Below are 55,982 nucleotides of genomic sequence, written 5' to 3'. Positions count from 1 at the left end.
CTCGTGAACAGGCTGAAGCCCGCCGTGATCGCCTGGAGCGAGATGGTCGTTCGCTGAGTATCACACCAGTCGAGGATCTCGTCTCGGACATCGCTGGGGACGACCTCCTTTCCAAGCTCGATGGTTGGACGTGGGATGAGTGGGTCGGCGCAAAGGTCGCACGGCTTGACCCGACCCGCGTCCGTGCGCTTCAGGATGTCGTCCGGGAGGCGATCGAAGGCACGCCAGGAGATTCATCAGAAGTTCTCACTGGTGGGGCTGGATTCGTGTTCCTACCCGAGACGGAAGGCGTGCGGCTTGCTGTTGCCTTCCGTGGCGTGAAGCCGATCCAGCGTATCGACCGGATGCGGTCGCTGGCTCGAGGCGTTGCACGGATGAGCGATGAGGAGTGTTACTACTGGTACGCAAAGTGTCGGTCTCCGTCGAGTCCGAACGGCGAAAAGGCCCTTCGAGTGTTGCTGACGGACCATATTGAGTAAAATGAGTGAGCAAAATTCGGCGAATGATGAGGAATCGGAACTCCAGGAACTTGCGATTGAGGGGAAGCTCCCTCTGAAAACTGTCGGAATTGAGAATCTAAAGGAAGCAAATCCAGGTCAGATGCCACCTCACCGATACCTCCATCCCTGGTTTGCTCGCCGTCCGACACCAGCATCTCGGTTAGCCATCCTCGCTTCTGTTCTCCCAAAGGGAACGGATACAGACAAACTGCTCAAGTGGATGAAGATCGGCCCAGATGGGAGAGATGAGAACATAGCGAGCTATGTTGAGGAGCATAAGCGGACTGAGGGAGACCGAAATGGGACTATCGCGGATCACTATGGGTACCCTCGGCTCTATGAGTCTTCGCCTACATCAGACCAAAGAACAGCAATTCACGATGCTGTTCAGGATGTATGGGATGGGGAGTTGCCGACAGTTCTTGATCCGACTGCCGGTGGTGGAGTGATTCCATTTGAATCGTATCGGTATGGATTTCCCACTGTAGCCAATGAACTGAATCCTGTTCCTTGGCTGATGCTCAAGATAATGCTGGAGTTCGCTCCAGATGTCGGTTCACTTGAAAATAAAGTAACCACTTGGGCGAACAGGATTGACGAATCCGCCCGTGAATCGCTCAAAGAGTACTTCCCAAGTACTCGTCCTCACCGAACGCCATCACATTATGCAGGAACCTATACTGTGCGTTGTCGAGACTGTGATGCCGAAATTCCTCTTGTGAAGAAATGGTGGCTTGACAAGGATTCTGCATCTAAAGGTGTAGCCGCTAAACCGAGTGTAGAGGAAGATGGATCTATCAGCTATGACTGTGTAACCCTCCCAGAAGATATTACGAAGTCGGAATTTGACCCGCAAAACGGACCTAAGTCTCGGAGTGGGGCAGAATGTCTTCGCTGTGGGATTGTTATGGAAGATGAAGAAGTGAAAAGGTCATTACGTGAGGGCGAATTTGAATACGAGATTTTCGGTGTGAAGTATGTACAGAAAGGATCTCGGTCTGGTTGGCGCGCACCTAACCAAGACGACGAAATGGCCCTGGAGAAGGCGAAAGACAGAGTAGACTCAGACTTCGAGTTAGCTACTCTCCTTGATGTAGAGCGGTATATCGGGGATGAAGATCGTGCAGGCCCCTACGGTGTTACTCAATGGCAGGAAGCGTTCACGCCACGACAGCTTGTAACCCATTATGAGTACCTGAACTCATTCCGAGAACACAAATCGGAAATCCTTGAAAAGCACCCTGAAAAGGAAGCGGAGGCTATTCTTACTCTTCTCTCACTAGCCTCTAGTAAGCTAATTGACCGAAATAATCGGTTTGCACCGCTCGATCGTACTCGGGGTAATCCAGGTGACGCTCTAGGAGGGAAGCATTTCACATTACAATGGACCTATGTGGATAATAACCTCTCAGCGGGAATCCAATCTTATGAGACTGCATATTCCCGTGTAAGAGACTCATACGAAGAGCTATCATTCTATTGTACTGATGTGGATGCCCCATCATCAAAGTTACTTCAAGGCGATGCAGCAACATTAGATCTTGAAGATAACTCAATTCAAGCCGTTGTGATCGATCCTCCCTACTACGATAGTATCATTTATTCAGAATTATCAGATATATGTTATGTGTGGCTAGAGGAGTATCTCGGCGATGAGTATACCTCTGTATTCTCAGATGAATTGACGGATAAAGATGAGGAAGCCGTCGCAAATGTGGCTGAATACGAGGGGATCGCAGAAAACGGCAAATCAAAGCAAGAATTTGCTGATGAGGAATATGAGAATAAGATGAGCTATATCTTCTCTGAACTCTATCGTGTCTTGGAGCCGGGTGGTGTTATGACCGTGATGTTCACCCATAAGGAGTCTAGTGCTTGGGATACACTCACAAAGTCCCTCATCCGGTCCGGATTTACAGTAACTTCTACTCACCCTATCACGAGTGAAATGCCTCAAAGGACAGACACAAAGGGTGGCGGATCTGCGGACAGTACTCTCCTTCTCACAGGCAGAAAGCCGAAAAAGAGTGAGAAAGACCGTGACGAATCTGTTCCCACTCTCTGGACTGACGTTCGTGCTGATACTCGAGCAGTAGCAAAAGAGGCTGCAAGAGATCTTCTGAATTCGGGACTTTCCTTGACGAAAACAGACGTAATTATCTCGGCATTCGGTCCTACTCTCAAGGTTTATGCAGACGCATATCCCGTTGTTGACGATCAGGATCAGGAAGTCCCTCCTCGTCGAGCACTTGAAGAAGCACGTGAAGCCGTCACAAGAGTGTTAGTTGAGGAATATCTGGAAGGAGAACGTCTAGACGAAATCGACGATATAACTGAATGGTATATCCTCTCATGGCTGGTACATGGATCGGACACGTTCAACTACGACGATGGTCACCAGCTAGGTTTAGGTATTGGCGTAGATATTGATGACATCAAAAGATCCACAAAAATCTGGGGGAAGAAACGAGGCGATATACAGCTGAAAACACACGATGATCGAGTTCAGGACATAACGCTTCCACCCGAGGAGCGGTCATCACGGTTGCCAGTCGATCCTGAGGCAATGTCCTATACGAGTGCCCTCGACGCTGTCCATGCCGTGATGCATGTATACGAAAAACAGGGAGAGGATGTTGCAATTGACTGGCTCAAAGAACGCAATTTCGATACCGATGCAGCGTTCAAGGCAACGTTAAAAGCTCTCCTACAGGTCCTTCCACAGGGAGATTCCGAATGGGAGTCCGCACGTAATCTCGCCTTAGGCCGGACTCACGATGCGCTCGGTCTTGAGTTCACTCCCACAGATTTTGCAGATCTCAAAGAGGGAGCTCTTGAACAAAGCGAACTCGGTGACCACGCCTAACTCGAAAATCCTCCAGTATGACTAATCTACGTGACCGCGAGTGGCAGTCGATCTATGAGAGCAAACCCGAACAGGGGCGAGCCCATCTCGTCAAGGACTTCTACGAACCCGCACTGGAACGCAGTCAGCAATACGACCGGATTGCGGGCTACTTCTCCAGTACGGCACTCGCGGCTGCTGCTAACGGCATTCACGCCCTCGTCGAGAACGATGGTGAAATGCGTCTCATCGTCGGAACCGAACTCTACGAGTCAGATCGTCCGGTTCTAGAGACGCTCACCGACCGCCTCGAGGAGAATCTCGAGGACCTGGATGACGAACGCCTGGATGCGAACCTCCGTATTCTCGCGCGTCTCCTCCGCGAGGGCCGGATCCACATCAAGGTCGCCTATCCACGCTCTCCCTCTCATGACTGGGAGATCTTCCATCCGAAAGTTGGACTCTTCCACGATAGCGATGGAAACACGATTTCGTTCGAGGGCAGCGTCAACGAGACTGTTGGCGGCTGGGCTCGTAACTACGAGCGGTTCAAAGTCCACCGTTCGTGGGTTCCTGAACAGGCAGACTACGTCGCCGGCGACGAGGAGACTTTCGAGCGACTGTGGAGTGATGAACACCCCTTCGTCGAAGTGTATGATCTCCCCAATGCAATCGAAGAGGACATCATCGATTGGAAAGCCCCCGACACCGAGGGCGATCTCCAAGAAGCGATTCAGATCGCTAACGGTACAGCTCCCCCGACGGAGCACGACAAAGTGAACATCATTCAGGATGGACCGCTCTCGCCCGGCGGACTCGCACTGGCCGAGGAAGCGAGCACGATCACGCCGTGGCCTCATCAACGAGTTGTCTCAGATACACTTGTGAGTACATATCCGCAGAGCTTCCTGCTGTGTGACGAGGTGGGGCTCGGGAAGACGATCGAGGCCGGCCTGACGCTCTCTCGGCTTGGGCTTACTAGCGAACTCGAAACCGGGCTGTTGCTGGTTCCGGCAAGTCTGCAGCGACAGTGGCAGGAAGAGCTCTGGGAGAAGTTCAATATCAATGCCGTCCGATTCGATCGGGACACGGCAGGCGATCATGTATTCCGGGATGTCCGCGATCGCGACTACTATCCACCATCGACAACGGATCTCGACCTCACCGGTGAGTACGAGTGGGCGGACAGCCCCATCTGGCGGTTCCTTTACGAGCAACAGTCAACTGACACCGACGCATCGTCGCCGCTGGATAGACCGACGGTCGTCATTATGTCGTGGCACACTGCTCGTCTCGACGACCGGTGGAATCAGGTCGCTCCCTTAGACCGGGTATCCGATCGGTCTCGGGACGTCATCCCGGCAAGCTGTCGCGGACGTGACCACGATACGGAGGACCGGATGGGTGTGTGGGACGCCGTCATCGTCGACGAGGCGCACAACGCCCGGCGTGGCAGTAATTTCTACGCTCTTCTTGAACAGCTTCGCGATTATACGCACGCCTACTACCTCCTGACTGCTACCCCGATGCAATTGCACTCTGGTGAGCTCTACGATTTGATGCAGCTACTCGACCTTCCCGGTGGTTGGGATAACCGGGATACCTTCGTGGAGTTTTTCGAAACCCGAGACGGGCTATCGCAGATCCTCAACGAGGTTCTCGACAGCCTCAGTTCAGAATCCGACAAAGCGGAGGCTTCCTGGAACACGCAAGCCACGCTCGATGGACTGGAACACCAAGACCGACTCCCGATGGATCGACCATTCTCCTCAAAAGTCTTCCAGCACCTTGCAGACGAGCTTGAGATCAATGAGGACAGACAGGACCGTGCCATCGCCAAAGAGCGTGTGCTGACCGCGTGCCGGCTCGCACGAGCCTATGGAGATGCCTACGACGGCTATCTTGACCATGTCGACGACGCGATGGCAGATTATGACATCGACCGCTTCGAGGCGAGCGAGGATACGAAACTCAAACGACTCCTCTATCCTGAAGACGCGGACGATTGGTTGATGGCGTCCCGCAGCGACCGACAGGACGCACTTGACGAACTCTCACCGGGTGGTTGGCGAGTCATCCGCGATGTTCTCGCGGAGTCCACACCCGTCGACGCGCTCATCCATCGGAATACACGGGATACACTCCGGAAGTACGAGGCGGTCGGTCTCCTCGACACGACCGTCCCAAACCGTAACCCCGAACAACGGAAAATCGAACTCACCGAGGAGACACGGGCTGTCTACGACCAGATCGACGGGTACACACGTGAGTTCTACAAGCGAGCCCAACAGACTGACGAAGCCCAAACACGTGCCATCGGGTTCGTGATGACCACGTACCGGCAGCGACTCACGTCGAGTGTCTATGCGATCAGTCAGAGCCTGAAACACCGGCTTGAGACACTCCGGGCGCAACGAACTGTGCTTGCCGGACGGGAGCGCGCTCGTGATCGGGATTATGGTGATGCGGAGCAGGTCGTCCTCGAAACGCTACAAAACGCTGATCTCAACGACGGGGACGTTCTGGATGAACTCGACGCTAGTAGCGACGACCTAGACCTTTCTGAACTCATCCCGAGCGTGACTGAAGAGGGGAAACAGCTTATCGAGGAAGAAATCGAGGCCCTGGAAGCGTTCGTCAATGACTTAGACTTAGTTGATACAGACCCGAAGATCCAGAAGCTGTACGACGACCTCGACGAGCTGGACCGGGCTGGCCACAACCGGGTGATTGTCTTCACGCAGTACGCAGACACCATGGACTTCATCCGGGACAGTCTCGCTGACCTTCTTGGAGCGACTATCGCGACTTACTCCGGTCGTGGCGGCGAGCTGTACGACCCCGATTCTGAAACTTGGGAGCACGTTGGGAAAGAGCGCGTGAAGCGCGAATTTTCACGTGATGATGGGCAGGTCGATATCCTCGTCTGTACCGACTCCGCGAGTGAGGGGCTAAACCTCCAGGAGTGTGGGGCACTCATCAACTACGACTTGCCGTGGAATCCGATGAGGGTTGAACAGCGTATCGGTCGGATTGACCGTATCGGCCAACGATTCGACGAGATTCGTATTCTCAACTACAGCTATGAGGATACGGTTGAGACGGACATCTATGATCGCCTTGACGACCGGATTGGCCTCTTTGAAAACGTCGTCGGTGAGATGCAACCCATACTCTCCGGCGTCAGCCAACAGATTCGGGATGCGACCTTGAACGCGGACAGCGCTGATAACCAGACTGCGGTCGAATCAGCTGACCGCGAGTTCTCTGAAGAACTCGAAGAACGCGATCAGGGCGACCGCGTCGATGTCGGGGAGTCACTCGAGGATGTCGACGACCTCGTCGCTCAGGACGTGGTCGACGAAGCCAAACTTGATGCGTGGCAGTCCTACAGTCACCCGGATCTCGTCGATGTTGGCGAGGAGGAATACGAGTATGAACCTCCGTTCGAGACACTGAGCCTCCAGTCAGTGTTGGTCGATAACAACGCGCTTGCCGAGGCCGGTGTCGAATTCACCCCGATTCACGAGATTGATTTCGAGTACGATGACGGGGACTTTGACTTTGCGGACAGTACATATCGCCTCTCAGTAGGTGACGCACTGATTGAGGTCCCAGCCGGGGATCGGGAACAGACGATTGCACAGGCTATTGCGACTGCTGCTGATGAAGTGGCGGTGACGTTCTCGGCTGAGTGTGCTGACGAGTTCCCATCAGTTCAGCATCTTGCACCAGGTCATCCACTTCTCGGGCAGCTCCTCACAGTACTGCAGGATATGAGTGAGGATCCGTCGCGACTCCAACAGCGAATCGTGACTCGACCCGATCAAGACCAGAAGCCAGTAGTGTGTGCGTGGGGGCGGGATGGCGTGTTTACCCGGATTACAGGCGATGGGACAGTGACTGAAAATGGACCGATGGAATCCCTTCCGACGTGGTGTGATCAATTCCTCGATAACCGAGAGAAGTCAACAAAGCAGCCACAGTAGCTGGGTAGTTTTGTAAGTATGGACCTCCCAGATGAACCAATAGATGCCAAATACTGCTCTTGAAGCAAATCTCCGCGCTATCGGGGACGGTGCGAGACTGGAACAGTTAGCTGTTGACTTGCTTGGTCGAGAAGGATACGACGTCGATCCAACCGGCGTGAGGGGTCCGGATGGCGGGAGGGATGCACTTCTTGAGCGTTCGGGAAAATTTGGCGTGCTCCACTGTAGCGTGACCTCGAGTAATATCGAGGAGAAGATTCGCTCAGATGCAAATTCAGCTGCTGACTACCCGGAGGAGTTCGATTTATTCATATTTGCTACCACCACAGAGATTGCCGGCGTCAAACGGGACCGATTAGAGAACGAATTGGCGGATACGTACGGCTGGCGCGTTCACATCAAGGATTTTGCCCGGTTGAGAAAAGATCTGATGGATGTCGACAACCACGATTTCGCACAAGAACATCTCCATGTCGACCCTCAGAATGCTCTCGACGACCCAGAACAGGATGTCGATGAATTATATGAGGCTCAACTCGACCGATTACGGGATCGACAGCCACGCCACGGTGAATTAGTAGATGAAGAACCGATTGTGGCGGTCCATGTCATTCCCGTTGAGTCAGTTTCGGATCCTCCTGGAATGATCGCAACCGATCTCCCTGACCCACCAAAATTCCAGTCACAATCTGCTGGATCTGAGGGTTTCGGTGACTTCGTAATTACAGCCCCGTATACGGAGCTGTCTGAAGGGAAATTTTCCGAATATGTCTGTTTAGACGGTAATGGGTGGGTAGAAGCTGTAACAACCAAGCTGACTATCGAGCGGAACGGGAGGCACGGGATAGCGTGGTTCATCGATAAAGAGATCGTCTCCTTAATCGACCACTTCCGGCAAATGTACCAGACTGCGGGCATCTACCCGCCGTTGTATGTATATATCACTATAATCGATGCAGCGAACTATCCGATTGAAAAACCACAGTCATTTTTCGGACCAGATACCACCCGTCCGATCAACGAGAATGTCTTTCAATTGAAGCGGGTGCAGATTGAAGATTTAGACTCTAACATCGCGTTGGCCTTTCGTGAACCACTCTATCAGCTCTGGAACCGTATTGGATGGCAAAACGGTTCAATACACTATTCGCAAAATGAGGATGGTTCTTTTGAGTGGGAGCCATATGAATCATAAACGGGCCTGTTGAACCGCGCATCCGTACAAATTCAGTAGAAGAGAAAACGGCTCTATTCTGGCTGTTCTTCGTCAAAACCGAAGAGCTGTGATTTTGCGTGCGTTTCTCCTCTGATGGCTTTTTGCGCTGCTGCAACGGCATCCTGTAGATTACTGTCCCCCTTCAAATGCGAGACCGCCTCTTCTGGAGTCGCCACACCAATTCGATACTTCGCACTGTTTACGTACGAATTGAGTGTCCGAGCCTTCATGATGGAGAATAATAGCTTCTTGCTCAAGACTTCAAAGTCGATATCCATAATTTGCACTCCGAATCGGGAGTGAATCCCGTGGATGAGGTCATTTCTGTACTTCCACGCTTCACGAATCACCTCTTCTTCTTTCGAGGTAAGCAGTGGCGCGATATTGTTGATTTTATTTGAGAATCCGCAATGTATATACGATTTCTTGATTTCCTTGTCGTTTCCTTGCTCCAGGTGGTATCGGTTTACTAACTCGACGATTTCTTCGTCGACAATTGAGTATGCCACAAACAGCGGTGCGTACACCGTTTCGTAGAACTCGCCCTGTTGAAACGTATCTGAATCGTCATTCCAGGACTCATACCACTCTTCGATTTCACCGCTCTTCGCGAGGAGATTCAAAATCGCTGCAAATAACCTTGGTGCAATATCTGCTGGGCTGTCCCCGACTCCTCGAGCAGAAGGCTCAGAATCGAGGATGGGGAGACTCATTTCGTCCTGGTAGGTGATATTCAGAGTTCGCTCCATCCCCGGTGACAGCCGATACACGGGGAGATATTCATCTGATCCGTATAGCGACCCCACTTGCTCCATTCCGAATTCTTCCTCTACCCGTCCGAAATTAAGCAATATTTGGACTTTCTGTCCATCATCGAGGGTCGGCAGCTTGGTGAGGGTAGGAATTACTTCGTCGACATTCCTATACCCAGAGCCAAGGTGTCTGTATTCCCACCGATTCGTGCCCTCATCGCTTGTCACATACCGTATGACGTACTCTGTCTCATCATCACAGATATCTGAATGGGGGACGCGACCGTGTCGAATACCTTCTACGTAGCGTATATCATATCCATCATTGTCCTGTTTGTACTCAATATCCATCGTGCTCTGCGAATCTATTGTGTAAAAGGAATATATAAGCACCCGTTGCGCCCCTCCTGTGATCTCTGCTCTCGATAGACATCGGAAGGTTGTGTGGTGGCCGGGTTAGCGTTCCAGTGCTTCTCTGAGGTCACTTCCAGGAGAGCCAAAGATGTCTCAAACTCATCAGGCTAGTCCTATGCAAATGTTCGTAGTTCCTCTCTCGATGTGCTCCCCGACGAGATTTAGCTGAAAGAGAGGATGCCAAGCACCTTCCTCAAGGAAGCGGCATCAGTTGCCGAGTAGGAAGGGTAGTTCACTCAGATTGATTCTCTTTGAGTGCCTCGCGAACGATATCATTCATTTCGTCTCGAACAATCCGTCGGATATCTTCTTCCGAGAAGTCACTATCATGGCGCTCAACAGCTAATTGGCCACTAAGCGAACGGAGAGCTAATTCTAGTGCTTCGATTTGGTCACTGAATTCCGATAGTGTTCCGTGGACTGCATCAGAATTAAAGTGGCTCTGATCGCTAACCTCAATCTTACCACCACGTTCGTCAAGAATCCGCTTTGCAGGTCGGTCCCCAACGACTTGCTCATCAGGAAGATCGGGACTAACCGATACCGGATTCATCATTCCAGTCAACTGGATTGTAGAGACAGAGTCAAGATTTCCTGCAAGGTGATTTGCCATTTTTTCCTGTTGATTTTTCTCACCATGAATGAGATATACCTGCGATGGAGACACTTGACGTGCGAATTGTAGCAACTCGTTCCGAGCAGCATGTGCCGACAGACCGTGGTATCGACTAATCCAACTCACTGGAACCTTAACACGCGTTCCTTCACCCTCATCAGGAATATCCCCATTCAACCCATTTGAGGGAAGAGTGAGAGCAATTTCGTCCAAATCATTCTTCAACGCTTCCTCTAACCGGCGACCAGGTGCTCCTTCGGCTTGGTACCCGCAGAGGATGATACGGGCTTCATCATATCGCTGGGTGAACTCGAGTAAGTACGTCGGAGAAAAACCCCCAGATAACATTCCAGACGGGGCGATTATAATAGGCGTTTCATCAGCTTCCAACAACTCAGCCCGAGACAAGGACATTCGTCTCGCAGATGATGCCTGATTAAAGAGGAAGGGTTGTTGATCACCAGAATTGACAATATACTTACGGACCGATTCAGATGCGAATTCTCCTTTACAGTGTTCATTATATGTATTTGTGGCACGTTGAGCCATTCCATCATAGATAATATTGAATTGTGTTCGGTCTTTTTTTGGAAGCGTATGGATACGGTTTTTGAACATATAGAGCAGTTCCTGAGACCGCCCTACACCAAAGCAGGGGATGAGAACTGGTATCCCACTCGTTGCCGCTTCTATAGCTTCATTGTAGATATCGGTTCGCGTATCAGAAGCGCTAGTGTGAGAATGTGTATCTCCGTAGGTTGATTCAAGAAAGAGCGCATCTGCCAGAGGTGGTTCATCGATATCTGGGAGATGGTTCGATCGCCCGCCAATATCGCCCGAGAAAACCACCCGAGAGCCATCAACAGTTAGTGCGAGCCAAGCACTCCCCAGTAAGTGGGCAGCATTTCCAAACTCAAAATGGAGCGTTTCAGTATCATCAATATGTGCAATGTGGTCACTCAAATCTGCTGCTTGGTACCCGCAGGGACGGAAGCGATCAACGACCTTCCTCAGGTCTGTTTCAGTGTACTGTTGTTCTCTTCCCGGCTTTTGAGTCACACGACGATGGATCTTAAGCGAATCCCGAAGTAGTGTATCCGCCAGTGCTGCTGTTGGTCTTGTCGTAATTACAGGTGCCTGATCTGAGAGAAAGTTGTGACTTTCTAATAGCGGAAGAGATCCAATATGATCGATATGGGCATGAGTGAGAAACACTGCATCTATTTGGCCCTCATCAAGTCCTCTCAGATCAGGAAACAGTCCTCCATCTCCTTGGTTTAGTCCTGCATCGACAAGATACGTTCCTGTCCGGGTCTCCACTTGGTAACAACTTCGTCCAATTTCTTTCGCACCCCCTCGAGGAATCACCACAAAAGGAGATTCATCATTGACCGAAAAATCGAATTCTGTCTCTCCACCGATTCTGAGAATATATTCATTTTCCTCGTCACTAAACTCTTGAACTGCATCGCTCATCGGGACAACACCTCATTTGCATAGAATCGCTCACTGGTTTCGGTCCGCCCACGTAATCGAATAAATTCGAGTAGATCTGTCTCACTTAGTTGTGGGAAGAACTGATCAATTTCGGAAAGGATAGAATTTAGTGACCGATGGCCACTAGAGGCTGGTGCCACACGGTCTAACATCCAATTAGCGGGTATTGCCTCAAGTTGGTCAATACGCTCTGCTTCTCCCTCTGTGAAATATTTGTGGCGGCCAGCTGGTTGCTGTGTTTCACGGCTGGATCGTGCTGGTTTTGCAGTTGCCTCAGTAACCTGGATAAGTTGTGGTGGAGATCGTGTTTCTCCAGGCATTGCAGTGTCAAGCGAGTCTCTAACTTGTGTCGCTGCAAGACTTCCCTCCCGACGAAAATATCCAAGAGTGATGTCTGCTTGGTCTTTGTAGAGTTCTGGTGTAGCTACTGTGGCTCCAGTATCTGGATCATTAGTTGTATAGCGAGGGGGAATCTCAGCTACACAGAGATCTGTGAATTGAAGGCGATCTGTATCAACGTAAGGAGAGCTATCAATTTCCGTTAGAAGTTCGGATAGAGACTCAACGAACTCCCTCGGTCGCCATGCAGTCGCATTTCGAGGAGGTCGCTCTGCGGGGTTGTCGAAATAAACCGTCGATTCTGGAATATATGCTCCCTGTGGAATTCGCACATCAACTGGATAATCTGGTGTATGATACTCTTCATGTGTCCGATCGCCATTCGTTGACTTTCCTAGAGAAAACCGAATCATTACAGGAAAGACGGTACTGGGAAGACATTCGATTACAGTACGTGGATCGGATTCGTCTAAGATGACTGTCCCTCGGTTACTAACCTCAGCAGAATCGATATCCGAATCATTCGCTCCCATAATTCGGTTAAGAATTCCATGTGTACTAAATGCCATCCAACCGTGGTGGAAGTGAAACTGATAGATGAAATTTAGACACGATTTCGCCATACCATTCGAACACATCAGAACTGTAGCTTGCCGAACGCTATACATCGGTCTCACTTCCGTAGCGACCGGGCGATGTCTCTGGGTCTAGAATCGAAACGTTGACGCCAACTGCAAAGTCGCGGCTCAGTCGCGCGAAGGTATCGAAGTTGCCACAACGGTGGGCGTGATCGTCTGCTACTCTGACAGTAGCTCGCCCACGTACTGGTCTTCCCAGTCCCGACGTGCTTCGATCTCGCGGCGGCCACGAGCCGTGAGCGTATAGACGTTCGTCCGTCGGTCGGCTTCGGCTTTCTCGACGAGGCCCTTATCGACGAGTGTATCGAGATTTGGATAGAGTCGGCCGTGGTGGATCTCGCCTTCGTAGTACTGCTCGAGTTCCTCTTTGAGTGCGAGTCCATGTGGTTCGTCCTGGCCGGCGATCGTGTACAGCAGGTCACGCTGGAAGCCCGTTAAATCGTACATATTTGTTCTGTGTTCTATCAGGATATAAGAGTATCGAGAACAGGATGGGGAGCGGCTATGAGAGGAGATTTAGACGAGGTGGGAGTTGTCAGTCTTCATCGGCTAGATCGCCTTCTATCTCGCTCGCATTGAGATCGTCCCACGCACCTTCCTGTTCCCAGTCGACGATCGGCGTTGGTTCCATCCTCAAGCGGTCGCGTATCTTACCCGTGTATTCGAATCGCTCTCGAGGATACCCAGTGAGATCGGCCAAGATCGACAGTGCGTCGGGTTCGTCACTCGTCATTAGAAGAGTTTGTCCTTGACGCTCGAGGAAGCACTCGAGGTCACAGAAACCGTCTGCAGCGACCTCAAAGAGGAATACGATCTGCTGACGGAAGACGAGCGAGAGAACGGCGAGGTCGCCCTTTCGTCGCGGGGACCAAAGCCGATCGTCTAAGCCAACAGCTTCGCAACAAACGCACAGCCGGTGGTGTTGTTCGACCCCTGAAAGGGGTAAAGTAGAAAAAATGGATAATCATCACCTCCTCGGATACCTGCTGTGGCGTGCGTGGAGCAGTTTCAGAAGCATCGACGAGGATCAGTTGAGCGAGGAAGATCGAGAGAAAAACGCTGATGCAATGGCACTCTTGGAAGACGTATCGCTCTTAGAGAGTGGAGGACGCTCAGAATCCCGGGGTCCAGCATGGCCGGACGATTAGCTAGCCAAGCAATTGCCTCCGCCCGCCCGATATCCTTTTGAGTATGGATATGATATGAATATGTATGGGCGAGATAAAGAAACGACGTGTTGGCGATCGCGGGCAGATCACTCTCCCAAAGGAACTACGCGAAGAATTTGACATTGGTGGCGGTGACGAGATAGAAATCCGCAAAGAGTCGGGGAAAATCGTTATCGAGAAACCGATCACTCGGGACGATCTAGCGGCCGGGTATCGTGCGCGGGCCGATCAGCTTCGAGACCTCCATGAAGAGATGGATGGCGTTTCGCAAGAGGCCGACGAGTATCTCGGCGACGTCCCGGAGTGGAAATAGATGGAAGTTCGCCGGGGAGACATTGTGATCGTTGAGCTCGACCCGACGAAAGGATCGGAGCAGCGGGGGACGCGACCATGTCTCGTCGTCCAGAATAACGTCGGGAACGAAAACGCACCCACAACGATCATCGTCCCGTTCACGACGTCGGTTGATGACGATTTGTATCCGTTCGAAGTACTCATAACGGCCGATGAAAGCCACCTTCGCGAGGACTCCATCGCGATGTGCAGTCAGATCCGAACTGTGTCGATCGACCACCGGATCAAAAACGTCGTCGGATCTATCCCCGATGAGCGGATGAATGAGGTTGATAGCGCACTCGAGTATAGCCTCGGGTTGCGCGGCTCGTGGTAGTTTCCCGGACAATTAACACACTCGAGCAGGCCCTTCACTCTCGTCTTTTGCGTGGTGGCTGTTCTAGTGTGTCGTTTCCAGTCTACTCCACCCAACCCACCGTTTCCCACTCACTTCCAAGTCCTGGACTGCTCACTGCGCTCACCTCACTCCCATCGGTCGCTGCGTTCGCTCGTTGTGCTGCCGAGCTTTCCTTGTTGGTTCTCGTTCACGCTTTGGACGTCCACTCTCTGAACAGCCGGTGGCGTTGTTCGCTCCTCACGAGGAGTAGAGGGATCAAAGACGATGCAAACTGCCAGTCGGATCACGAATCCACTCGCCGTTGAGTTCACTACCGAGTCCGATTCGACCGTCGAGCATTCCCGCTTCGGCGTATTCGACGCGCCTGAGCACACTAACACGAGCTGTGACTACTGCGGGAAGTTCGGGCTTGTTCCGACGCACAGCTGTGAAACTGCCTGTGACCTCGGCGTTCAACTGATCTGCTCAGACTGCGAGAGCGCGTAACTCGAGACGATCGACCAGGCTAGCGGCAGTTACACCTGACCTATGTCAATATCATCATCAGCACATCCGCTCGAGCGACTTGAACCGACCCAGAGGACGCTCCGACGCGCCCAGTACGAAGCCTTCGAGTTCGAACTTGTCGCGCAGGGCGTCCTCGTTCGCAACGCCAGCCACGCAAATCCCGAGGACCACGAGTATCTGGTCACGATCGAGGACGGCTTGCCACACAGCTGTCCGTGTCCAGCAGACGAACACTACCAAGGTGCATGCAAACATCGGGTTGCAGTCGCGATCCGAACGTCCGTTCTCGAGGCTGCACGTAACGCACAGCGGATCCGCGAACTCGAGGCCTGCGGGGTGCAGGCCACAGCGAGTCCACCAGCGCCGTGAGTTACCCCACGATTTAGTGTCGTCTCTACTTCGTGGGGTAACTCTGCCAGAGTCGACCAACATCCGCACGAACGCACCGCACGTGGTGTTGTTCCACCCTCGGGAGGGATGGAGGGTATCATAGATGCCACGAGCAGACGAGACGGCAGCACAGCCAACGGAAACACCCGATAACGAGAAGTCAACCGACTACACGACGCCGCTTCCACGGCGGTTCCTCGCGACTGCCAGTGGGCCGGTCACCCGGATCACTGATTATGGTGACAGGACGACCGAGCGTGTTCGCGCTGACATCTCAATCGAGTACTCGATCGAAACGCTCGAAGAGTTCGCCACGTTCTGGGGCTTCCGCGATTACCGCAGCTGGAAGCGAGCGGCTCTCGAGGCTCTCCTCGAGAGACAGGAACCCGACGCTGTGACGTACGCCGTCGACGAGGATGACCTCGAAGAGTGGGACGTCACGGTCGACGGACGTGTTGAGGCATTTGTGCGACTCGTCGAGACGATGGCCGACTACACAGGACGAGATCCTTCTTGTCGAGATGCAATCCCTCATCAGATTGCAGCTCGGATCAACGGTCTCACTCATGGTCGCCAGACGACTGACGACGTTCTCACGGAGTTTGCTGACGAGCTGCATCGGGCAGAGCTGTGGGGGCTTGGGGCGCACCTTACGCTCCTGAACGTCAGACACGCCCACCACGAGCCGATTGAACAGCAGGCCGCAACGCTTGCTCGCACTCTCAGCGACGACGAGGTGAGCCGATGAGCGAACAGTCGATCAAACTTGGTGACGTCTGCTTGGATCTCGCACAGGGGCGGCCAGTCCACGTGATCGCAGATACTGGCCAGACAGTCGCCGAGTGGTCTGAAGCAAACAACTACAATCTGCTCGATAATTACGGGAACTCACGATTCGATACAGCCGAAGATGAGCGCGTGTTCGATGTCGTCTACTGTTCAAATCTAAAGTCCAGACCCTCGAAAACCTACGCGTATCCCGAGTCACGGCTGGGGCGCATCGAAAGTGAAGCAGCTGATGCTGGCCGCCAGGTCGCCGATCGGGTGGTCATCACCGTCCTCGAGAAACTGTTCGAACGTGCAGCCACGGACGACGATGGCGCCGTGGCCGTCCTCGAGCGCTATGCCACCGACGTCGGATATGCGGACGAGGCCGCTGAAGCGCACGAACTGGCCGAGATCGATCAGATCGTCGGAGGTGAGGCGTGATGGTGGCCGATCTGCTGACGTACGTCGACGAGAGTGACGCACCCGAGGACACGCTCACCGAGTCGCAAGTGTGGGCGCTTCGCCAGGGCGTGCAGGCGGCGATCGATCGCGGTGACAAGAGTCTCTCACTTCCATCGAAAGCACTCTCGCCTGACCGATGGCATCATTGGGGCATCGGCGTCTCTGTCTGGGTCCACGACAGCGGCGTCGTCGTCCTCCAGAAGGACGGGAACACGATCGTGACCGATCTCTCGATGCTCGAGCACGTTTCGCTGGTACTGGCTGGTGCCCACGCCAAGATCGGTCGCGTGACGCGGATCGGTCCAGAGAGAGGTGACGAGTGATGGCGATCGTCGACACTGAAGAGCGGTATGCTGGTGCGTTCGACACGGTGACGTGTCCTGTCTGTGGTACCGACGAATGGACACATATTGTCTATCAGGGCGTTTTCTGTGCGACCTGTAACACTCGGTGTACGCTGCGTGAATCGTCTGGCGATCAGGGCTTCATCGCCGAGTTCGACAGCCAGTACACGTGGTCCGTCGAAGAGGCTGAGCCGATTCCCGAGACTGATGAGTACGGCGCGCTCGCGTCTGGCAAGTGGCTTGGGACCGAGTCTCGTGGCTACGATCGCTACTGGTTCTCGGCGTATGCAGCCCACGTCGATGGTTGCGAGAGCGAGTGGGAGCCAGCGTGGGACCGAGAGACAGTGACCACAGAAGCTGACTAGAGCTCAATCGAACACGAAGACACCCAGCGACAGCACTGGACGTCCATCTTGCCGTTCGGTGGTGTTGTTCTCCCCTCGAGAGGGGTGGTGGGTTTGACAGATGAGCCGATTCAGAGAGCTGAAACAGATTGTACAGCGATCCGAATACTATGAAACCGATACGGGCCGAAAACTGCGCCTGCGTGCGGAAGTCGAGGTGATTGCTCGTACAGAGTGGTTGGTTCCCGACGGCGGGACCATAGCCGCCGAGGCTACTCGGAGTGAGTCCGAGAAACCGACGTACACACGGCATGTCGAACCGCCGGAACAGGGCGGGAAGGCATACGTCCGGTGTACGTACTGCGAACGCGAGCTGCTAGTCGAACTTGGTGGACAGGACAACCTGTCGCATGCGCCCGGCTGCCCGGAGCGTGAGTCGTGATGAGCGAGTCCACCGATAGCTGGTCTGACGAACGAGTGCAAGCCGAACTCGAAGCAGTGCTGGCTGATCTACAATCGCTCGAGGAACACCTGGCCGAGCCGTTGACCCTCTCAGGTGCAATCACCGAACTCGAGAAGACGCGTGCCATGTACGAACATGCGGTTGTGGAGGTGTGACGATGCCCAACTGTTCGAACTGTGGCGCACACGTCACAGAACAGTACAAGCGGGTTTTTTTCGGATAACACCGGAACGCTCCATGCCTGTCCGAACTGCCGATCCCAACGCGAGCGATATCATGGAGCAGGTGCCGGGCTAGCGGAGGTGAATCATGGCAACTAATCAAGTCAAATACGAGTGGTCGGGAACGCCGCCGAGCATCGCAATTATCGAAGCGATCGCGAGTCTCGAAAACTGCCCGTCAACGGAGCTGGGACCAACCCACGGGGTTGTGCTGTCCGACACGATCGACCCTGAGGCGCTTGATCGACTCGTCACAACCAGCGAATCAGTGTCGGTCGGTGAGTATGATGTCAAATCACTGAGAAGATGCTGCTCGTTCGCGCCACCTGAGACGCGAACAGTCGATCAACAGTAAGTTTTGATTGTACCACTTGGATTCTCTGTGGTGTTGCTCACCCCCTCAGAGGGGTGGAGGGAGCGTGTACAGACCGAAACGTACTCTCCAAGATTGATCATCATGCCACTCCTAGACGTATACGAACGCACGTTCGACGAAGATGTTCCCCTCTCTGAACAGCCGCCCGTTGGAGATGGGGACAGCGAGGAACAGATACTGCCCTACGACGGACTCAGCGCAGACAACAACGCCGATGAGGGCCGATCCTCACCATGCCGATCGAGAGTCCAGAACACGCGTCAGCACAGCGAGTACGCGTCGCAGAGCGCCTCCACGAATTCGTGGTGAACGACCTTCAGATGACTACTGACGACATCCTTGTGCGTATCCACGCCGACGGGACGATTACTGTCCAATTCGCCGCGAGCATCGGGAACGAAAGCGACCCAGAGGTCAATACACTCGGCCTTCTGAGAGGCCACTGTGGCTTTGTCGGTAGCTACGATGATGCACCAGGACTGTCGCTCGATCTCCACCGTGATTACGTCGCTGAGACCGATGACGCGTCCATCCGCCGTGACGCACTCACCATCCTTGAAGAGCTCACTACTGGTCCGTCAACCGTGAACTAATGAGTTCAGATCGGGGGCGACTTTAACTCATAAATAGCTGACAAATACCTCACCGCGTGCAAGATAGAGAGCATTAGTGCAGCACGACACCCCCGTTTGTCTCACGCCGAAACCGGTGAACTATCCGCTCACTGCACGTGCGACCTGAACGCTAGAGTGTCTATCAGGTATTTCAGACATAGAACGGCGGATTGTGGAACATCCAGAAGGCAGCGACTATGGACAGAGCCAGCAGACCTCCGAGTACCACCGTCCCAAGGACCGTGCGGAGCGGAAGAGTACGCAGGGGTCTGTCGTATCGCCACAACTGGGCGCCAACGAAAGCCACCGCAACGATCACGCTTCCGATCAGGAACGACAGCTGAAAGGACTCCAGTATCATATCGTCCTCTAATATCACTATCTGAACGCCAATTCCGATAGCGCTAACTATGGTCGCTCCTACCACGTATAAGAATCCAGCCACCACGTGTCGTAGGGCTGCGCCCCAAGAGAACGAATGGAAGGCGTCGACGTCCGGATCAGGTGCCGCAAAACTCGCGATATTGGCGTACAGAAGTGGAAGTGTCCCCACTGCGACGACGCATGCGTACGGAAACACGGTCAAAATAGCAATCATAATCACGACGGGGGCCGCGCCAATTGCCCCTAACTCACCCAGAGCGATGGGAGGAACAATGAGGATAGCGACCGCCATAATGAGGAATAGGGTTAGCGGAACTGCATTTTCCTTATACCGATCCATAGCCGAGAGTGGGGACATATAGTACTAAATTCACATATCCGGTAAATGTTTTCTGGTGATAAGAATGGTACTCACTTTAGGAGCGATATTCGACAGTAAACAGACAGATAGAGTGTGGCTCCGGAAACTACCTTCTCTGTACTTACCGATCCCTCTCAAAATTTGTTAGCCACTGATGATTTCAACAGAGCCGCTCGAACGAGAACTCGAGCGTGCGAAAGCGGTCGCTGGTCCAGCTGGTGTGAATCTGTTGTCGAGATACTCAACCGATGACGCCAGATGAATCAAATCCACAGGCCGTCCCTGAGTTCGACCGAGCTCTTGGTGTCGATGATCCGGTTCCTGACTCGGTGTACAGTGATCAGGGGTCTCGCCCAGAGCGTGGTACCATGGACGGCGGTCAAGTTCCCATCGAAGATCTACACGAGGCACTCCTTGCGGGCGTGAGTGAGGATACACTACAGCGGAGGGGTGCGGAAGTTGGTTCACAAAAGCCTAGATGTTTATCAGATATCACTGATACTATCCCTCAATGCGCCGACTTACTGCGGTCGCGATCGCGGCACTCGTTCTCGTTTCAGTTCTGGCTGCTGGTTCGGGGGTGGCCGCTACCACCACGACAACGCAACTCAGAGACACTACAACGGGGATTTCGTATGGGCCGGTCGCTGACAGCAATATCGAGAATCTCGACCAGATCAAATCCACGCTCGAGCAGTTCGGGGTAGAACCACCCAGCGAGACGACGGCCGTCGTTGACTCAGACGGTGGACGGCATATCGTATTCAGTTCTGAGCCGATTCCGGCAGGGGAAGCGACTATCGACGGGAGGTCGTTCTCGACCAGCGAGGTTTCTGGAAGTATCATCGTCGCAGATGATTTCAAGGTGGAAACGCGCGGAACACCGGCCTCGTTCAGCGACGTTCAGAACAACCCCCAGCAGTACGAATACCAAGTCGTTCGATTCGACACCGCAACAACGATTGGTTCACTTGCCGCGAAACCCTCTAGTGCAGTCTCAAGCCAGCAAACGACAGGGACCCTCGCAGAGCCTGGGGCTTCCTCGGCGGACCTTTTCCAAGAACCGCCGGGTGATCTCGCCAGTTGGGGCGTCGCGAACCTCTCTGATAACTCGCTTGGGGACGGTAACGGGCTACAGGATCGGTTCCCCGAATCGGGCATTCAAACACAGTCGTTTAGCCAGCAGTTCTGGGGCGAAGGTGATGCGACAGTCGACGCCGCAGTAATACCGATCTACGGACCAAGCGGGGACAGTTCACAGGCGACCGGATACGAGGTGGTACTCGTCGACGTGAACTATGACAGTCAGACGCTCGATTCGCCTGCCGAAATTCGGAGTGGGGGCTACGAGGGAGAGGTCGTCACGGTTGAATCGGACCTCGCCGGGTCGTCGACGTCCGCTCAAGAGTATCTCACATCGGTCGCATCGTGTGGCGATAAATCGGTTGCTGCCCCGACATCGCCACCCGTCTGTGTGCCGGTGACGCATGATATCGTCGTTCACTCTGGCGTCTTCGCCGATGGGAACAGTCCCGACGAGGTGCCGATCGCCTACGCGGGCATGTCCAATACAATTCAGACCGTTCCGACAGAGACTGAGACCGGCCGGTACGAGGTGACCGGCGAGGTCGTGAGTACGAGCGAGATCGATAGTTCGCTCAAGGGCGGATACGCGTTGCGCGTTTTCGATATGGAACGGATCGGTGATGCCAATATCGGCGAGAGTGTCACAGCGAACGCCGATCGGGTAGAACAGCGGATCAAAGCGCAGCTCGAGTTTGACGAGTCCGACTGGAGCCAGCAGAGCGATGGTGGGGATTCCACCGATGAACAGCAAATCGGCGATCAACAGAACACAGTCTCTCCTAGCGAATCCGATAACGAAGAGGGGGAAGAAAACGCTAGCTCTGATAGTGGACAGGAAAGCAATGGAGACGGTTCCTCCGGCCAAAATAGCGTCGGGAGTTTTCTTGACTCGCAGACCCCCACCCAGATCGGTTACTATCTTGGTGTTATCTCAGCGGCTGTGTTCCTACTCGGGTTAGTACTTGAAGGCGCGCGGGGATTCAAGGACCGATACGGAGACGATGAGTCGAGTATCACTGGTCAAATGACCGAAGCGGTTATCGTCGCTTCGTCGGTTGGATTCGTACTGAGCGGAATGCTAGTCGGTGGTGGAAATGGGCTATTTTTGGCACTGTTCGGTGCTGTTGGAATTGTGTCCTTCGCTTTAGTCCATTTTGCAGACCGGGTGTTTGCACCACTATTCACTCAAGTACTCGAATTGGATCATGAATATTCACAGCTACTCGTCATTGCGAGTTCGGTCACATTCGCGCTTGGAGTATTGGTGGTGCTGTCGGCCATTTCGAGTGTGTTATCTATGTCAGACCTGGCGGTTATATTCCAAGCGGCACTCGGTTTCGCATCGATCCTTGTGGCGGTTTTTGGTCCAGTTGCTGGACTCGCACGCCTCTACAAGAAGTATATCGCAGGCGGAGAACCGAATACTGGGAGCGATTTCGCACTCACAATGACCTTTATCGGAGCCGTTGGGATGCTCACATCAGGAGTGCTCCCAGGGGAGGTAGTGGGTGAGTTTTTCCTCGGGCCGAGTATATTCGTTCTCGTGCTTTGTGGCTTCGGGACGCTTGGCAAACTCATCTATCGGATGGTATAGACGGTGTGCACAGGGGCACGGTCTAGTTGAGTCAGTTTGAGACGTGAGCAGGTCGTTGAGTTTCTTGGACAAGATGCTCGCAGACCTGCTCAGCAAGAGGTATACGACGGGCTTAGAAGAATCTTGGGAGAACGAGCGGACGGCGACGCCCGTCAGGGCATTCGCCGTCCGCCTCCACGAAACTGGTTTTCTCTTAGGGAGACAACAACGGTTTTAGCCGAATTAGGCATTGAACGCTACATGGAGCGGTCTGGAATTGGGTACATCGGCTGGCTGACAGCGGTTGCGACCCGCCGACGGCGGAGCCGTCAAGGGTCGCGGTTGACGAGACCGCTGTCAAAATCAATGGCGAGTGGTCTTATAATATAGTAATCGCCAGAAGTGTCTACTCACACCTCTCGTCAGGTCTTCGAGAGACAACGAGACACGCCGATCTTCGTCGGGTAACACTACAAGGACTTCCAGATTCTACTATAGTACGTTCAGACAGGTAGATTGCGGATTACGAAGTTCTCACGACCGACGGCCAACCCGATTGCGAGGTGATTATGGCTCACGACGGCGAGTTGAACCGTCTCTCTGCGGTCCTCGAGCCCATCAGAAGGGCGTCATGCTGAAAGGGGCGTTTATTATATGTGACTGAGCGTGCCTTCCTGCACTATTCCTTTTGTCTTTTCTCGGAATCCTTATCCGTAAACACACAGAAACTCTGATATGTACGATCTTACTGGCTTCCAGCGTGACCTGTTGTACACGATTGCCGGGCAGGACGAACCCCACGGACTCGCGATTAAAGACGAACTCGAGGACTACTACGAGAAGGAGATCCATCACGGGCGTCTCTATCCCAACCTCGACGAAGTCGTCGATAAGGGTCTCGTCGAGAAAGGCGAACTTGACCAGCGGACGAATTTCTACACGATCACCGCTCGGGGTCAGCGTGAACTTGAAGCTCGACGAGAATGGGAAGATTCGTATGTCGGTGAATTGCTCTCGGATTCAGAGTAACGGAACTGGTGATAGGACCAAAGAGGAACGACAGGAATGGGAGTCACAGTACCTTGACTAGCCATACACGTGCACGATGTTGTCATTCAGTACAGGTGGCACTCCGAATACATGGAGAATGTTTAGATATTGAATTGTGACTACATTCCGCTTATGTGAGGCGTCTCAGTTTGCGACGTGATCGTTTAGCGCGACTCTTGAGGATTTCATTGGCAGCCATTGATCTTTCTCAAGCACGTTTCACCGTCTGTCGCATTACGCAGACGCGACAGGCATGCCTATCAGGCACCCATACACACCTGGTTCACAGCCTTGTCCGGTAACGGGCGCGTGCGTATCAGAAGTGAGATAGGTACACATTATAGAGTACAATCGAGTCTGGGACCGTGCCCGCGAATTACTCGTCTGGCATTGTCACACGAAGCTCGTCGCCAACCTCGTAGAAGTATCCTCGTTCGAGCAACCGGGTGAGTGCATGGTTTGCGTCCTCGGGTTCGAGGGCCAGTTCATCGGTACTGCAGAGGACTTCGAGCGCTTGCTCTCGAGGGATCGACTGGATGTCTTTACGCTCAGCCGAGTTGAGGCTGTGTGTACAAAGGACATCATATGCGTCCACTATCCACTCTGGAAGCGGTGGCCGTGGATCAGAGAGATCGTTCATCTCTACTTCGTACTGGCAATCTTTGCTAACGTCCTGCTTAAGGATATCCCCCAGCCAGGTATAGAACCGACTCTATGAGGGACCGAATGGTTTGGGTACTATTTCGATCAAACCGGAATTGAGATCCCCATACAGAAAATCGCTCGATCACCGATCACCTGAAAGCTGTTTGTTCGCACCTGACGGGTGAGGCGCACCCACGTGTCTCGAGAGCCGCGACTCGTCGTGTGCATATCTCGAGTCGATCCGTTGTTCGAGTCGCCGTTCGTATCTGGATAGCCGATACGTTCCGCCGGTTTTGGTCCGAAATAGGCCGATCAGTGAGCCGAAAACGAGGATTTCAGGGGTCGCGTCTACGAATAGGCGAATCAGGACTGACGGCGACTACGCATATCGACGAGGCGCGATCGAATGTGTAGCTGACTTCTATGACTGCAACAAGGCGAAAGTGGTGGTGAGTGCCGGTGACGACATTCCGAAGTTCGTCCAAGCATCTCGCCAAGCCCTCGGCGCGACGACCTCACATTCAAGCAGCGCCGGGAGATCGCTAAGATACTGTCGACGCAAGCGGTGACCCTCGAGGCTAGTACCGAGATCGTCACTGAAACCACGTGGGTATTCCCTTCAGTACTGGTTGCTGACTGTAAGTAAGCATACCGCGGGGGTTCGATGTCTCGAGAAATGCCGGTATCTGGCCGGCGTTAGAGCCCTCACCCCTCACGCGGTGTGTCAATTGGGGGATGCTGCCCGGAATTTGGCACCGATATCACGGACCCTTCTACTGGACTCTGAAATCAACGAGTGGTGTTTATCGCCCCAGAAGCGGTGAAGGGGCTGATCAGTTGTCCTCTTCGGAGTTATCGATGGCAACGAGAGACATCTACACGACGACGTTTGGCGAGGGCGTTCAGACGACTACAACTACCTGTCCAGACTGTGGCGGCAGCGTTCGAACGACTGACCGCGAGACAATCTGTGAGGACTGTGGACGTATCCTCGAGGACACTAAACTAGACCGAGGACCAGATTGGGGCCGACATGACGAGCAGGGATCCAAGAGACGGACCGGCGCCCCGCTGACACCGACACGCCACGATCGAGGCCTCTCCACCGAGATCGGGTACAAGCAAGACGGACATGGAAATGTACTCTCGGGCACGAAGCGCCGACAATTGAACCGGCTGCGTCGCGAACAGTCCCGTGCCCAGTGGCAGTCGAAAGCTGAACGCAACCTCGCCTATGGACTCGGTGAAATCCGGCGAATCGTCGCACGTCTCGGCCTCGCACAGAGTATCCGGGATCAGGCGTGTTCGCTGTTCCGAACGGCACAGTCTGAACATCTCTGTCGCGGACGATCGCTTGAGGCGGCGGCTGCAGCCAGTGTCTACGCTACAGCTCGGTGTAACGGACTCGGACGATCACGAGCAGAAGTCGCAGCCTGTGCGCGCTGTGATCAGCAGAGACTCACCAACGCCTACACCGCCATGAACGTTGAACTTGAGTTACCGACACAGCCGATTGCAGCAACAGATCGGATTCCGAGACTGGCGACAGAACTCGAGGTCCCAGATCAGGTTCATCGACGAGCACTCGAACTCGCACAGACGGCACGTGAACGCGGACTGACGATCGGCTGCCGGCCAAGTGGTGTCGCAGCGGGCTGTCTCTATCTCGCTGCCCAGCGAGTCGGCTTGTGTCTCTCTCAGGAGCGGATCGCCGATATTGCAGGCACATCGCCGAACACGCTCCGCAGTCGCCGAGACGAGTTACTCGAGATCGATTCCTGATCCTGATCGTCACAGCTAGATGAGACACTCGTAACAGAGCCGCTCAAGCGCTCCCTCGAGTGTGTTTTTCTTCCCTAGAGGGATGAGGTGCATTCTCCGAACTGAGCGTCCGTCGTCACAAACCATGACTACGAGTGACTGTTCGCGGGTGTCCTTCGATGATTTGGACACCAGACGTGAGGAGATGCACAGTACAGTACCATGGAGGCATGGGTCGACGACCTTGTCGACAAGGTTGATGACGCAGTCTCGAGTGAGCAATTCCAGGAGTGGCCGATGTTCAGAGCCGCTTTCACGACTACTCCTACCGAAACACGCTACTGATCACACGCAGTGTCCGCACGCAACTCGTGTCGCCGGCTATCGGACGTGGCAAGCCGAGTTCGATCGACATGTGTCGGAAGGCGAGAGCGCGATCTGGATCTGGGCACCGATCATCGCAAAGCAGTGCCCAGAGTGTGAGCTCATCGACGCCGTATTTTCCCGCTGGTTTGCGTCCAGTGATGAGTCGGACTTCCGGCGTCGCCACACGGAGTTCGTCGCCGACTTCGCAGAAGAGCCTTGCTCGAGCAACCGAGCGAGTCCGTCGTCTGCGTCCTCCGGCTCACGGGTCAGGTATCGCACCGATACAACAAAATGGGCAGGTCAGTCGGTTGATTCCTCGAGCGACCGCATCACGTTTCGAAGGTCAATACCTCGCTTATTGAGTTGTCGGACTCGGAGTCGGAAGACACCGTAGCCGATGACTATGTAGATGGTGATGACACCGATCATCAGCGGCAGTCTGAGGCTGGTAACCCCGATGAGAGCGACCGAACTTAGCACGCCCCCAATCGCGACAGCCCGAAGCACGAGCGGAGGCAACGTACTGTCGGCGTTCACATAGCGGTCAGGGAAGACCGCGGGAAGTCGCCAGAGTGCGACCGCGTTGAGACAATTCACGGTGAGGACCGCGATGGCGAGGAAAATCGAGAGGAAAACCGGTGACGGCTGGAGCGGGGCGAAAAGCAGAGGCGGGACCCCGAGCGTCAACAGGGCAACGTGTGGCGTCTTGAACCGCTCGTGGACCGCAGCGAAGGTCTTTGGGAAGATTTCGTCGTTCGCTGCCCGCATCAGCGCCCGGGAGAAACCGGTGTAGGTGGTACTGATCGAAGTGAGGCCCCCGACGACCGCGCCGATTGCGACCAGTCCGACGAGCGGGCTGGGGAGGAACCTCTGGGCCGCTATGACGACTGCGCCCTCTCCGCCGCCGAGCTGTGTCCGGTTCACAACGCCGACCAGCACGGTGACCAGGCTAGCGAACAGCGTGAGCGAAATAAGGGCTGCATACAGCAATACTTGTGGGATCGACTGCGATGGGTTTTCGAGTTCACCGCCGAGGTTCGCGATCATCGAGAACCCGCGCAACGGGAAGTACAACGAGACGATCGCGATCGCGAACGGTGCAACCCCGCTTGGCAACAGTGGGGTGTAGTTTGTCGGCTCAATCGCCAGTACTCCGGGAATAATAAACACGACCATACTGGTGAGCAATACGCCGACCAGAACGGTTTGTACCCGTGCCAGGGGTCTGATGCCCAAGATATTCAGCAACAGAAACGTCGTGAGGAGGACATAGGTAATAGCGAGGTCCGGGATTGCGACGAAGATACCGACGTACTCGGCGAACCCGACGCCGATGAACAGAAGTCCGGCCCACACGCCAGGAAGGATCAGCCACGGAAGCAAGAAGCCAGCAAAGGGGTGGACAAGTCTCGAGGCATAGATGTAGTTACCGCCGGTCGTCGGAATCGCGCTTCCGAGTTGATAAGTAATGGTGATGCCAAAAACCAGCAGAATCGCCGCGAGGAAGATCCCGAAGATAACGGCCGGACCGGCACTCGCAGCGAGCGGTCCCGGAAGCGTGAAGATACTGATACCAATGACGTTCCCGACGACCAGCGCCGTCGCTCCAGCCACCGAGAGCGACCCATGACGCAGTCCGAACTGTCCACCGGTCATCGTTAGCGAAACCTCCGCCCTTCCGTCGCGTATCCGGCGGCAGCAGCGTAGATATTCTGAGACATCAGGTCCGTTTCTCTCTCCGCTCGTCGCTCGTATACCTCTTCGACGTTGGCCTGAACCGTCACGTCATTCGGCGCGGCTTCGAGCGCAAAATCGGCAAGATGACCGGCAAGTCGGTGGTCGCCTGCTGCTGCGAGGTTCGTGGCCCGAATCGACAGCTGTTCTGCATCGCCGATTAGCTTTGTAAGTTCCTCGGCGAGCGCCTCTCGGGGTGCGGGTTTCAGTTCGCTCGGGCGACCTGACCACCAGCCGCCGTAGTATCGCAGGACGTTTCGGACGATGAACTCACCGTTATCGTAGTCCTCATCCAGCCACGGTTCCTTGGGGACTGGTAGGTCAACCTCGTGGACGATGTCGACGTGTGGGGGCGACCCGTCATTGAGCGCATCGAGCGTCCGCTCGACGATTGTATCGAGATACTCCGCTCCCGAAAGGAGACGTCGACGGATCTCGGCAGCGTCGTCCACAATCGGGGTTCCGTGGCCGGGACAGAGCGTCGTTGCATCCTCCTCAGCCATCTCCCGGAGCGTATCTGCCCACGCCCACGGATAGCGCTGGACTTTCTGTGGGTTCCCAGCATTTGGTGCGACGCTGATAAAGAAGTCACCAGTACACAGTACGTCCCACTCTGGACAGTACAACCAACTGTGGTCGTCGGTTTCTCCTTCCCCGTGGTGAATTTCGAAGGTAACGTCGCCGACTTCCACTGTGAGGTCGTTACGGTACAGGGTCGTCGGTGGATGCTCCGGCCATCCGTACCGGCTCTCACTGACTTCGGCGCTTCTCGTGGACGTGGTTCCACCGAATTGGCGGCTGTTGATCGCTTCATTGTGTCCCGCAGTCTGCTTGTAGCGATCAAACCGGGCGGGCATCGCTTGGTGAGCGATCACCTCTGGATCATCTTGTCCATCGAGAAGATACGCATCGAGACCAAATGCATGGTCCAGATGGCCATGTGTGTAGATAACGGTGTGGACCGGTGCATCCGTGTGCTGTCGGAGTAGATCAGCAAACACTTTCGATTCGTCCTCGAGACCGGTGTCGACTAGAAGAAGTCCTTCCGCCGTTTCGAAGGCCGTCACGTCGCTGAATCCGGCACAGTGATACGTCCGCTTTGCAACCTCGTTCACTTCGCTCTCCGCGACAAACATTTCGGTCTCATATGGACTGATGCTAGTTCGTGACACACAACTGTGTGTGGAGTTCTGTGCCTAACTCTGATCCCTCTGTATAGGGAGTTGTTTATATACTGGTTGATAGTCATTCCCGAACTGAGACAGGGTCCGCCAAGATTGTTAGGATCAGTTCCGCACTGAATACGATGTCCCTGAGTGGTCTCTACAGAAGCGGTAGTGAGTATCGCGTACGCAGCCATCCTCCCGACTGAGGCCGACGCACCGGATGTAACTCAGTCAGTCAGTGTAGTAATCTTGGACGGTGGCTCCGCATCGTCGGGGAGCGGAGATTCGTAGGCTCGCTCGCCGAGCATCGTTTCGAACTCTTCCTGAGCTGTCTCGAGCGTTTCTGGATCTTTCAGGAGATCATATACAGAGCCAGCAAGTACCTTCGCTGCGTACGTGACGCCTTTCTGTCCAAAGCTACCGTTTGCAGCGACGATCTGCCACGAGTGCCCTGGGGTGCCGACCGGCCATGTGGCACCTCTAAACTGCCCTGTGGGGGTGATCCAGCTCACGTCGCCAACATCGGTCGAAGCGGGGGTTCGGAGATTCTCATCGAACGCCGCGACGGGTTCGGGATAGAGTGGGCGATCCGCTATCTTAGTGCGGAGATCTTCGGGCACATGTGCGACCTCCGCTTTACGTCTTTCCTCTGGGATCGTTTCTTGGAGGTCACGCGCGAACGCAATATCCTCCTCGTCGTACGAAATCGGTTCTACGGCCTGCATATTCTCCCAGATTACGTCAGTGACTGCCTCGTTCGCGCGGTAATCGTAGCAGCCGGTCAGGAATCGCTCATCGACCGTGGTCTGTGTCATCAAGGCGGCTCCCTCTGCAATTTCGCGTAGCCACTCGGTATTACGTTCGACCTCCTCGCGTGTCGGTGCGCGCACGAAATACCAGGCTGAGGCGGTCTCTGGGACGACGTTCGGTGCTTGCCCTCCGTCGGTAATCGTGTAGTGAATTTGCGCATCGTCCGACAGATGTTCGCGCATGTATTCGACGCCTGTATTCAACAATTGGACAGTATCGAGCGCGCTCCGTCCCGATTCCGGCGATCTGGCTGCGTGCGCTGAGACGCCATCGAATGTAAATTCGAGAGAGTTCACTGCATTTGATGTCCCCATGGAAGGAGTACTCAGGGAGGCTGGATGCCAAGTTAGCGCCGCATCCAGATCGTCAAAGACGCCCGCACGAGCCATGTAGATTTTCCCGACAAGGTTTTCCTCCGAGGGGCAGCCGTGGTAGACAATTGTCCCTTCGATATCACCGGCATCGATCGCTTCCTTCACCGCAATAGCGGCACCGACGCCAGCAGTCCCGAGGAGGTTGTGTCCGCAGCCATGGCCGGGAGCATCCTCTTCTCTGGGTTCGCGCTCCTCTGTCACCTCTTGAGAGAGTCCCGGGAGGGCGTCGTACTCGCCGAGAATCTCGATTCTGGGACCGGTTTCACCGTAGGAGGCGACGAATGCCGTCGGCATCCCTCCGATCCCTTTTTCGACCGCAAAGCCCTCACTCTCCAGCGTCTCGATCAGTACTGCCGAGGATTTCTCCTCCTGTAAGGCAACCTCGGGTGTTTCCCAGATACGTTGCGCGACGGTTTTCAACCGCTCTTCGTTCGTATCGACCCACTCGAAAATGCCGTTCTTTGCCATAGACTCTGGCATGCGAGACAGTTGCGGGAACCACTACTAAGAACAACTTCTTGTTTTACGGAGCTGCTTAAGTACAGATCATTGGTCAGCAATTGACATCCCCCCCAGCTGAAACCGTGAGATTCCCACGAGAGGAATTACCAATTTTCCCGTCGTCTCGTTCGAATGACGGTGTGGCCCTCTTCGCGGAGCGATTTGATGACACGCGTTGTCTGGTCAGCTCCATTTGTCTCGATTCGAAAGTCAAGGAACGCGTCCCCGACGCTCAGCCCTTTGACTGATCGCTCGTGTCTCACATTGCGGATGTTGACGTCGTGACTCGCGATTATATCGGCGATTTCAGCCATTTTTCCGGGACTGTCTGTGATCCGGACCCGGAAACGAACGAGCTGGTCCCTGTATGTCAACCCATGTGTAAGCACTGTCTGTAGATCGGTCAGTCCGAGGTTCCCGCCGCTCAGAACTGGAACGACAATTTCCCCATCCACGTCGACCTTGTCGCTACAGATGGCTGCCACAGTCGTCGCACCTGCGGCCTCGACCATCTGCTTTGAGCGTTTCAGAAGGAACAGAATCGCCTCTGATATTTCGGTATCTGATACAGTGATCACCCTGTCTACGTGTTCGTCGATCAACTTGTACGTAAGTCGGGAGATACCACCGGTCGCTATCCCGTCGGCGATTGTCTGCACTGGCTCGACGGACTGCGGTTGGCCCTTATCGAGGCTCTGGGGGACGGTAGAAGCCCCTTCAGCCTGGACCCCAATTACACGTGTCTCAGGCGATTTCTCTGCAATAGCAGCCCCAATACCACTGATCAATCCACCGCCACCGATCGGAACGACGATTGTCTGGACAGTAGGAACTTGCTCGAGGATTTCGAGCCCTAGCGTCCCTTGACCAGCAACGATCTGAGGGTCATCGTACGGATGAACGAACACACTATCGTCGTCGACGATCGACTTTGCGTAAGCCATCGCGTCACGGAAATCGTGGCCGTGTAATTCGATGGTCGCCCCGTACTTGGCCGTGGCGTCTACCTTCGCCTGCGGAGCACTCTTAGGCATGACGATGGTCGATTCCAGATCGGTCTCTGAGGCAGCGAGGGCAACCCCTTGGGCATGGTTGCCAGCACTGGTTGTAATCGCTCTCGTTGCTTCGAGACCTGATTCGGCGACCTGTTTGAGCTTGTTGTACGCTCCGCGAGTTTTGAACGACCCAGTTCGCTGCAAATGCTCCATTTTGAGGTGTACCGTTGCATCGGTCTTCGCCTCGAGTGAACGACTCGTATCTACAGGAGTCTGTTGAACAACGGATTCGTCGTCTAGTCGTTCCCAGGCTCCCTCGATATCACTGAGTGTTACAGTCATGCTTACGATCTGGTGCGAGGGCCCCGGGATCGCTCGCTATTACACCATCTCGCACCATGTCCGAGTTTGGATCCGATTGGTCCTCGAGCAGGAACGCCTTCAGCTCGAAGGAGTGATCGAGGTGTCCGCGCGTGTAGATGGCGGTGTCGACCGGCTGATCGGTCTCGGCGCTGATTGCTTCGGCAAGTGCGGGGGCGTTGTTCTCGAGACTGGAATCGACGAGGAGGAGCCTCATCTCCGATCTCGAAGGCGGTCACGCCGCTGAATTCCGCGTAGTAGTAAACACCATCAGTTACCTCGACAGCGTCTTGGAACTGGTCGACAAACATGTCGATATCGAACGGACTGATGCTGCTTTGTATCATACAGAACTGTGCGGGGGTCTGTAACTAACACTAACTCCTTCGTATAAGGAGTGACATATATACTGGAAACGATCTCTTCGAGATTAGACGGAATCAGGCGGAGCTGTCGGGTGTAGAATCAAAGTGAGACGTCATTATCTCACTGATGATAGTGTTCTCGATGCGACGTAGCATATCCCCAACGTTCGACGGTGTGCAGTCCAATTCACTGGCGATGTCTTCGTACGTAACGCGACGCGGTTGTTGGTAGTACCCGAGTTCGTAAGCCTTCTCCAGTATTTCACGCTGGCGTCCGCTCAGGGCGGTGAACAGCTGCTGTGCGCCTGGGTGGTAGTCACCAGTGCGCTTGACTGTCGCTGTGAGGTTATCTGGCGCCGACGAGAACGCTTGCTGGATGTCCTTTTCTTCTCCGATGAGTGTAATCTCCATCGTCCCATCGTCTCGGATAGTAACTGGTCCGTCGACGATGAGTCCGTACTCTGTCGGTCCCCGGAGAAGTTTCCTGACAGTTGGCATCGGCTCGAAGTGGATGTACGCGAATACCGACTCCGTTCCCCGAACCACCTGATAGCTGGTGATGATGTCAGTTTCGTCGAGGATGTCGCGGACGGTCCGTGCATCGCCAACGAGTTCGTACAAATAGATTGCCTGTCCGTCGTCGAGCAACTGATGGGAGTGAACCGCAATGCGCGTGACATCGTCTGCGCGGGCAAACGACTCGCCAAGCGATTGTAGCCATCCGTCAGAATGTCGGAAGCTGAACGTGGCGAATCTCATACTACCCGTTCACCCGCGGTTCCTATCAACGCTACGGCGGTTTCGATTCAGCGTTAGCGGCCACATTGGACGACTTATTCGTCAAATCCGTACTGTTCGTACACCTCATCAGGTACCGCCAAATTGTCGATCGCCTCATATAGCAGGTCATCCATCTCCGCTTTCACCGCGGGCGATTCGGACACGATGTTTTCCGACTGTGTCGGATCGGCGTCGGTATCGTACAGTCTGGGTTTTCGGACGAGTGACATCGAGGGATATTGCTGTTTCCAAACCGGTACGTCAGTGTATGGGAGGAACTGTCCGGACTCTGCCCCTTCGTAGCCGTTCGTCGGGGTGAAGGGACTCTGTGCGCTCATCTGCATCGTTGAGTAGTTGTACAGTGGGACGTCCTCCTGGACCGGCACCATGTACGTGTGTGTCCCGTCTGTGATATTGATGTCGGAGTGCCACCAGCCGTAGAGTGCCCACTCCCTGTGCTGAGTGGTTTCTCCCTCGATGACCGGTCGGAGGCTCCTGCTGTGTGTTTCCGCATCGGCTTCGGCACCTAACAGATCGAGGACCGTCTCGTGCAGGTCGACAGCCGAAGTCAGTGACTCAACCGTCGTGCCCGACAGTTCACTGTCTGGGTGCCAGACGAACAGCGGTGTCTGTGCGACGAGGTCGAAATCCGGACTCATTTTCCCGATCCAACCGTGTTCACCAAGGAGGAACCCGTGATCGGAAGTGATGATAACAGCCGTCTCATCCCACAGATCTTTCTCGTCAAGCGTGGAAAACACCTGTCCGAGCCAGGTGTCGACCATCGTTACCTTTCCGGCAAACTGCGAGCGGAGGAACGATAGTTCGCGGTCGGTGAGTTCGGCTTGTCCCTCGTCGGTCCTACCATAGTAGGGCCAGACTGGCAACTCCGGATCGCGTGGGTCCTCGTTCGTGTACATCGAGGCGTACGGCTCTGGACAGTGGAACGGTTCGTGCACGTCGAACTCATCGATCCTGAGCAGCCACTGATCCCAGTCGGTGTTATTGTGGAGCCAACCAGCTGCCTTAGAGAAAACCTTCGCAGCGAAGAAGTCCGTCTGGTCATCGAAATCGGCGACGTTGCGGGCATACTTCCATCGTGGACGGTAGTGCTCTAAGTCGTAGGGATCGAGGACGTGGTTTGGATTGGCTGCGGCATCTGTTACCTCTGCAGAGCTTTCTGCGATATCATTGTCGAGATCGTAGCCGACTTGTCGCAGAAGGGTTTCATCAGCCTCGTACGGCTGTGTCTTCCACAGGTCATCTTCGTGCCCGCGGACGAACTCGAATCCATGATAATCCTCGTAGTAGCCACTCGAGCCGTGCTGGAACAGATGGAAGTGGTCGGTAATCAGTTTCGTCAATACGCCAGCATTGCGAGCCTTTTCCGCGAGCGTCGTGTCATACGCCTCGATCGGTCCCCAACCCTGCCAAGGGAATTCTTGAATGCCGGTGTCCCATTCGCGGCGAGCGGGCATACACGGGAGACTTCCGGCGTAGTGGTTATCGAATGTGATCGCTTTCTCAGCGAATTGATCGAGATTGGGGGTTTCCACGTCTATCTCCGTGACCCAGTCGAATGGGGAGTCGTAGGCCCCAAGCATATCGCGACGGAGACTATCGATCGAGATGAACAGGACGTTCAGATCACGCATCGATGTTCCCCTCCGAATTCAACTTGTCGAGTAGCGTCAAGTGATCCGCGCCGGTGAGTACGTCTCCATCCACGACCAGGAATGACTCCTTGTAACAGGTTCCACATCGCTGTAAACAGTACTGGACATTGACTGGCTCGTCACTGGCCTCTATCGCCCGATGACTATCGACGTCCACGTTATCGATACAGCACTCGATATCGGGATATGTCGTCTCCCCACCCGAATTGGCCTGGGAAACGGCGTCCGCTTCGGAGGTACTTGTTCTATCTTGTGACATAGAGACGAATCGGGAGGAAGACGACTAACAATAATTCCTCCGTATGACCAGTCATTTAAGTACCATCTGCAATTTTGAGAGCCCGTCTGAAGGGAGACGGTCCGTAGGCACTCGTGAGTCGGTCTGACGATCCAGCGCTAAGGGGGAGGATATGAAGAGCTTCGTATGCGCTCAATCAGGTTTAATCACTAATCGAAGCAGTAGCGAGGTATGTCCCACGACTGTGAATTCCTCTCGGAGGTACTTGATGAAGATCGGATCTCATTCGTCGAATCGACACGAGAAGATCACGCGGCCGGGTGGGTTGCCGCGGAAAACGGAACGGGCGTTACGCCCGATGCCGTCGTCTGGCCAGAGTCGACGGCGGATGTCGCAGCCGTCCTTTCGGCCGCCAACGACCGTGGCGTCCCAGTGACGCCGTATGCTGCTGGCACGAGTCTGGAAGGAAACGCCGTCCCCTCGTTCGAAGGTATCAGCATGGATATGACGCGAATGGACGACGTTCTAGCGCTCAGGCCGGACGATTTCCAGATTGACGTTGAACCGGGAGTACTCGGGTCGAAGATCGATGAAGCTGCAATGACCCACGGATTGTTCTTCCCGCCCCTGCCGTCGTCGGGGGAGATCTCCACTATCGGTGGAATGATCGCCAACGATGCGAGCGGGATGCAAACGGTGAAATACGGCGAAATATCCGACTGGGTACTCGAAATCGAGGCGGTCCTCGCAGACGGGTCGATAATCACGGCGGGAAGTAAAGCAGTCAAGAGCTCCAGCGGGTACAACCTCCGAGATCTGCTGGTCGGAGGCGAGGGGACCCTCGGTGTGGTCACCCGAGCAACGCTGGAACTCGAGGGTCTGCCTGAGCAGCGCCGCGGTGGGCGAGCGATCTTCCCGACACTGGACGATGCAACGGAGGCGGTGTTCGACGTCGTCCGATCGGGTGTCGACGTGGCGAAGATCGAATTCATCGACCCCCTGAGCGCCGAGATGGCGAACCAGTACACCGGAAGCGAGTTGCCGAACTCCCCGATGACGTTTTTAGAGTTTCACGCCAACCACGGTATCGAGGACGAAATCGACTTCTGCCGATCGATATTCGAATCACATGACGTACAACAGTTTGAAATGAGCGACGACGATGCGGAGATGGAAGCGCTCTGGGCGGCGCGGCGGGAGCTGGCCTACGCCGCCCGGACATACGACCCGGACCTCCAACCCATTCATCCCGGCGACATCACCGTTCCAATCAGCACGTACCCAGAGATCATCCGGTATGCGAAAGACCTGGCGGCGGAAAACGATCTTTCACTATTTTGCTTCGGTCATGGAGGCGACGGCAACGTTCACTACTCGCCGCTGGTCGATCCTAGTGACCCCGAGATGGTCGCACGTGGGAACGCCGTCTATGACGAAGTAATTGAGCGGGCCATCGAGATGGGCGGAACTGCAACCGGCGAACACGGCATCGGACGAGGCAAACGCGAGTACATGACTCTGGAACACGGTGAGAAAGGCGTTGAGGCGATGCGTGCAGTCAAACGTGCCCTCGATCCGAGAGGGATGCTCAACCCCGGAAAGATATTCCCCGAGACGGCAGAGGAAGGCGGCCGCGTCCAGGTCGATCCCGAAGATTAACCGGACGATCCGCGTGGTCGAACTGTCGATGCTACTCGAGTGTCCTCACTCGTACGGGACGCCGGCAGATCAGTCGTGAACGAGTATGTCCAGCACATCGGGCCCGTCGTGGTCAAGCGCCCTCCGGAGTGCGGGTTCGATATCCTCGGGTATCTCGACCAGTTCGGCATGCGCCCCGTGGCTTTGGGCGTTTGTCACTAAATCGACCGGCGGGTCGATATCTATGCCAACGTACTCGTGATCCTCGTCGGTCCCCCCGAACATCGAAATCGTGTTGTCTTTCAGGATTCGGTAATTGCTGTTATCCGGGACGACGACTGTCAGGTCGAGGCTCTCGCGGGCGGCAGTGTACAGCGATTGTGGATAGTACAGATAGGACCCGTCACCGATGTACCCGACAACGTCGCGGGGATTCTCTCGCATGCTCTCGGCCACGGCCGCGCCGACTGATGCGGGCAGTCCGTATCCGAGACCACCGCCCTTGTTGGAAATCATTCCCTCAGGTTCCATCTCTCGACGAGTGAGAAGCGGGTATTTCGCGGTGATGCTTTCGTCGACAATGTAGGCGTCCGGTGCGACCGAGTTTATCGCATCGACGAGCTCGGCCTTCGACGCGCGGGTCTCGTCTTCCGGTGTCTCGTCTTCCCCCATCGACTGGATAGTGTCCGCCATCGATGTCTTCATCGCTTCGACGCTCTGGACACGCTGCCGTCTCGTCTCGTCGGACAGTCGGTCCCGTAGGCGCTCTGTTACCTCGCCTAGCGCGAGTCCAGTGTCGCCGGCGATCGCGATATCGGCAGGTCGGTTTTTCCCGAGTTGCCACGCGTCGTCGCTGATGTGGATACAGGTGGTGTCCTCGTCAACGAGATCGTTCTCGTGACGCATTAATGTCGTGTTAGTCGAACAACCTGCGAACACGATCGTATCGGTGTCCATCAGCAGACTCGCTAGTTCCCCATCCGGTGGGAGGTAGGAGATCCACTGGTCGTGGCCGGTCGGGAAGTTCACCTCGCACGCGAGGATCTCTCCGTGAACGCGCGCGCCGCAGGCCTCGGCGAACTCGACAGCGGCTTCGACGGCCTCGAATCCAGACCGCGCGATGTGGTCCCCGACTACCAGCAACGGATCTTCGGCATCAACGAGTAGGTCTGCCGCCCGTTCGACCTGTGCGGGGTCGCCGCGCCCGGCATTGGGAATCTGACCGAGAGGTTCAATCTCCTCAGGACTGGCTTCGTCCATCATGACATCGACGGGAAGTCCAAGGAAGACGGGGCCAGTCGGTGGCGTGAGCGCCACACGAAATGCTCGCCGCAACATTGTTGGAAGCGCATCAACGGAGAGTACCTCGTCGGAATACTTGCAGAATTGGTCAACCATCCGTTCGAGGTCCCCAGTCAATAGCGGCTCTTCGTGGCGGAAGTCTCGCTCGTGGTTGCCGGCAGTGACCACCAGTGGTGTGCCTGCCCATTTTGCAGCATATAGGTTGCCAATTCCGTGGGCGAGACCCGGCGTGATGTGAAGGTTCACTACACCAGCAGGGTTGATCTCGGGATCATGATGGCTGTGATATCGTCGCGTACTCGCATAGCCCGATGCCATTCCAACCGCAATATCTTCGTGCAACCCGAGGATGTACTCGGTGTCGGCCTCGCATTCCGCGAGCGCCTTCATTACAGGCAGTTCAGTCGTTCCCGGATTTCCAAAGACGTGTTCGACACCGTATTCCGCCAACGTGTCGACGAATAAGTCCGCTCCAGTGTAGCAGTCTGTCATTGGGGTAGACGTACTCAACCTGCTTCACCGAAATATGACGTTCTGGTCTTTAGAAGGATCTTAAGTGGGGTGAGACACTCTTAGAAATGGGGACTGCAAAACGTGTAAGTGGAAGCTAGATTTCATTATAGGATATATTAAATTACAGTCAACAATTTTGGACGACTGAACGAGGGCCCACGTAGCAGAGTACGATACGGGAGACATCTGTGGGTACTGTAGCTACGACTGCTACTTCACGCATCGGCATCGGAACCGGCTCGAAGAGTTAGTCGGCGAACAAAGCGTCTACTTCCCGCCAGCCTGAGCAGCGAGTCGTTTTTTCGCCCCGAAAAGGGTGAGGGCTCGAAAGAGAGCGTATAAGAGAGTGATTCTACATGAGTCAACAACAGAACCCGAGTGACATCTCAATCGATCAGATTCCAATCGACCTACCGAGCACCCAGACGTCCGAGGTAGATCCAGCAGACGTTCCCGAGGAGATCCAATCGATCACCTGTGGGCTAACAAGCGAGCACCCGCCGACGAATCCGGTCGTCGTGCTGAAAGCGGCCCGCTAGTGGTATATCCACGGAAAGGGTGGCACCGACCCTGCATTCCAATGGGCCATCGAGTGGGCACGGCACCTCGCGACAGACACGCCCAGCGACGTGGAGCAGTTCGACGAGTATCTCGAGTACCTCGTTACAGTCGGGTTCGCGGACGAACCACACGAACTCCGGTGACACTCAGAGGAGGTTGTTTGTGCGCCCCAGAGGGGTGCGGCGCGTTCTAAACTGACGCGGTCGCGGTGAACTCGGTTCAGTGTAATTATGGCTACGACCAGCGACTCGTCGGTCTCCTTCGACGAGACCGACACGCGATCGGACGAGATGAACAGCACCATCGAACAGTGGATCAACGACCTCGTCGCCGGCGTCGACGAGGCGCAATCCAGCACGGAGTTCCAGGAGTGGCTCGATCTCCAGAGCCGTTTCCACGACTATTCCTACCGAAATACGCTCCTGATCAAGCGCCAATGTCCCGAGGCGACCAGCGTGGCGGGTTATCGGACATGGCAAGAAGACTTTAATCGGCACGTCCAGGAGGGGGAAAGCGCGATCTGGATCTGGGCGCCGATCATCGCGAAGCAGTGTCCAGAGTGTGAGAACTCACCGTCGTACCACGATCGAAGCGACTGCGAATACGACGAGACATCACCAGGAGAGTGGCCGAAAGGACTCGTCGGCTTTCGGCCAGCGCCAGTGTTCGATATTTCACAAACCGAAGGAGAGCCACTGCCAGAACTAGAGACAGAGGCGACTGGGGAGGCCGACGAGCTGGTGCCAGCGCTCCTCGAGGGAGCTTCGATGCTTGAAGTGGAAGTGGAGATCGTTTCTCCAGCGGAGTGGCCTCACGGCGATGCCAGAGGTGTGTGTCAGTATCGTTCTCCTACGGAACGACCACTAATCGAGGTCCGCGATCGTGAGAACAGTGCCGACCTTGCCGTAACGACCATCCACGAGTACGCCCACGCACTCTTGCACGGTGACGTCACCGACGAGACCGAACGCTTGAAACGCGAACTCGAGGCGGAAGCCGTCGGCTACATCGTCGGTCGGTATTTCGGGCTGGACACGAGCGGGTCAGCGTTCTACCTCGCTGCATGGGAGGGCGAAGAGTCGGAGGCCATCCTCGATCGACTCGAGCGGATCAGTTCGACCGCTGCGGAGATTATCGATGTCGTCGACGAGGTGATTACAGATGAGTGACCGACACCTCCTCTTCGAAATCGTCGACGCGCTTGAAACAGAGAGACTCGGTTGTGACGAGTACCAACTGCAACGGGTGATCGACGTCGAAGCACTCGAGCAACTCGTGGACTCAGCGAACGATGACCTCAGGGTTAGATTCTTGGTCGAAGAATTTTGTGTCCTCGTCACGCAGTCCGATGTACGGATCCTCACGAATCCGTAGACTATCTCTGTTTAAATGATTGATTTTGACTATTTCAACACTACCAATCTCTCAGTACAGGTCAGTACCTCGCAACCGGTGCTTCGCTCCCATCGCTGTCCTCCATGTGTCAGAATCAATCGGCATAACCCGCTCTCCGTCGACGTACAACTCTCCATCTCATTCGACAGCGTCCCCGTGCATCGCCATCCGGACGAGTTCTCCACCAGTAAACTGACGTCCCGACTGCGTTTCGTAGTAATTCCCGTCTTCCCCCTCTTCGACACGATGTACATAGCTCCAGCCTTTCATCTGGCGAGGCGACTCATCGGTCATATGTCTATCCTCTCTATTTCGACCCGTAGTTCCATCTGACCCTCTGGACCCCCGCCAGCGATTGCGTTGACAATATGGGTTCCGTCGCGCTCTATCTCCTGACTGAATGATCTGGCATCCTCGATGTCAGTTTTCCGTAGCTCTTCTCCCGGTCCTACGTTCAGCGCGAAAATGCCCCGTCCATCGTGGTTTATGCTGGCTTCGACGTAGAGGACATCACCAGAAGAGAACTCGCGTTCTTCTCGGAGACGGTCTTCTACCGTCATGTCGTAGAGGACATCCCGAGACGTAGTCTCCTCTGAAGTGCCCGAATCGCCTTCTTCGTCAGAGAGATTAGAATCATCTCCGTTCTCGTTGTCCGCAGGATCCCCGAGATACTCCGTTTCTGAAGAAATAGCTCCTAACAGACTCAAGCCTCCAAAGATTGCGCACCCCACTTTCAGGAATCCACGTCGTGGTATCATGGAACCATCCTTGTTCTGAGTGCCGTAGACTATTCATCCCCGTCACTTGTTTGTTTTCTCTGACCTCTCAGACATTCCTGTCGACGCTATGTTGGACATCTTCAGGTCGAAGATAGTGCATATCTCCAAGCATAATCGAACTTTGGTGGGAGACTATCTACATTCTTTGCCGACCTTTTTATCCGAAGCCGCGCCCAACGCCGGCGATGTCTCTCACCGATAGACGCAAAGATCTCTTGCTCGCCGTCGCACTAACCGAGTTTAGCGTCCACTACGAGCAATCTGATCCCGAACTCGCTGAACACGCATGGCAGCTCGCAGCGAGCCGGCTCGTTGATCATGATGGTGAGCCTGCCAAGGCCGTCGACGCACTCTGGGTCAAAGAACAGTCAGATCGATAAGATGGAAGGAAAAACGCTCAGTCACGTCGACGTCTAAAGTGTAGCAAGGCTGTTGAAAGGCCAACTACTGCAGTTCCGATCCCAAAGCCAGACGTGTTATCGGATTCAGCCACAACAAAACCACCACCGCCTATAGGTGCAGTTTTGTTTACTGGAGAGTTCTCTAGGAAATCGTAATCAAGATCAGACTCACTGAGTTCCTTAAATTCGGACAGTTCAGCGGTCTTGAGCTCATCATAGTGGTTAACGGCGATTGAAGCCGATCTCTCGAGAATTGTAGTTTTAATACCAGTCAACGTCCCTCGGATAGCCCAGTGAACCTCGCTCAGTATAAGAGCATATCCACGCATACCGAGGACTCTCCGAACGCGTACGAGCCCCATATTGGCCACATATCGGGTCCCGCTGAACGATAACCGATAGGTAGCAGAAGACTGGAGAAAGCAGAGTTCGCAGACGAAAAGGAAGATGGAGATTATGAGTTCCTCCTCAGTTTCTTGGATATTCTTGTCCTTTTCACGGGCTATCTGATATCGTTCACCTGCTGCTATAAGATTCTGACCTGCAGAGATGACCGGCAAATAAGAGTCGAGGTTCCTCGTTAGGACGTTGATGTCGTCAATATGACTTGCTGGGATTCCGACTCCAAACTCTGTGTTCAACAGTTCTGCAAGATGCCGAAGTCGATATGTTTGCCGATTGCTGTTGGATGCCTCAGCCTTCAGTTGTTCAAGGTCAAACACACCTTCTGCATCGAGTTGTGATGCGAAGGTTTCGACTGATTCTGGGTTCTCTTCTTTGGTATCGTGGATTTGGTATCCGACACCCGATATTAACTCTTCAACATTAGGTAAGGATCCTTCATCTGATGCTGTTGCAGTTATAGCCCCGCCCCCAACAAGCAAAATACTACCAACACCTGAGAGAACAGATCGCCTGCTTGTGTCCATACACGAATTATAATTTCTATGGAATATAAAACTAGTAGTCGGCAGACAGATTCGAGGCATGGAGTAGTCACCGAACCGCCCGATTCGTCCGGCAGACATCAATCGAGATGTCCCAAACCGTACCCAAGATATCGGTCGAATCTTCGAACTTGAGATTGCCACTAGGATCACTGCTGTGCTGGAAGGGGAATTTCTCGAATTACGGGACCGCATACGAGTACCCGAGCGTAATTACTGTGGAGATAATCGGCACGATCGCTTTCAGATAGCCTTGAATAACTATTCTTCTGCGACCTCAAGCTCGACACGCCAGCGATCATCCTGATAGCCGGCGAACGACAGCCGCCAGTTCTAGATGAGATACGTCCCCGCTTCGAAGCCGGCCGCTTCCGGTGCGTCGACACCGTCTGGGTGCCCCCACTCGAGTCCACGACGAAGAATTTGCCGTCCGGAACTGATCTCGCTCGAGGAGCGAATCTGACGGAACGGAGAGCGCTCGTTCCAGTCAGAAGCAGCTCTCCTCCACCGACAACCTGCTCTCGAAGCCGTTTTTTCGCGCCTGACGGGTGAGGCGCAACAATGTGTGCCTCGAGAGTACCTATGAGTACAAATCGACCGATCCAGCGCAAGCAACACCAGGACCACCATCATGACTGCAACGACACTAATGACCGAGAGCGACGCTATCCCGGCGACGTTGCCCGACTGAACAGGCACGAACTTGTCGCCATCGATGAGTGGCTGCCAGGTGCGGAGCCAACACCGTACGAGATCGACCTCACCGATGGTTGTGAGTACCGAACCCGGTATTGGCGCTGCCGGAACTGCGGCCAGGAGCGAAATCGTCGTAGCCAGTTCATCGACCACTGTGAAACACCAGATCCACCGACCCCGCTCGAGGCTGGTAGCTACTCGATCGAGGATCGGCGATCCCGGCGTGCATTGAGCGAGGAGATAGACGTCCGGTTCGCCAGGGTGGGCTCGATCTACGAGGTCGTTAGTGAGAGCGGGAACACCTACACGGTCGATGTTGAGGCAGGGACATGTACCTGCCCAGATTATGAACAACGCCAGCCCACCGATGGTTGTAAGCATCTCAGGCGTGTTGATCTTGAGATCCAAACTGGGATCACCCCCGCTCCGGATGGGACGGTCAATCGCTGACAGTAGTTGGTAAGACGATTTCTTTATTCAGAGTTGGTCAGGGAACCGCGTTCAGTACAATCCCTGTACTTACCGTGGATTTCACGATTCGTTCCAAATAGAGAAACCATGTTACTGTATTCTGACAATTACTCAATCAAAACAGTAAATTCGACCGTGCCAGTGTATCCAGCATACGGAAACTCAACTGTCCCGGTTCTACCACTCGCGAAGAGGTGAACAATTAGAAAATTATACGATCCAAATACTCCTCTAAATAGACGTTCATTGATTATAATCGTAGAAATATTTAAGATAGTCCAATTTATACTGTGTAGTATGAGTCCAATGCTCACGCTCGAACCGGTTGACACTGTCCCTTCAGACTCCCAAGTATGCCACTACGACGAACTGAATGAAGATGCAAAAGAAGAACTACCTCTTCTCACAGTCTCTGACAATGTATCTGTTGATGGATCAATTGCAGACGGATTCAAAAACTGCGATCTCGTGAAGTACACCGACTACTACGAGGTCTCTATTGTCTAATCGATAAACTGTTTCTTCCACCGCTGTCTATCCTCAATGGCTTTCTCACCCTTATCTGCAATTGCATAGTAGTTCGTTCGCCTGTCGAGTTGCCCTTTCTCAACCAGCTCCTTATTGACGAGCGTGTCGAGGTTGGGATAGAGCCGTCCATGATTGATATCGGCGTTGTAGTACTGTTCAACTTCGTCTTTGATGTCCTGGCCTGATGGTTGGTCTGCGCCTGCGATGACATACAACAAGTCGCGTTGAAATCCTGTGAGGTCGTCCATTTTGTCGGGTTCCATTGGGGATAGTGTTTGTTATCCATCCGATATCATATTGTAAGCCCCACTGTAGTTACCGAATCGCCCGATTCGGTTTCAGGAGTTTTCTGAATAAAGAAACCGAGCTACTATCTACTGATAAATTGCAGGTTGAACTGGTCGTTCGCTCGAGATGGTTTGTCGTCCCCTAGAGGGTCGCGGGGGCTCGACTGAAGTCCGCCGCAGCAATCCATGCGAACAACTGATGTAGCAACAGCGTCGCCAGACGCGGAGACGACTCAATTCCTGAAGCGAGATATCGCCAGATGACCGAGCGCAATGCGTGTCAGATGCCGAATTGTTCGGCAATTATCCGTGATCAGGCAGGATACGCCGGCCAGTTCTACTCGGACAGTTGTGAAGTCCGGTACGACAACCTGCAAGCAGACGCTCGAGACGCGGCTCAGGAGGTTGGGTTCTAATGCTCGAGCAGATCGATCACCGAGGCAAGCGCTTCACGATCGATGACGACGATGTCATCGACGGCGGGAGAATCGACCACTGTCGTTGGGCAGACGCTCTCGAACGGCAGACCCAGAGAGAGCGCCGTGAACTCGAGCGTGCGAAAGCGGTCGCTGGTCCAGCTGGTGCAAATCCTGATGTCGAGGTGCTCGACCGATGACGCCAGACGAGCCAGATCCACAGGACGTCCCTGAGTACGACCGAGCTCTTGATGTCGATGATCCGATTCCCGACTCGGAGTACGGTGATCAGGGATGTCACCCAGAACGTAGCGCCGTGGATGGTGGTCAGATTCCCGTCGACTATCTGCATGAGGCACTCCTCGAGGCCAAACAGACTCTGAGAGAGATTGACGTACAACTTCTCGAGCCACTGACGCTCAACAGATCACTCGCTGAATTTCGCGCCACTGCAGACGCGTATGCTCAGCTCGATTCTGAGCACTGTAACGCTGGAGACTAGGTCACTGTACGTAGCGTAGCCGCTCGTCGAAGGTAAATCCCTGTCTCTCCCCCGGGGCTTGGTCCTCTTCGACAGTTCTGCAGAAGAGCGACTGAATTAACCAACATTGTGGACCATTCCTCACACCGTGTTGGTTAACATTGTACTGACTGAATTCCTTCCCACCACCCCTATCCGCCGCCTAGGCCCTCGAGTTAGCATCCCCTAACGGGCAGTCGACATGAATACCGGGCACGACGGGTTTTATCGGCCCTCTGTGTATCGAGAGCGAGTATGGTCGTCGTCGAGCACGTCACCCGATTGAGCGAGCAGCGCACGCAAACCACGTCCGAGACGTTTCCTGATGATGCGCTGGCGTCGATTCAGTCGGCCGTCAAAGCCGTCCCAGCGAGCGTCTTCGACGGCTCGACGAAACATAGAGAGATCGGCGGGTTTGATGCCGGGATCGCCGACGGACTCCCAGTACGAGTACGAAGGAGACGCCACCGGCGGCTACAACCCGAACTGCAAGCTTTGGTCGCATCTCGGATTCGACTACAGCGTCGACCTCTACGACGCCGACGTCCGCATCGCCATCGAGGTCGAGAAGAGCGGGCGGAAGAACGTCAGCGACGACCTCCTCAAGTTCCAGAAGGGGTACCGCGCCCAGAAGGACGGGCGGCCAAAGATCGAGTTCGGCTGTCTGGTGGTGCCGGTGAACTATCTCGGCCGGCATAATCTCTACCAGCACAGCCTGACCAAGCTCGACTTCATGAAGGGCGTCTTGTTCATCGACGACGTCGCCGTCATCGGCTATCGCGACCCACGACCGGACTGACGCTGTCCGCTCTGGCTGTTTGTCGGCGCCGGGAGGCGTGCAGCGCGCGACCATGAGTGCTGCGTGACCCATTATGGCTGGTCCCGATCCTCACGACGACACGAGTGCCGATCACGAACAGTTCGAGAAAGCGCAGCTTGCCCAAGACCGCGACGCCGCTGCCGTCGACACGGCGGACGTCGACAACACGACAGCCCAACGCCTGGTCAGAGACCTCGTCGACGCGGATGTCGTCACACCCGTTCCCGAGGACTGCGTTCTGGTTCACGAGCCAAGCGGCGCCGCATTCGACTCATCGACGCAGTTGGCCGTCTTCCACCGTGGCTGGACGGCCAACCGCGACGCCGACGCGGAGGGCGAGTGACGCAGCAAACGCTCATCGGCTGTGCGTTCTGCGACGCCCCGCCAGGTACGGAGACTGGCGAGGCACATACCTGGGGCCAAGATGAGCGGGTCACCCACCCGATCTGCGTCGACTGCGCGATCCAAACAGAGCCGGATCCCGACGAGCACGATCACGTCGCCTGTGACGGCTGTGGGCTGCTCGTCGACACGCTCGCGGCGCTCACCCGGTTCCGGGTCGAACTGGGGCATCTGGAAGGCCCGTTGCAACTGTGCGAGCACTGTAGCCCAGGCGGGCTTGCGACGTACTGGACGCGCAACCTTGAGCAGCATCTCGTCGCGACGCCGGCGGAGTGACCCCAACACTCTTTACTGGTTCGCTGTAAACTGTAATCAAGATCGACCGTGTCACGCACCTCAAACCACGCCGACGGCGACATCGTCCAGGATTTCCTCTCGGTTGCTGATCTCCTCGAGGAGCCACAGCTGGCACAGCTGTACGCGTACCTCGCTCGGGAGGGCGAGACGACCGTTCAGAACGTGATGGACGACCTCGAACTCGCCCAGGGGACGGCCTACAGCTACGTCAACCAGCTCGTCGACGCCGGCGTCATCGACGTCACCGACGACGAGCAGCCACGCAAGTATACCGCGCGGGAGATCGACCTGACCGTGACGACGGCTGCCGGTGACCGCGAGTACACGATCACGCCGGCGCTCATCGATGCTGTCGGCCGCCGCGAGACTGACGCCGACATCGACATCTACATCGATCGGCACGGCGTCGCCGGCCTCGCGACCGCGCTCACCTACGCCGTCGCTCGGGAGCGCGGCGAGGTGACCCACCGACTGATGGCGGAGGACCTCGACATCTCCCCGCTGGCTGCGGAGATGATCCTCCAGGCGCTCCGGCCCGTCGTCCACGAGCACTACGACATCGAGGAGGCAGGAGCAGGACTCGACGAGTTGGATATCGACGACGGCGACGCGGCTGACGACGCGTGAGCGCGCTCCACATCGCCGACACCGGCCTGTTCGTCGCGATGGGACAGCCCTCGAATAGCCGCTACCAGACTGTTCGGCGGTTCGCTCACCGGAACAACGTCACCTTCGTCCTGCCCGAACGGGTGTACGAGGAGCTGACCATCGACGAACCCGACGTCGAGGCGCCACCCATCGACGCCGCGATCGACGAGGGCTGGGCGACGGTTGGGGTGCCGCTCGAGTTCTCCGAGCCGGTCGTCTCGCGGGTGATGGACGGCATCCAGCGGTATATTGCGAACGCCGACGACCGACCCGCCGACGAGGTCGAACGCGCTGACGCCGCCCTCGCCGCCCTCGCTGCCCAGCATCTCAGCGCGGGGGCGGCGACCGAGGTGTACATCTACACGACCGATATCGCGGCCGGCGAGGGGGCCGAAACCGTCCTCGCGAGCGAGGGCTACGGGGACTCGGTGACGTTCGTGAACGGCTTCCGGTTCATCGAATACCTGATCGCCGGCGACAGCTGACTGAGTGCTAGTCTGATTCGGTGGAAGAGGACACTCGAAAGCCCTCGGTCGCTCGACATCCCGCGACCACCGCTGCGTGCCTCGTGGCTGCGGTGCTTGCGGGGTCGGGGGACGGCCGAGGCGGCCTCGCCCTTTCTGAGTCCGCCAGGACGGTAGATGCCTCACCGAGCGACGTAGCCGGCTGAACAGGTGTGTACGTTGCGGCCCGCCCCGCTCGCCGCTGCCGCCCTCCGCGTCGCTCGCGACCGACCATTCCGGGCGGTCTGCCTGCAGTAGCGGGCGGACTGCCGGGCTAAAGTGAATGTGCCCTCGACGCCAGCGCTTCACCCGTTCGAGTCCTGCGGACCTCGGCGAAGCCGACCGCGACGGACATAGTTGCGTCGCGGCGAACGGGGAATGCGCTGGCCGCTCGCTCCGGGCGGGTCGGCGCGCGGTGCTGGTTGGGGCCACCTCATGCAGGCGCGCTCTCGCTCGCGCCCGGTAGGGCGCTCGCGAAGGCGCGAGCGAGAGCGCGCAGATGGTTCTGTCGGTCGTTGTCGTCAGAAAACCGCGATGTAGTAGCATCGCGGTGTCGGCGCGTGAGCGCCTTCGGAGTTGGTGAACTCCAATGTCTAGTAACAACGCTAGCGGAAAGGTCGTTACGGTCGGTGAACAGGCATTCGAGAAAGCGGGCGAACAGGCGGTCGATGAAGACGGCTTCCCGGTCGTCGACGAGACGCCGGAGTTCGAGGCCGCGGTCGAGCAGGAGACGCAGGCGAAGGTGGATGCGAACCACCCGGACGGGATCGCGGACACAAGCGAGGACCGGATTCACGGTGTAACCCTCGAACAGGAAGAGCGCATTCGGGCGCGGGAAGCCGAACTGGAGCGCATCAGTGCCCAGGCCGAGCTGGGAAGGCAAGACGGTCGGGAGCAGCGCACGCGAGAGGGCGTCAGCGAGCAGTGTGGCCGGGACGAGCCGGCGCCGGCGGAGCGCACGGATCCCCGAGAGAAGCTGACGCAAGACGAACTCGCGGCGGTGAACGAGCAGGCGATGCGGATCAGCGACGAAGTGCAGGGCGGCTGGTCGAGGGCGGTCGTCGCGAAGCAGCTGGCCGAGAAGGTGCAGCACGGTCGGGACGTCACGAAGGCGGTGCTGGAGACCCTCGAGGAACTGAAGGCGGCGCCGGGGACGATCGTGCCCATCGCGGACGTGCCGGACGTCCCGGCCGGTGAGGTGACGGTCGAAGGCACAGTTAGCCAACTCTGGGATCCGAGTAACACGTCGATTTCTCAGGTTGGGTTGATCGAGGACGACAGTGGGAAGATCAAGTTCACGATCTGGGAGGCCTCTCGGAAAACGGTCGTGAGCGAAGGTGAGACCGTCCGGTTCCGGGCGGCGGCCAAGAACTGGTACGAAGGCCGGTGCTCAATCGCGCTGACCGGATGGTCGCGGATCGAATTCCCGGAGCGCAGTCGGTGGTGGGACGAATAGCCAGACGATGCAGTCTTCTTTTTTTGCTGTGTGCCGGACCGACCCAGACCCCGCCGCCCCACCCACCGCTCCGTGCTCGCTTCGCTGCGCGCGCAGCCACGCCCTCAGAGACTGGTCCAACAATTGTGCCGGAAAACGGGGAGAATGAAGCCTCGCTAGTTATCGTCGATATCGAACTCCGAGGGGTCGACATTCCGATGTACCCAGGCCTCCAGTGCTGTATCAACCAAGTCCTGGAAAGAGTTGAACTCCGAACCAGCCTAGACGACTTCATCGGTTTTGGGGCCAACGGAGTCACCGTCTTTCACATCGTCAAGGTTGACAGGCAGTGCGTCTCTGAACTCCGGCAGCGAGTCAAATTCCGTGTGGTTCTCAAAGAAGGCCTCGGAGAACAGGTCTGACGGGTTGATGTAATTCAACGAGAAATCTACGATGTCCTGATTCGCCTATTCTTCAGTGGCCTCATGATCGTCCTGTGCAAGAGCTTCGGAGGCATCAGCGAACTCTTGCTCGATATCGTCGACAAGCATCTGCATCCCCATCATATCGGCCACAGACCGGGAATTTACACTCATCAAGTTCTGAGTGTATCCGTGTGATGAATCTAAGTAGTCGAGGAAACTCTTATACTATTATGAGTGTTTTCACTCTAACAGATGGGGGAGAATTCACTCAATCGGCGGAATCTCCTTAGAGCAGGATCAGTGCTGGGAATGGTAGCTTTTGCAGGATGTGCTGAAATCTCAGGAGTGGATACCTCTTTGACATATACAGGTAACGAAGAAGGTCAAGTCCAACCTGAGCCGATGGATTCAGAGAAATATACTCTACCAAAAGAGTATACCGTGGAAGAGTGGGGCGGCACATTAGACTTGAATAGCGATCATCCTTATTGGATTGAGGAGATGTCACCCTACACTCAAAGAGGAGACGAGGTGGCAGACTCGAGTGATTGTCTTATTCTCGAGTGTGAGGTTGAAGTTCCAGATAATGGAGATAAAGTAGAGGTGTTTCTACTTTCAGATGATAACCATGAGGGATTCCGAGAAAAGGCCAGCCCGAAGGTCTGTACTGAAATAGCGCCTATTGAGGATCATACTGTCGAATATTGTCTGCAAAACGTTGAACGGTACAGCAATGATGGTGTAGAAGGTGACGTGGTAGAGATCAAACCGGGAACAACCAATTACGTACGATATCTGATTCCGGATACTGATTTCTGGCTCGTTATTGATCCTACTAACACGGTCGACGCCGGTCTTTTAGATGTTGATCCAAGTACCGGGTATGATTCGAATATGGATCTTGAGCCAAAGGTCCGGCTCTTGAAAAACTCGTTTAATGATGCTCAAGAGAAGGTCTTGGGAGACGTTGAGGGCTGGTTCTCTGATATATCTACAGCTTCGACGAATACGACAATCAGTGGAGCTGAAGGGTTTGCTGAAGGGATCTGTGGTTCTGGTAGAGCTAGCAATCTTTCAAGTAAATCTGTTGAGGTGTTTGTAGAGAATATTCAACGGATCAAGCAGTATTCTGGCTTTATTGACGATCTTCTGAATGATATTGATGAGCACTTCTCAGTAGATGTTTGGACTGGTTTCACAGATCAGTTGGACAAGATGCTGAGATGGGGTTCGACTGCTCTCCCAGTAGTTGCATCTCTGATTACAGTAGCGGAGAATGCATGTACTCTTGCTAATGCTGATCCAAACGTATCTGACAAGAAGAAGGGTGAGATGGTAGAAAGTTTGCTTATGGGTGTCGCAGGATTAGTGATCCAAATTGCGTTTTTGAAGTTAGGTGTTGCACGGCAGATATCGAGATCCGCAATCAAGACTGCGGAAACGTTTGTGCTGGGTTATGTTCGTCAGCTTGCGGGGCTTCGGATGTTTGCCTATGTGGTCAATAGCGTAGCTGTACGCTTCGAAAGTGGTATTATCAGTGCAATCCGTGATTTTGCTGAGAAGGTTGCTTCTGAGGTTGGAGATCTCGTTACTGAGACAGAGGTGGACGTGTTAGACAGGGTTGACGATGATGATGGTTGGGCGGAACTGGAGTTTTTAGATGAGGAGAAATGGCAGTGTAGTGGTTATAGGCAGGAGGTTGTAGGTGACTCTATATCTGTATGAACAAGAGGGGAGACTCAGTGTTTTAAATATCTGTTTCAGCACTTGTTTTACCAGTACTTCTCTACCATTTAGGTGATCTTGATCGACGTGGAATACAACCGTGACAACACGACTTCTTGGAGGGATGTGAGACGCGCCCTCGAACAATCGCGTGAGCAGGAATTGGAGACGCTGAAAGACCAGTTACGCGAGGTAGACCAGCAGATCCAGGAGAGGAAGAAAAATTCTGAATTATCCCCTCCATGGGTGAGGGGCGCGCCGAACTGGCGGGTTCTCTGAACACGGTGAGAACGATGGCAACTAGAGACATCTACGAAACTGGCTTCGACGAAGACATCCGAACGGAATCGAGTGCGAACCAGTGTCCCGAGTGCAACGGCCGGCTCGCCACGATCGCGGCCTGTCGACGGAAATCGGTCGCGGCACCGACGCGAATGGGAACGAGATCTCTGGGCAGAAGCGGCGGCGACTCGCGCGGATGCGCCGTGAGCAGACACGTGGTCGCTGGCGGTCGAAAGCGGAACGGAATCTCGCCCACGGGTTGGGCGAAGTGCGTCGGTTGGCGAGTGCGCTCGAGCTCTCCGATTCGGTCCGCGACCAGGCGTGTCAGCTCTTCCGAAGCGCCCAGAACGAGGATCTGCTTCGTGGCAGATCCATCGAGGCCATTGCCGCGGCCAGCGTCTACGGAGCCTGCCGGTGCAACGGCCTCTCGCGGTTAGTGGATGACGTCAGCGAGATGGCCCGCGTGGCGGAGTCACGGGTCACGAACGCGTACAAAACGCTGAACGAAGAGCTGGGCCTCCCCGCTGAGCCCGTCTCCCCCAGTATGTTCGTGCCGCGCCTCGCGTCGGACCTCGAGTGTCCGGACGAGATCCGACAGCGTGCCCGAACGCTCGCGGAGCAGGCCGAGAAGCGCGGCGTGACGACGGGCGTCCATCCGGCCGGGTTCGCAGCGGCCTGTCTCTACAAGGCGGGACAAGAACAGGGAAAGTGGGTGACGCAAAGCGACGTCGCGGAGACAGGAAACGTCACACCAACGACTGTCCGGACGCATCACGAAACACTCGATGAACTCGCAGTCTAGACGGGCCAGGTAGGGAGCGAAGGGGTCCCGTTTTCCCAGTTAATCGCTTCTACCGCCGCCGGCAACTGCTGTAGTCGGTCATCGAGGACGGCGAGTGGGTGCGCATCGAGAAACGTCGCCTCATGCCGATCAACCGGCGTGTCTTCGTGATTGAGTTGGATGTGACAGGGCCCAAGGTCCGGATGATCGGCGTCCTGGTGGAAGCCGAGCATCAGGTTCCGCTCCGGGTCGACCCAGCTGATGCGGTAGTATTCGTGGTCGACGCCGGCAGGGTACCAGAAGCGAATCTCCAAGCGAGCGGTCGCCGCGTCGTAGGAGTCACTCAGGAACGTCGTCGGATCGATATCCGCAATAACGTACCGCGGTCGGCGTCGAGACGGGCGATAGCGCACGTCCTCACACCCAGCCTGCCTCGTCAGTCGGTCGTGAACGTCGCGGAGGAGGGTCCGCTGTGTATAGCGGTCGCGACCGGCAAGAAAGATCATTCTGTGAGAGAGGAGGATTAGCTCGTGGCGCGGTCAGGCATGTCGGTCATCTGTTCGCGAGCGGCTTCGACATCGGAGTAGAGTTCCAAGGCGTGCTTGATGAGGCGACGATCCTCCTCGTTCTCACGCCAGAACGCGATAACGTCGCGGCGGTCGCGGAGCTCGGCACTTGTGAGGTTGCCGTCGGCGAGCGACTGTTCGAGCTCTTCCCACGTCTCGACATTGTAGGTCGCCTGCCACTCCTCGATCTCTTCTGTAATCGCCGCCAGTTCGTTGCGAAGCTCTTCGCGCGTGTTCTCCTTGATGAGCGTGCGGATTTCCTCGAAGAGCAGTCGCGTGTAGTCCGGCTGGTAGCGGGTCGTCTCGCCGGCCTCGACACGGCGCAGCTGGCCCTGGTCGACGAGATCCTGAAGTTCCTCGTTGGTCGTACTCCAGGCGGCGTCGGCCTGCTCGCTGATCCAGTTGACCGACCGGGGTTCGCGAAGCGTCTCGGCGACCGCTCGAATGCGGTCGCGGGCGCTCATCGACTCAGTCCACGACTGGACCCCATCTCGCGAGGATTCGGACATACTTGGCACCTCTTACGACAGTGTTGGCGCTGAACTCCCATATATGTTTGTACTCTCTCGCATAATCAAGAGTACGTTGCGAGCGAAGGCGTCCGGACGTTGAAATGCGATACCAACAGAAGCTATGAGCCAACCGATGCACAACCGATATTCTGACTTCGAAGAACTGCGGCCGACCGGCGAGGCGTCCCACATTCCGGACACGAGGCTGGACGACGGGTGTGAGGGTGACCCCTGGCGGCAACGCGTCGCGACGAGCTCTGGTGGCTACCCTGATGCGCCGACGGTAACCGACGGCGAGTGCCGGTCCTGTGGGGCGTCAGTCCCAGACGGCCAGACGAAATGCCGGTTCTGTCTCGCCAATCATCTCGAGAGTGGTGCCACCAACACGGACGAGTCAGAGTCGACGACGTTCCTCGGCATCATCCACCTGGTCGTCGAGTCAACCACGTTCTACGGCGCCGTGGCGAAGGGCGGCGCCGCGGCGAACCTCCTCACCGCCAACGACGCGGAGCCGGCCGTCGACGACTACACGCTCATCTACGATCTCGACGAGGCGCCGGCGCGCCAGCTGGCCGATCAATGGCCCTCGCTCCCTGAGGCGGTACAGGTGTCGTCAGGAGAGGGAGAGCGGCTTCTCAGTGCCGCCCGTGACCGGACTGGGTGGCGAGCCGACCGTCGACTGGGCCAACGCCCTCGACGGCACCGCCGAACTCGTCGAGCGGTTCCGGCAGGAGAACTACGTCGACGTCGCCGAGCACTTCGACACCGACATCTACGAGGGCTACGGCCAGCTGGTCGACGACACGACCATCGAGGTCGTCGACGGCGCCGACAAGGGCGCGCGAATCACTGGGGAGAAGGCGCTCGTCGCGACCGGAAGTACACCCTGGGCGCCGCCCATCGACGGACTCGACGACATCGACTACTACACGAGCGAGACCATCCCCGAGGAGCGCGACCTCCCCGAGAGCATCGTGATGCTTGGTGGCGGATACATCGCGCTGGAGTGGGGCCAGATCCTCCACCGCGTCGGCGTCGACGTGACCATACTCCAGCACTCCGACCGCGTCCTCTCGGATATGGAAGGCCAACTTGGTCGCGAGATGCAGCGCGCGTTCGAGGCGGAAGACATCGAGGTGATTACCGGCAATGACTTCCAGCGCGTCCGCATGCCAGCAGCCGACGGTGGAACCGAAGCGGTAGAGTTAGTCGTCGCCGTCGAAACAGTCGTCGACGGCACTAAGCGGACAGTTACCGGGGACGCTCTGTTCGTCGTGGCCAGCATCCAGCCGAACAGCGAGGGCATCGGCCTGGAAACAGTAGGGGTCGAAACAAACGACGACGGGACGATTCGTGTCGACGAGCACTTCCAGACGACCAATCCCGACATCTACGCGGCGGGCGATGTGATCGGCGAGCCCGAACTGGAGACGGTCGCCGCCAAGGAGGGCAATCACGCCGTCAAGAACGCCTTCGGGGACGAGGGCGTCAGCATCGACTACGACACGGTGCCAGCAGTCGTGTTCACCAGTCCCGAGGCCGCAGCCGTCGGGACGACAGAACACGAGTATATGGACGAACACGGTACCTGTTCCTGCCGGACAGTTCAGATGGAAGATGCACCCCGGGCAAAGACCACCAAGAACACGGATGGACTCGTCCAAGTGGTGAAACACCATCCGTTCTAGTTTAGCGACTGGCTGAGACGGATATCACGCCGAAATTGCGTCGAGTCTGACCGCAATCATACCG

At 55.5% G+C, this 55,982-nt stretch carries 57 protein-coding genes and 9 pseudogenes (1 of these 66 running past the window's edge); 45 read left to right on the top strand and 21 right to left on the bottom strand.

The features are described 5' to 3' along the window. The 4 genes in view from AC0QDI_RS18175 to AC0QDI_RS18160 are tightly spaced (at most 43 nt apart) and all read left to right on the top strand, a layout consistent with a single transcriptional unit that may run on beyond the window. Positions 1 to 479: the 3' portion of a DUF7680 family protein gene (locus AC0QDI_RS18175; protein WP_474670697.1), read on the top strand. The gene continues 163 nt to the left of window position 1, outside the view; the window shows 479 of its 642 coding nt (coding positions 164–642); its start codon lies off the left edge, out of view; its stop codon occupies positions 477 to 479. A gap of 1 nt (position 480) precedes the next feature. Continuing rightward, positions 481 to 3,366, top strand: coding sequence for a DUF1156 domain-containing protein (locus AC0QDI_RS18170; protein ID WP_474670695.1), 2,886 nt, complete (start codon positions 481 to 483; stop codon positions 3,364 to 3,366). A gap of 17 nt (positions 3,367 to 3,383) precedes the next feature. Beyond that, positions 3,384 to 7,334, top strand: a complete 3,951-nt coding sequence (locus AC0QDI_RS18165) for a helicase-related protein (RefSeq protein WP_474670693.1) — start codon at positions 3,384 to 3,386, stop codon at positions 7,332 to 7,334. A gap of 43 nt (positions 7,335 to 7,377) precedes the next feature. Beyond that, the gene (locus AC0QDI_RS18160) at positions 7,378 to 8,529 is read left to right on the top strand and encodes a hypothetical protein (RefSeq protein WP_474670691.1); all 1,152 of its coding nucleotides are present in this window, start codon (positions 7,378 to 7,380) and stop codon (positions 8,527 to 8,529) included. Positions 8,530 to 8,582: 53 nt separating this feature from the next. On the opposite strand, the gene AC0QDI_RS18155 is transcribed toward AC0QDI_RS18160, so the two are convergent. From AC0QDI_RS18155 to AC0QDI_RS18135, 5 genes are all read right to left on the bottom strand, one after another. After that, entirely contained in the window at positions 8,583 to 9,653 is a 1,071-nt protein-coding gene (locus AC0QDI_RS18155) for a hypothetical protein (RefSeq protein ID WP_474670689.1), read from the bottom strand. Between the two features lie 295 nt (positions 9,654 to 9,948). After that, positions 9,949 to 11,808, bottom strand: a complete 1,860-nt coding sequence (locus tag AC0QDI_RS18150; RefSeq protein WP_474670687.1) for an MBL fold metallo-hydrolase — start codon at positions 11,806 to 11,808, stop codon at positions 9,949 to 9,951. Beyond that, a complete protein-coding gene (locus AC0QDI_RS18145; protein ID WP_474670685.1) occupies positions 11,805 to 12,737 on the bottom strand; it encodes a hypothetical protein in 933 nt (310 codons plus the stop codon). Before AC0QDI_RS18145 ends, AC0QDI_RS18150 begins: the two co-directional genes overlap by 4 nt. 228 nt (positions 12,738 to 12,965) lie before the next feature. After that, complete coding sequence (locus AC0QDI_RS18140) at positions 12,966 to 13,253, bottom strand: PadR family transcriptional regulator (RefSeq protein WP_474670683.1); 288 nt, start codon at positions 13,251 to 13,253, stop codon at positions 12,966 to 12,968. Between the two features lie 88 nt (positions 13,254 to 13,341). Further along, complete coding sequence (locus tag AC0QDI_RS18135) at positions 13,342 to 13,539, bottom strand: hypothetical protein (protein ID WP_474670681.1); 198 nt, start codon at positions 13,537 to 13,539, stop codon at positions 13,342 to 13,344. Between the two features lie 15 nt (positions 13,540 to 13,554). Here AC0QDI_RS18135 and AC0QDI_RS18130 point away from each other — a divergent pair, with 15 nt between their 5' ends. From AC0QDI_RS18130 to AC0QDI_RS18065, 14 genes are all read left to right on the top strand, one after another. After that, the gene (locus AC0QDI_RS18130) at positions 13,555 to 13,692 is read left to right on the top strand and encodes a hypothetical protein (RefSeq protein WP_474670679.1); all 138 of its coding nucleotides are present in this window, start codon (positions 13,555 to 13,557) and stop codon (positions 13,690 to 13,692) included. Positions 13,693 to 13,762: 70 nt separating this feature from the next. Beyond that, the gene (locus tag AC0QDI_RS18125; protein ID WP_474670677.1) at positions 13,763 to 13,954 is read left to right on the top strand and encodes a DUF8012 family protein; all 192 of its coding nucleotides are present in this window, start codon (positions 13,763 to 13,765) and stop codon (positions 13,952 to 13,954) included. Positions 13,955 to 14,018: 64 nt separating this feature from the next. Beyond that, positions 14,019 to 14,288 (top strand): AbrB/MazE/SpoVT family DNA-binding domain-containing protein, encoded by a 270-nt coding sequence (locus tag AC0QDI_RS18120; protein ID WP_474670675.1) that lies wholly within the window; start codon positions 14,019 to 14,021, stop codon positions 14,286 to 14,288. Further along, positions 14,289 to 14,645: a type II toxin-antitoxin system PemK/MazF family toxin gene (locus AC0QDI_RS18115; protein WP_474670673.1), complete on the top strand. Its 357-nt coding sequence runs from the start codon at positions 14,289 to 14,291 to the stop codon at positions 14,643 to 14,645. It begins immediately after the preceding gene. 549 nt (positions 14,646 to 15,194) lie between these two features. Beyond that, positions 15,195 to 15,542 (top strand): SWIM zinc finger family protein, encoded by a 348-nt coding sequence (locus AC0QDI_RS18110; RefSeq protein WP_474670671.1) that lies wholly within the window; start codon positions 15,195 to 15,197, stop codon positions 15,540 to 15,542. A 124-nt stretch (positions 15,543 to 15,666) separates the two neighbouring features. After that, the gene (locus tag AC0QDI_RS18105; protein WP_474670669.1) at positions 15,667 to 16,311 is read left to right on the top strand and encodes a hypothetical protein; all 645 of its coding nucleotides are present in this window, start codon (positions 15,667 to 15,669) and stop codon (positions 16,309 to 16,311) included. Next, entirely contained in the window at positions 16,308 to 16,772 is a 465-nt protein-coding gene (locus tag AC0QDI_RS18100) for a hypothetical protein (protein ID WP_474670667.1), read from the top strand. Before AC0QDI_RS18105 ends, AC0QDI_RS18100 begins: the two co-directional genes overlap by 4 nt. Next, positions 16,772 to 17,116 carry a hypothetical protein gene (locus AC0QDI_RS18095; protein ID WP_474670665.1) on the top strand — a complete coding sequence of 115 codons (345 nt, stop codon included), beginning with the start codon at positions 16,772 to 16,774 and terminating at the stop codon, positions 17,114 to 17,116. The genes AC0QDI_RS18100 and AC0QDI_RS18095 overlap by 1 nt, the downstream gene beginning before the upstream one ends. Beyond that, a complete protein-coding gene (locus tag AC0QDI_RS18090) occupies positions 17,116 to 17,502 on the top strand; it encodes a DUF7567 family protein (RefSeq protein ID WP_474670663.1) in 387 nt (128 codons plus the stop codon). Before AC0QDI_RS18095 ends, AC0QDI_RS18090 begins: the two co-directional genes overlap by 1 nt. A gap of 100 nt (positions 17,503 to 17,602) precedes the next feature. Further along, positions 17,603 to 17,923 carry a DUF8118 domain-containing protein gene (locus AC0QDI_RS18085; protein ID WP_474670661.1) on the top strand — a complete coding sequence of 107 codons (321 nt, stop codon included), beginning with the start codon at positions 17,603 to 17,605 and terminating at the stop codon, positions 17,921 to 17,923. Beyond that, complete coding sequence (locus AC0QDI_RS18080; protein ID WP_474670659.1) at positions 17,923 to 18,099, top strand: hypothetical protein; 177 nt, start codon at positions 17,923 to 17,925, stop codon at positions 18,097 to 18,099. Before AC0QDI_RS18085 ends, AC0QDI_RS18080 begins: the two co-directional genes overlap by 1 nt. 2 nt (positions 18,100 to 18,101) lie before the next feature. Beyond that, a complete protein-coding gene (locus AC0QDI_RS18075) occupies positions 18,102 to 18,167 on the top strand; it encodes a DUF7563 family protein (protein ID WP_474670943.1) in 66 nt (21 codons plus the stop codon). 86 nt (positions 18,168 to 18,253) lie between these two features. Then, a complete protein-coding gene (locus AC0QDI_RS18070) occupies positions 18,254 to 18,520 on the top strand; it encodes a HalOD1 output domain-containing protein (protein WP_474670657.1) in 267 nt (88 codons plus the stop codon). 341 nt (positions 18,521 to 18,861) lie between these two features. Further along, complete coding sequence (locus tag AC0QDI_RS18065) at positions 18,862 to 19,134, top strand: hypothetical protein (RefSeq protein WP_474670655.1); 273 nt, start codon at positions 18,862 to 18,864, stop codon at positions 19,132 to 19,134. Between the two features lie 172 nt (positions 19,135 to 19,306). On the opposite strand, the gene AC0QDI_RS18060 is transcribed toward AC0QDI_RS18065, so the two are convergent. Next, positions 19,307 to 19,897, bottom strand: a complete 591-nt coding sequence (locus AC0QDI_RS18060) for a hypothetical protein (protein WP_474670653.1) — start codon at positions 19,895 to 19,897, stop codon at positions 19,307 to 19,309. Positions 19,898 to 20,411: 514 nt separating this feature from the next. Between AC0QDI_RS18060 and AC0QDI_RS18055 the strand changes: the two genes are divergently transcribed. The 3 genes and pseudogenes from AC0QDI_RS18055 to AC0QDI_RS18045 all read left to right on the top strand — a co-directional run bounded on the left by AC0QDI_RS18055 (position 20,412) and on the right by AC0QDI_RS18045 (position 23,588). After that, on the top strand, positions 20,412 to 22,580 hold the full coding sequence (locus AC0QDI_RS18055; RefSeq protein WP_474670651.1) for a hypothetical protein: 2,169 nt from the start codon (positions 20,412 to 20,414) through the stop codon (positions 22,578 to 22,580). 73 nt (positions 22,581 to 22,653) lie between these two features. After that, a pseudogene (locus AC0QDI_RS18050) lies at positions 22,654 to 22,942 on the top strand (IS6 family transposase); the annotation flags it as partial. Between the two features lie 352 nt (positions 22,943 to 23,294). Beyond that, the gene (locus AC0QDI_RS18045) at positions 23,295 to 23,588 is read left to right on the top strand and encodes a helix-turn-helix transcriptional regulator (protein ID WP_474670649.1); all 294 of its coding nucleotides are present in this window, start codon (positions 23,295 to 23,297) and stop codon (positions 23,586 to 23,588) included. A 397-nt stretch (positions 23,589 to 23,985) separates the two neighbouring features. Here the strand turns inward: AC0QDI_RS18045 and AC0QDI_RS18040 are convergent, their stop codons facing one another. Beyond that, entirely contained in the window at positions 23,986 to 24,249 is a 264-nt protein-coding gene (locus AC0QDI_RS18040; protein WP_474670647.1) for a hypothetical protein, read from the bottom strand. 337 nt (positions 24,250 to 24,586) lie between these two features. Between AC0QDI_RS18040 and AC0QDI_RS18035 the strand changes: the two are divergent. From AC0QDI_RS18035 to AC0QDI_RS18025, 3 genes and pseudogenes are all read left to right on the top strand, one after another. Further along, positions 24,587 to 24,900, top strand: a pseudogene (locus tag AC0QDI_RS18035) (DUF7692 domain-containing protein). A gap of 89 nt (positions 24,901 to 24,989) precedes the next feature. Beyond that, positions 24,990 to 26,036 carry a transcription initiation factor IIB gene (locus AC0QDI_RS18030; RefSeq protein WP_474670645.1) on the top strand — a complete coding sequence of 349 codons (1,047 nt, stop codon included), beginning with the start codon at positions 24,990 to 24,992 and terminating at the stop codon, positions 26,034 to 26,036. A 124-nt stretch (positions 26,037 to 26,160) separates the two neighbouring features. Further along, positions 26,161 to 26,499, top strand: a pseudogene (locus AC0QDI_RS18025) (ArdC-like ssDNA-binding domain-containing protein); the annotation flags it as partial. A 182-nt stretch (positions 26,500 to 26,681) separates the two neighbouring features. Here the strand turns inward: AC0QDI_RS18025 and AC0QDI_RS18020 are convergent. From AC0QDI_RS18020 to AC0QDI_RS17985, 8 genes are all read right to left on the bottom strand, one after another. After that, positions 26,682 to 28,037, bottom strand: a complete 1,356-nt coding sequence (locus AC0QDI_RS18020) for an APC family permease (RefSeq protein WP_474670643.1) — start codon at positions 28,035 to 28,037, stop codon at positions 26,682 to 26,684. A 2-nt stretch (positions 28,038 to 28,039) separates the two neighbouring features. Then, a complete protein-coding gene (locus AC0QDI_RS18015) occupies positions 28,040 to 29,230 on the bottom strand; it encodes an alkyl sulfatase dimerization domain-containing protein (RefSeq protein ID WP_474670641.1) in 1,191 nt (396 codons plus the stop codon). 278 nt (positions 29,231 to 29,508) lie between these two features. Further along, complete coding sequence (locus AC0QDI_RS18010) at positions 29,509 to 30,933, bottom strand: amidohydrolase (RefSeq protein WP_474670941.1); 1,425 nt, start codon at positions 30,931 to 30,933, stop codon at positions 29,509 to 29,511. 137 nt (positions 30,934 to 31,070) lie between these two features. After that, positions 31,071 to 32,303 (bottom strand): threonine ammonia-lyase, encoded by a 1,233-nt coding sequence (gene ilvA, locus AC0QDI_RS18005; protein ID WP_474670639.1) that lies wholly within the window; start codon positions 32,301 to 32,303, stop codon positions 31,071 to 31,073. Next, positions 32,284 to 32,538, bottom strand: a complete 255-nt coding sequence (locus AC0QDI_RS18000; protein ID WP_474670637.1) for a hypothetical protein — start codon at positions 32,536 to 32,538, stop codon at positions 32,284 to 32,286. The genes ilvA and AC0QDI_RS18000 overlap by 20 nt, the downstream gene beginning before the upstream one ends. Positions 32,539 to 32,761: 223 nt before the next feature. Then, positions 32,762 to 33,445: a helix-turn-helix domain-containing protein gene (locus tag AC0QDI_RS17995; RefSeq protein ID WP_474670635.1), complete on the bottom strand. Its 684-nt coding sequence runs from the start codon at positions 33,443 to 33,445 to the stop codon at positions 32,762 to 32,764. A 74-nt stretch (positions 33,446 to 33,519) separates the two neighbouring features. Continuing rightward, positions 33,520 to 35,121 (bottom strand): sulfatase, encoded by a 1,602-nt coding sequence (locus AC0QDI_RS17990; RefSeq protein WP_474670633.1) that lies wholly within the window; start codon positions 35,119 to 35,121, stop codon positions 33,520 to 33,522. Beyond that, complete coding sequence (locus tag AC0QDI_RS17985) at positions 35,114 to 35,401, bottom strand: DUF1450 domain-containing protein (protein ID WP_474670631.1); 288 nt, start codon at positions 35,399 to 35,401, stop codon at positions 35,114 to 35,116. The genes AC0QDI_RS17990 and AC0QDI_RS17985 overlap by 8 nt, the downstream gene beginning before the upstream one ends. 210 nt (positions 35,402 to 35,611) lie before the next feature. On the opposite strand from AC0QDI_RS17985, the gene AC0QDI_RS17980 reads away from it, so the two are divergent. Next, positions 35,612 to 37,039: an FAD-binding oxidoreductase gene (locus AC0QDI_RS17980; RefSeq protein WP_474670629.1), complete on the top strand. Its 1,428-nt coding sequence runs from the start codon at positions 35,612 to 35,614 to the stop codon at positions 37,037 to 37,039. 69 nt (positions 37,040 to 37,108) lie between these two features. Here the strand turns inward: AC0QDI_RS17980 and AC0QDI_RS17975 are convergent, their stop codons facing one another. Beyond that, positions 37,109 to 38,812 (bottom strand): thiamine pyrophosphate-binding protein, encoded by a 1,704-nt coding sequence (locus AC0QDI_RS17975; RefSeq protein WP_474670627.1) that lies wholly within the window; start codon positions 38,810 to 38,812, stop codon positions 37,109 to 37,111. 158 nt (positions 38,813 to 38,970) lie between these two features. Here AC0QDI_RS17975 and AC0QDI_RS17970 point away from each other — a divergent pair. The 4 genes and pseudogenes from AC0QDI_RS17970 to AC0QDI_RS17955 all read left to right on the top strand — a co-directional run. Further along, a pseudogene (locus AC0QDI_RS17970) lies at positions 38,971 to 39,119 on the top strand (DUF6610 family protein); the annotation flags it as partial. A gap of 70 nt (positions 39,120 to 39,189) precedes the next feature. Then, positions 39,190 to 39,537, top strand: a pseudogene (locus tag AC0QDI_RS17965) (DUF8013 domain-containing protein). A gap of 87 nt (positions 39,538 to 39,624) precedes the next feature. After that, positions 39,625 to 40,563 (top strand): DUF955 domain-containing protein, encoded by a 939-nt coding sequence (locus AC0QDI_RS17960; protein ID WP_474670625.1) that lies wholly within the window; start codon positions 39,625 to 39,627, stop codon positions 40,561 to 40,563. After that, positions 40,556 to 40,768 (top strand): HalOD1 output domain-containing protein, encoded by a 213-nt coding sequence (locus AC0QDI_RS17955; RefSeq protein WP_474670623.1) that lies wholly within the window; start codon positions 40,556 to 40,558, stop codon positions 40,766 to 40,768. Before AC0QDI_RS17960 ends, AC0QDI_RS17955 begins: the two co-directional genes overlap by 8 nt. Positions 40,769 to 41,079: 311 nt before the next feature. Here the strand turns inward: AC0QDI_RS17955 and AC0QDI_RS17950 are convergent, their stop codons facing one another. Continuing rightward, complete coding sequence (locus AC0QDI_RS17950) at positions 41,080 to 41,547, bottom strand: hypothetical protein (protein ID WP_474670622.1); 468 nt, start codon at positions 41,545 to 41,547, stop codon at positions 41,080 to 41,082. 206 nt (positions 41,548 to 41,753) lie between these two features. Between AC0QDI_RS17950 and AC0QDI_RS17945 the strand changes: the two genes are divergently transcribed. After that, positions 41,754 to 41,948, top strand: a complete 195-nt coding sequence (locus tag AC0QDI_RS17945; protein WP_474670620.1) for a hypothetical protein — start codon at positions 41,754 to 41,756, stop codon at positions 41,946 to 41,948. Positions 41,949 to 41,965: 17 nt separating this feature from the next. On the opposite strand, the gene AC0QDI_RS17940 is transcribed toward AC0QDI_RS17945, so the two are convergent. Further along, entirely contained in the window at positions 41,966 to 42,898 is a 933-nt protein-coding gene (locus tag AC0QDI_RS17940) for a hypothetical protein (RefSeq protein ID WP_474670618.1), read from the bottom strand. Positions 42,899 to 43,498: 600 nt separating this feature from the next. Here AC0QDI_RS17940 and AC0QDI_RS17935 point away from each other — a divergent pair. Next, positions 43,499 to 44,062 (top strand): hypothetical protein, encoded by a 564-nt coding sequence (locus AC0QDI_RS17935; RefSeq protein WP_474670616.1) that lies wholly within the window; start codon positions 43,499 to 43,501, stop codon positions 44,060 to 44,062. A 318-nt stretch (positions 44,063 to 44,380) separates the two neighbouring features. Beyond that, entirely contained in the window at positions 44,381 to 44,590 is a 210-nt protein-coding gene (locus AC0QDI_RS17930) for a DUF7979 domain-containing protein (RefSeq protein WP_474670614.1), read from the top strand. On the opposite strand, the gene AC0QDI_RS17925 is transcribed toward AC0QDI_RS17930, so the two are convergent. Next, positions 44,587 to 44,859, bottom strand: a complete 273-nt coding sequence (locus AC0QDI_RS17925) for a PadR family transcriptional regulator (protein ID WP_474670940.1) — start codon at positions 44,857 to 44,859, stop codon at positions 44,587 to 44,589. The genes AC0QDI_RS17930 and AC0QDI_RS17925 overlap by 4 nt on opposite strands. A 454-nt stretch (positions 44,860 to 45,313) precedes the next feature. Between AC0QDI_RS17925 and AC0QDI_RS17920 the strand changes: the two genes are divergently transcribed. From AC0QDI_RS17920 to AC0QDI_RS17870, 11 genes and pseudogenes are all read left to right on the top strand, one after another. Further along, positions 45,314 to 45,514: a hypothetical protein gene (locus AC0QDI_RS17920; protein WP_474670612.1), complete on the top strand. Its 201-nt coding sequence runs from the start codon at positions 45,314 to 45,316 to the stop codon at positions 45,512 to 45,514. Next, the gene (locus AC0QDI_RS17915; protein WP_474670610.1) at positions 45,511 to 45,816 is read left to right on the top strand and encodes a hypothetical protein; all 306 of its coding nucleotides are present in this window, start codon (positions 45,511 to 45,513) and stop codon (positions 45,814 to 45,816) included. Before AC0QDI_RS17920 ends, AC0QDI_RS17915 begins: the two co-directional genes overlap by 4 nt. Positions 45,817 to 46,089: 273 nt before the next feature. Continuing rightward, positions 46,090 to 46,633 (top strand): annotated as a pseudogene (locus AC0QDI_RS17910) (hypothetical protein). 73 nt (positions 46,634 to 46,706) lie between these two features. Then, positions 46,707 to 46,997 (top strand): DUF8069 family protein, encoded by a 291-nt coding sequence (locus tag AC0QDI_RS17905; protein ID WP_474670608.1) that lies wholly within the window; start codon positions 46,707 to 46,709, stop codon positions 46,995 to 46,997. Continuing rightward, positions 46,994 to 47,332 carry a DUF7558 family protein gene (locus AC0QDI_RS17900; RefSeq protein WP_474670607.1) on the top strand — a complete coding sequence of 113 codons (339 nt, stop codon included), beginning with the start codon at positions 46,994 to 46,996 and terminating at the stop codon, positions 47,330 to 47,332. The genes AC0QDI_RS17905 and AC0QDI_RS17900 overlap by 4 nt, the downstream gene beginning before the upstream one ends. 48 nt (positions 47,333 to 47,380) lie before the next feature. Continuing rightward, positions 47,381 to 47,980, top strand: a complete 600-nt coding sequence (locus tag AC0QDI_RS17895) for a DUF7437 domain-containing protein (RefSeq protein WP_474670605.1) — start codon at positions 47,381 to 47,383, stop codon at positions 47,978 to 47,980. Further along, positions 47,977 to 48,486 carry a PIN domain-containing protein gene (locus tag AC0QDI_RS17890; protein ID WP_474670603.1) on the top strand — a complete coding sequence of 170 codons (510 nt, stop codon included), beginning with the start codon at positions 47,977 to 47,979 and terminating at the stop codon, positions 48,484 to 48,486. Before AC0QDI_RS17895 ends, AC0QDI_RS17890 begins: the two co-directional genes overlap by 4 nt. Positions 48,487 to 49,093: 607 nt before the next feature. Next, on the top strand, positions 49,094 to 49,960 hold the full coding sequence (locus tag AC0QDI_RS17885; protein WP_474670601.1) for a DNA-binding protein: 867 nt from the start codon (positions 49,094 to 49,096) through the stop codon (positions 49,958 to 49,960). Between the two features lie 125 nt (positions 49,961 to 50,085). After that, positions 50,086 to 50,361 carry a hypothetical protein gene (locus tag AC0QDI_RS17880; protein WP_474670599.1) on the top strand — a complete coding sequence of 92 codons (276 nt, stop codon included), beginning with the start codon at positions 50,086 to 50,088 and terminating at the stop codon, positions 50,359 to 50,361. A gap of 255 nt (positions 50,362 to 50,616) precedes the next feature. Further along, on the top strand, positions 50,617 to 52,089 hold the full coding sequence (locus AC0QDI_RS17875; protein WP_474670597.1) for a hypothetical protein: 1,473 nt from the start codon (positions 50,617 to 50,619) through the stop codon (positions 52,087 to 52,089). Between the two features lie 293 nt (positions 52,090 to 52,382). Beyond that, positions 52,383 to 53,173 (top strand): annotated as a pseudogene (locus AC0QDI_RS17870) (transcription initiation factor IIB). On the opposite strand, the gene AC0QDI_RS17865 reads toward AC0QDI_RS17870, so the two are convergent. Continuing rightward, a complete protein-coding gene (locus AC0QDI_RS17865) occupies positions 53,170 to 53,658 on the bottom strand; it encodes a hypothetical protein (RefSeq protein ID WP_474670595.1) in 489 nt (162 codons plus the stop codon). The pseudogene AC0QDI_RS17870 and the gene AC0QDI_RS17865 overlap by 4 nt on opposite strands. A 17-nt stretch (positions 53,659 to 53,675) precedes the next feature. Next, positions 53,676 to 54,227: a DUF7342 family protein gene (locus tag AC0QDI_RS17860; RefSeq protein ID WP_474670594.1), complete on the bottom strand. Its 552-nt coding sequence runs from the start codon at positions 54,225 to 54,227 to the stop codon at positions 53,676 to 53,678. A gap of 136 nt (positions 54,228 to 54,363) precedes the next feature. Between AC0QDI_RS17860 and AC0QDI_RS17855 the strand changes: the two are divergent. Together AC0QDI_RS17855 and AC0QDI_RS17850 are read left to right on the top strand one after the other, a co-directional pair. Next, positions 54,364 to 54,930: pseudogene (locus AC0QDI_RS17855) on the top strand (DUF7995 family protein); the annotation flags it as partial. Continuing rightward, a pseudogene (locus tag AC0QDI_RS17850) lies at positions 54,896 to 55,909 on the top strand (FAD-dependent oxidoreductase); the annotation flags it as partial. The pseudogenes AC0QDI_RS17855 and AC0QDI_RS17850, both read left to right, overlap by 35 nt. Positions 55,910 to 55,982: the final 73 nt, after the last annotated feature.

Source organism: Natrinema sp. LJW11 (genome assembly GCF_056135975.1).
The sequence above is the reverse complement of the archived record's forward strand: the minus strand, read 5'-3'. Positions and strand labels throughout refer to the sequence as shown.

Coding starts and splice junctions, on each gene's coding strand:
- AC0QDI_RS17920 (WP_474670612.1), top strand. CDS start 45,314: ATGCTCGAGCAGATCGATCACCGAGGCAAGCGCTTCACGATCGATGAC.
- AC0QDI_RS18060 (WP_474670653.1), bottom strand. CDS start 19,897: ATGTCCCCACTCTCGGCTATGGATCGGTATAAGGAAAATGCAGTTCCG.
- AC0QDI_RS18020 (WP_474670643.1), bottom strand. CDS start 28,037: ATGACCGGTGGACAGTTCGGACTGCGTCATGGGTCGCTCTCGGTGGCT.
- AC0QDI_RS17915 (WP_474670610.1), top strand. CDS start 45,511: ATGACGCCAGACGAGCCAGATCCACAGGACGTCCCTGAGTACGACCGA.
- AC0QDI_RS17865 (WP_474670595.1), bottom strand. CDS start 53,658: ATGATCTTTCTTGCCGGTCGCGACCGCTATACACAGCGGACCCTCCTC.
- AC0QDI_RS18165 (WP_474670693.1), top strand. CDS start 3,384: ATGACTAATCTACGTGACCGCGAGTGGCAGTCGATCTATGAGAGCAAA.
- AC0QDI_RS18080 (WP_474670659.1), top strand. CDS start 17,923: ATGAGCGAGTCCACCGATAGCTGGTCTGACGAACGAGTGCAAGCCGAA.
- AC0QDI_RS17995 (WP_474670635.1), bottom strand. CDS start 33,445: ATGAGATTCGCCACGTTCAGCTTCCGACATTCTGACGGATGGCTACAA.
- AC0QDI_RS17925 (WP_474670940.1), bottom strand. CDS start 44,859: ATGGACGACCTCACAGGATTTCAACGCGACTTGTTGTATGTCATCGCA.
- AC0QDI_RS17940 (WP_474670618.1), bottom strand. CDS start 42,898: ATGGACACAAGCAGGCGATCTGTTCTCTCAGGTGTTGGTAGTATTTTG.
- AC0QDI_RS17985 (WP_474670631.1), bottom strand. CDS start 35,401: ATGTCACAAGATAGAACAAGTACCTCCGAAGCGGACGCCGTTTCCCAG.
- AC0QDI_RS18135 (WP_474670681.1), bottom strand. CDS start 13,539: ATGACGAGTGACGAACCCGACGCACTGTCGATCTTGGCCGATCTCACT.
- AC0QDI_RS18000 (WP_474670637.1), bottom strand. CDS start 32,538: ATGAGGCTCCTCCTCGTCGATTCCAGTCTCGAGAACAACGCCCCCGCA.
- AC0QDI_RS18085 (WP_474670661.1), top strand. CDS start 17,603: ATGAGCCGATTCAGAGAGCTGAAACAGATTGTACAGCGATCCGAATAC.
- AC0QDI_RS17905 (WP_474670608.1), top strand. CDS start 46,707: ATGGCTGGTCCCGATCCTCACGACGACACGAGTGCCGATCACGAACAG.
- AC0QDI_RS18110 (WP_474670671.1), top strand. CDS start 15,195: ATGTCAATATCATCATCAGCACATCCGCTCGAGCGACTTGAACCGACC.
- AC0QDI_RS18115 (WP_474670673.1), top strand. CDS start 14,289: ATGGAAGTTCGCCGGGGAGACATTGTGATCGTTGAGCTCGACCCGACG.
- AC0QDI_RS17945 (WP_474670620.1), top strand. CDS start 41,754: ATGTCTCTCACCGATAGACGCAAAGATCTCTTGCTCGCCGTCGCACTA.
- AC0QDI_RS18100 (WP_474670667.1), top strand. CDS start 16,308: ATGAGCGAACAGTCGATCAAACTTGGTGACGTCTGCTTGGATCTCGCA.
- AC0QDI_RS17885 (WP_474670601.1), top strand. CDS start 49,094: ATGTCTAGTAACAACGCTAGCGGAAAGGTCGTTACGGTCGGTGAACAG.
- AC0QDI_RS18095 (WP_474670665.1), top strand. CDS start 16,772: ATGGTGGCCGATCTGCTGACGTACGTCGACGAGAGTGACGCACCCGAG.
- AC0QDI_RS18090 (WP_474670663.1), top strand. CDS start 17,116: ATGGCGATCGTCGACACTGAAGAGCGGTATGCTGGTGCGTTCGACACG.
- AC0QDI_RS18145 (WP_474670685.1), bottom strand. CDS start 12,737: ATGGCATTTAGTACACATGGAATTCTTAACCGAATTATGGGAGCGAAT.
- AC0QDI_RS18070 (WP_474670657.1), top strand. CDS start 18,254: ATGGCAACTAATCAAGTCAAATACGAGTGGTCGGGAACGCCGCCGAGC.
- AC0QDI_RS17975 (WP_474670627.1), bottom strand. CDS start 38,812: ATGACAGACTGCTACACTGGAGCGGACTTATTCGTCGACACGTTGGCG.
- AC0QDI_RS17860 (WP_474670594.1), bottom strand. CDS start 54,227: ATGTCCGAATCCTCGCGAGATGGGGTCCAGTCGTGGACTGAGTCGATG.
- AC0QDI_RS18030 (WP_474670645.1), top strand. CDS start 24,990: ATGCTGCCCGGAATTTGGCACCGATATCACGGACCCTTCTACTGGACT.
- AC0QDI_RS18045 (WP_474670649.1), top strand. CDS start 23,295: ATGTACGATCTTACTGGCTTCCAGCGTGACCTGTTGTACACGATTGCC.
- AC0QDI_RS18040 (WP_474670647.1), bottom strand. CDS start 24,249: ATGAACGATCTCTCTGATCCACGGCCACCGCTTCCAGAGTGGATAGTG.
- AC0QDI_RS18125 (WP_474670677.1), top strand. CDS start 13,763: ATGGATAATCATCACCTCCTCGGATACCTGCTGTGGCGTGCGTGGAGC.
- AC0QDI_RS18105 (WP_474670669.1), top strand. CDS start 15,667: ATGCCACGAGCAGACGAGACGGCAGCACAGCCAACGGAAACACCCGAT.
- AC0QDI_RS17955 (WP_474670623.1), top strand. CDS start 40,556: ATGAGTGACCGACACCTCCTCTTCGAAATCGTCGACGCGCTTGAAACA.
- AC0QDI_RS17960 (WP_474670625.1), top strand. CDS start 39,625: ATGGCTACGACCAGCGACTCGTCGGTCTCCTTCGACGAGACCGACACG.
- AC0QDI_RS17950 (WP_474670622.1), bottom strand. CDS start 41,547: ATGATACCACGACGTGGATTCCTGAAAGTGGGGTGCGCAATCTTTGGA.
- AC0QDI_RS17980 (WP_474670629.1), top strand. CDS start 35,612: ATGTCCCACGACTGTGAATTCCTCTCGGAGGTACTTGATGAAGATCGG.
- ilvA (WP_474670639.1), bottom strand. CDS start 32,303: ATGACTGTAACACTCAGTGATATCGAGGGAGCCTGGGAACGACTAGAC.
- AC0QDI_RS17875 (WP_474670597.1), top strand. CDS start 50,617: ATGGGGGAGAATTCACTCAATCGGCGGAATCTCCTTAGAGCAGGATCA.
- AC0QDI_RS17935 (WP_474670616.1), top strand. CDS start 43,499: ATGAGTACAAATCGACCGATCCAGCGCAAGCAACACCAGGACCACCAT.
- AC0QDI_RS18055 (WP_474670651.1), top strand. CDS start 20,412: ATGCGCCGACTTACTGCGGTCGCGATCGCGGCACTCGTTCTCGTTTCA.
- AC0QDI_RS18150 (WP_474670687.1), bottom strand. CDS start 11,808: ATGAGCGATGCAGTTCAAGAGTTTAGTGACGAGGAAAATGAATATATT.
- AC0QDI_RS18120 (WP_474670675.1), top strand. CDS start 14,019: ATGGGCGAGATAAAGAAACGACGTGTTGGCGATCGCGGGCAGATCACT.
- AC0QDI_RS18155 (WP_474670689.1), bottom strand. CDS start 9,653: ATGGATATTGAGTACAAACAGGACAATGATGGATATGATATACGCTAC.
- AC0QDI_RS18140 (WP_474670683.1), bottom strand. CDS start 13,253: ATGTACGATTTAACGGGCTTCCAGCGTGACCTGCTGTACACGATCGCC.
- AC0QDI_RS17930 (WP_474670614.1), top strand. CDS start 44,381: ATGAGTCCAATGCTCACGCTCGAACCGGTTGACACTGTCCCTTCAGAC.
- AC0QDI_RS18010 (WP_474670941.1), bottom strand. CDS start 30,933: ATGGCAAAGAACGGCATTTTCGAGTGGGTCGATACGAACGAAGAGCGG.
- AC0QDI_RS18160 (WP_474670691.1), top strand. CDS start 7,378: ATGCCAAATACTGCTCTTGAAGCAAATCTCCGCGCTATCGGGGACGGT.
- AC0QDI_RS18170 (WP_474670695.1), top strand. CDS start 481: ATGAGTGAGCAAAATTCGGCGAATGATGAGGAATCGGAACTCCAGGAA.
- AC0QDI_RS17990 (WP_474670633.1), bottom strand. CDS start 35,121: ATGCGTGATCTGAACGTCCTGTTCATCTCGATCGATAGTCTCCGTCGC.
- AC0QDI_RS18065 (WP_474670655.1), top strand. CDS start 18,862: ATGACTACTGACGACATCCTTGTGCGTATCCACGCCGACGGGACGATT.